Origin of the sequence: Brachybacterium vulturis (assembly GCF_043641765.1) — a bacterium.
GTDB lineage: Bacteria > Actinomycetota > Actinomycetes > Actinomycetales > Dermabacteraceae > Brachybacterium > Brachybacterium vulturis_A.
The window spans coordinates 1-44,572 of the sequence record NZ_JBHZRO010000023.1; the positions used below are offsets into that span (position 1 = coordinate 1).

Sequence of the window (44,572 nt, forward strand, 5' to 3'; positions counted from 1 at the left end):
CCACGGTCCTCGCTTCGCGGGCAAAAACATATGAGGCACCGAAGACCGTTCGCGGGCACTTTTCGTGAGTCTCGTCGCGTGCTTGACTCCTGCACGTTTTCCCTTCATCCTTTTTCCCGTACGGGGCTGTTCCTGCCGCCTGCGTCCGGTGTGATGTCACCGCCGGGCCGGTCGAGCCAGACAGGCAGGAGAGCGCCGGGAGAACACCCGCGCCAGGCATATAGCGGCCGACGCGGATGGACCGGTCGTGTTCGCGACCCTTGCGTCCATCCGCGCATTTGTGTATGCTCATTCCTTGCGCCGTGTGCCTCCTGTCGGATCTGCCGCTCTGTACTTCACATTGCATGCTCCTCTGCCCTGATGGGTCGTTCACCGCGCCTGGGATTCCGTCATCGGCCTGTGGAAGGACCCCCCTTGGCTGCCTCGAGCACCGATCGCACCACTGACATCGCACTTCGCACCGCCTCGCCTCGCGTCACCTTCGCGAAGCTCGGCGACCCCATCGAGGTTCCGGATCTGCTGAGTCTGCAGACCACCTCATTCGACTGGCTGCTCGGCAACGAGCGCTGGCAGGAGCGTGCCGCTGAGGCCTCCGCCGCCGGTCGCGAGGACGTCCCGCAGACCTCCGGTCTCGCGGACATCCTCGAGGAGATCTCCCCGATCGAGGACTTCGCCGGCAACATGTCGCTGTCGTTCCGCGACCACACCTTCGACGACCCGAAGTACACGGTCGACGAGTGCAAGGAGAAGGACCTCACCTACGCGGCTCCGCTGTACGTCATCGCGGAGTTCATGAACAACGAGACCGGTGAGATCAAGACCCAGACGGTCTTCATGGGCGAGTTCCCGCTCATGACCGACAAGGGCACGTTCATCATCAACGGCACCGAGCGGGTCGTCGTCTCGCAGCTGGTCCGCTCCCCGGGCGTGTACTTCGAGGAGTCCATCGACAAGACCTCCGACAAGCACATCTTCTCCGCGAAGGTCATCCCTTCCCGCGGCGCATGGCTCGAGTTCGAGGTCGACAAGCGCGATCAGGTCGGCGTGCGCATCGACCGCAAGCGCAAGCAGTCCGTCACCACCCTGCTGCAGGCGCTCGGCATGTCGCACAGCGACATCCTCGAGGAGTTCGGCGAGTTCGAGTCGATGCGCTCCACGCTCGAGAAGGACCGCATCGCGTCCCAGGACGAGGCGCTCATCGACATCTACCGCAAGCAGCGCCCGGGCGAGCCGCCCACGCGCGATGCCGGCGAGGCGATGCTGAACAACCTCTACTTCAACGCCAAGCGCTACGACCTCGCCAAGGTCGGCCGCTACAAGATCGGCAAGAAGCTCGGTCTCGAGGGCAGCCTGTCCGAGTCCACCCTGCGCCTGCAGGACGTCGTCGCCGCGATCAAGTACATCGTGGCGCTGCACGACGGCGTCTCGGAGTACACCAGCACCGACGGCCGGGACATCCGCGTCGAGACGGACGACATCGACCACTTCGGCAACCGCCGCATCCGCGCGGTCGGCGAGCTGATCCAGAACCAGGTCCGCACCGGCCTGTCCCGCATGGAGCGCGTCGTCCGCGAGCGCATGACCACGCAGGACGTCGAGGCGATCACGCCGCTGACCCTGATCAACATCCGTCCGGTCACCGCGGCGATCAAGGAGTTCTTCGGAACCTCCCAGCTCTCGCAGTTCATGGACCAGAACAACCCGCTGTCGGGCCTGACCCACAAGCGTCGTCTCTCGGCGCTGGGCCCGGGCGGCCTCTCCCGCGACCGCGCCGGCATGGAGGTCCGCGACGTCCACCCCTCGCACTACGGCCGCATGTGCCCGATCGAGACCCCCGAGGGTCCGAACATCGGTCTGATCGGCTCGCTGGCGACGTTCGCCCGCATCAACCCCTTCGGCTTCATCGAGACCCCGTACCGCAAGGTCGAGGGCGGTCACGTCACGGACGAGGTCGTGTACCTCACCGCCGATGACGAGGACCGTCACATCATCGCCCAGGCGAACGCCAAGATCGATGAGCAGGGACGCTTCCTCGACGAGGAGGTCCTGGTGCGCCTCCCCGGCGGCGAGCCCGACCTGGTGGGCGTCTCGGAGGTGGACTTCATGGACGTCTCCGCGCGTCAGATGGTCTCCGTCGCCACCGCGATGATCCCCTTCCTCGAGCACGACGACGCCAACCGTGCACTCATGGGCTCGAACATGCAGCGTCAGGCCGTGCCGCTGCTCCGTTCCGAGATGCCGCTGGTCGGCACCGGGATGGAGCGTCGCGCCGCGGTCGACGCGGGTGATGTGATCACCGCGCAGAAGGGCGGCGTCATCGAGGAGCTCTCGGCCGACCTCATCGTGGTGATGGCCGACGACGGCTCCCGTCAGACCTACCCGATCGGGAAGTTCCAGCGCTCCAACGCCGGCAACTCCTACAACCAGCGCGTGCTCTTCGACGAGGGTGACCGCGTCGAGGCCGGCTCGATCCTGGCCGATGGCCCCTCGACCGACCAGGGCGAGCTGTCCATCGGCAAGAACCTGCTGGTCGCCTTCATGTCGTGGGAGGGCCACAACTACGAGGACGGCATCATCCTGTCCTCGCGGATGGTCCAGGACGACGTCCTGACCTCGATCCACATCGAGGAGCACGAGGTCGACGCCCGTGACACCAAGCTCGGCAAGGAGGAGATCACCCGGGACATCCCGAACGTCGGCGACGACGTGCTGGCCGATCTCGACGAGCGCGGCATCATCCGCATCGGTGCCGAGGTCGAGCCGGGCGACATCCTGGTCGGCAAGGTCACGCCCAAGGGCGAGACCGAGCTGACCCCGGAGGAGCGCCTGCTGCGCGCGATCTTCGGCGAGAAGGCCCGCGAGGTGCGCGACACCTCGCTGCGCGTCCCGCACGGCGAGACCGGCACCGTCATCGGCGTGCAGGTCTTCAACGACGACGAGGACGGGGACATCCTGCCCACCGGCGTCAACGAGATGGTCCGCGTCTACGTGGCGCAGAAGCGCAAGATCACCGACGGCGACAAGCTCGCCGGGCGACACGGCAACAAGGGCGTCATCGCGAAGATCCTGCCGGTCGAGGACATGCCGTTCCTGGAGGACGGCACCCCGATCGACATCATCCTCAACCCGATGGGCGTGCCCGGCCGGATGAACATCGGCCAGGTCATGGAGACCCACCTGGGCTGGGTCGCCAAGGCCGGCTGGGACCTGGACGACTCCGAGCCGACGGCTGCGGACCTGCCCGCCGCGGCGCTGCACGGCGAGCCCGACACCCCGGTCGCCGTCCCCGTCTTCGACGGTCTGACCGCGGACGAGGTCACCGGCCTGATCGCCAATCACCGCCCCAACCGGGACGGCGAGCGGATGGTCAAGGAGAACGGCAAGGCGCGTCTGTTCGACGGCCGCTCCGGCGAGCCCTTCCCGGAGCCGGTCTCCGTGGGCTACATGTACATGCTGAAGCTCCACCACCTGGTGGACGACAAGCTGCACGCACGCTCCACGGGCCCGTACTCGATGATCACGCAGCAGCCGCTGGGCGGTAAGGCCCAGTTCGGCGGTCAGCGCTTCGGCGAGATGGAGGTGTGGGCCCTGGAGGCCTACGGCGCCGCCTACGCGCTGCAGGAGCTGCTGACCATCAAGTCCGACGACATCGCCGGCCGCGTGAAGGTCTACGAGGCCATCGTCAAGGGCGAGAACATCCCCGAGCCCGGCATCCCGGAGTCCTTCCGCGTGCTGCTCAAGGAGATGCAGTCGCTGTGCCTGAACGTCGAGGTGCTGTCCAGCGACGGCACCGCCCAGGACGTCAAGGAGAGCGACGAGGAGGTCTTCCGCGCCGCGGAGGAGCTCGGCATCGACCTGTCCCGCCGGCCCCACGAGGGCGTCGGCTCCATCGAAGAGGTCTGAGGGACGCGGGCTCAGGCGCGCCGGGAGCGGTCTCGCGCCGCTGCCGCCCCCTGAGCCCCTCCCTCGACCCCCGTTCCCTCAGACACCACTCTTCCGATCGAGAGAAGGACACCTGTGATCGACGTCAACACCTTCGACGAGCTGCGCATCGGCCTGGCCACTGCCGATGACATCCGCGGCTGGTCCCACGGCGAGGTCAAGAAGCCGGAGACCATCAACTACCGCACCCTGAAGCCCGAGATGGACGGCCTGTTCTGCGAGCGCATCTTCGGCCCCACCCGGGACTGGGAGTGCTACTGCGGCAAGTACAAGCGCGTGCGCTTCAAGGGCATCATCTGCGAGCGCTGCGGCGTGGAGGTCACCAAGTCCTCCGTGCGTCGTGAGCGCATGGGGCACGTGGAGCTCGCCGCTCCCGTCACCCACATCTGGTACTTCAAGGGCGTGCCGAGCCGTCTCGGCTACCTGCTGGACCTCGCGCCGAAGGATCTCGAGAAGATCATCTACTTCGCCGCGTACATGATCACCGCCGTGGACGAGCAGGCCCGGCACGACGACATGCCCGATCTGCAGGCCCGCTTCGACCTCGAGCTCAAGGAGCTCGAGAACGAGCGGGACGCCGCGATCAACGATCGTGCGCTGTCGGCGGAGAAGGACCTCGCTCAGCTCGAGGAGGAGGGGGCCAAGGCCGACGCGAAGCGCAAGGTCCGCGACTCCGGCGAGCGCGAGCAGGCCCAGATCCGCAAGAAGTACGACGCGGAGATCGACCGCATCACCCGCATCTGGGAGCGTTTCAAGACCCTCAAGGTCGCGGACCTCGAGGGCGATGAGCAGCTCTACCGGGCGATGAAGCTGCGCTACGGCACCTACTTCGAGGGCGGCATGGGCGCCGAGGCGCTCCAGCGCCGGCTCCAGGACTTCGACCTCGAGGCCGAGTCCGTGCTGCTGCGCGAGATCATCGCCACCGGCAAGGGGCAGAAGAAGGCCCGCGCGCTCAAGCGCCTCAAGGTCGTCTCCGCGTTCCTGACCACCACCAACTCCCCCGTCGGCATGGTGCTGGAGGCCGTCCCGGTGATCCCGCCGGACCTGCGCCCGATGGTGCAGCTGGACGGTGGCCGCTTCGCGACCTCCGACCTCAACGACCTGTACCGCCGCGTGATCAACCGCAACAACCGCCTCAAGCGGCTGCTGGATCTCGGCGCGCCCGAGATCATCGTGAACAACGAGAAGCGCATGCTGCAGGAGTCGGTCGACTCGCTGTTCGACAACGGTCGTCGCGGCCGTCCGGTCACCGGACCGGGCAACCGCCCGCTGAAGTCGCTCTCGGACATGCTCAAGGGAAAGCAGGGACGATTCCGTCAGAACCTGCTGGGCAAGCGTGTGGACTACTCCGCCCGCTCCGTCATCGTCAACGGCCCGCAGCTGAACCTGCACCAGTGCGGTCTGCCCAAGGGCATGGCGCTGGAGCTGTTCAAGCCCTTCGTCATGAAGCGTCTGGTCGAGCTCAGCCACGCCCAGAACGTCAAGGCCGCCAAGCGGATGGTCGAGCGTGCACGCCCCGAGGTGTGGGACGTCCTCGAAGAGGTCATCACCGAGCACCCGGTGCTGCTGAACCGTGCGCCCACCCTGCACCGTCTGGGCATCCAGGCGTTCGAGCCGCAGCTGGTGGAGGGCAAGGCCATCCATCTGCACCCGCTGGTCTGCGCCGCGTTCAACGCGGACTTCGACGGCGACCAGATGGCCGTGCACCTGCCGCTGTCCGCGGAGGCGCAGGCCGAGGCCCGCATCCTGATGCTCTCCAGCAACAACATCCTCAAGCCGTCCGACGGCCGCCCCGTGACCATGCCCGCACAGGACATGATCATCGGTCTGTACCACCTCACCACAGTGCGCGAGGACGGCGAGGGCGCAGGGCGTCAGTTCGCCTCCGAGGCCGAGGCCATCATGGCCTTCGACCGCGGTGAGCTGCACCTGAACGCCCCGGTGTCGATCCGGTTCACCGACATCACCCCGCCCAGCGACTGGGAGGCCCCCGAGGGCTGGACCGAGGGCGATCCCATCATCCTGGCCACCACCCTCGGCACCGTCTACTTCAACGAGACGCTGCCCGTGGACTTCCCGTTCGTGCAGGGCCAGGTCGGCAAGAAGCGACTGGGCGGCATCGTCAACGCTCTCGCCGAGCGCTACGACAAGGGCCAGGTCGCCGCGTCGCTGGATGCGCTGAAGACCTACGGCTTCTCGTGGTCGACCCGCTCGGGTGCGTCCTTCGCGCTGTCGGACGTGGTGACCCCGCCGAACAAGGCGGAGATCATCGCGAAGTACGAGGAGAAGAACGCCCAGATCCAGGAGAACCGTGACCTGGGTCTGATCTCCGAGCACGAGCGCAACATGGAGCTCATCGACATCTGGACCGAGGCGACCAACGAGGTCGACCAGGCGATGCGGGAGAACTTCGCTCCGACCAACACCATCTACCGGATGGTGGACTCGGGCGCCCGAGGCAACTGGATGCAGGTCCGTCAGATCGCCGGTATGCGTGGTCTGGTGAACAACCCCAAGGGCGAGATCATCCCCCGCCCGATCCTCTCCAACTACAAGGAGGGGCTCTCGGTCCTGGAGTACTTCATCGCCTCGCACGGCTCCCGCAAGGGGCTGGCGGACACCGCGCTGAAGACCGCTCAGTCGGGCTACCTGACCCGTCGTCTGGTCGACGTCTCGCAGGACGTCATCGTCCGCGAGGACGACTGCGGCACCACCAAGGGCCTGGTCCTGCCGATCGGGGTCGAGGAGGGCGGCGCGCTGCGCCCCCACGAGCACGCGGAGTCCACGGTGTACGGGCGCGTGCTGGCCACCGCGGCGATCGGGGCCGACGGCTCCGAGGCGGCGCCGGCCGGCACCGAGCTCGGCGACGTGCTCATCGAGCAGCTGGTCGAGGCCGGGGTGCGCGAGGCGAAGATCCGCTCCGTGCTGACCTGCGACTCGGCCGTGGGCACCTGTGCCCAGTGCTACGGCAAGTCGCTCGCGACCGGCCAGCTGGTCGACATCGGCGAGGCCGTCGGCATCGTCGCGGCCCAGTCGATCGGTGAGCCCGGCACCCAGCTGACCATGCGTACCTTCCACTCCGGTGGTGTGGCCAGCGCCGACGGCGACATCACGCACGGCCTGCCCCGCATCCAGGAGCTCTTCGAGGCCCGTACCCCGGCCGGCTTCGCGCCGATCTCGGAGTTCGCCGGTCGCGCGGAGATCGAGGAGAACGACAAGCAGCGTCGGATCACGGTCACCCCGGACGACGGCTCCGAGCCGGTCTCCTACACGGTCTCCAAGCGTGTGACCGTGCTGATCGCGGACGGCGACCAGATCGACGTCGGCCAGCAGCTCACCCAGGGTTCGGTCGACCCGAAGCAGGTGCTGCGCATCCTCGGCCCGCGGAAGGTGCAGCAGCACCTGGTGGACGAGGTGCAGAAGGTCTACATCAGCCAGGGTGTGGACATCCACGCCAAGCACATCGAGGTCATCGTGCGCCAGATGCTCCGTCGGGTGACGGTCATCGAGTCCGGTGATACCGGCCTGCTGCCCGGCGACTTCGCCGAGCGGGTCACCTTCGAGCGGGAGAACCGGCGGGTCCTGGCCGAGGGCGGTCAGCCGGCCTCGGGTCGCCCCGAGCTGATGGGCATCACCAAGGCGTCGCTGGCGACCGAGTCGTGGCTCTCGGCGGCCTCCTTCCAGGAGACCACCCGCGTGCTCACCGAGGCCGCCCTGAACCGCAAGAGCGATCAGCTCATGGGGCTCAAGGAGAACGTCATCATCGGCAAGCTCATCCCGGCGGGCACCGGCCTGTCGCGGTTCCGCCACATCGCGGTCGAGCCCACCGAGGAGGCCAAGGCGCAGATGTACCAGGTGCCCGGCTACGACGAGCTGGACTTCTCCGGCTTCGGCCAGACCGGTGCCGTCAACCTCGACGACATCGACTACGCCGACCCGTTCCGGACCGACTTCCGGTGATCTCGCGCTGAGCGCGGGAGCTGCACCGCCGCGAGGCGGGCGGCGACGACACGCCGCAGGGCGGCCCCACATCGGTGGGGCCGCCCTGCGGCGTTCTGCGTGGGGGAGCGGCTCTGCCGACGCCCGTCCGGCGGACCGGGCGGAGCGGCTCCGGTGTGCGCCAGGTCGCGCCCGGACCACCGAGCAGGCCCTCAGAAGTGACCTGGCAGACGCCGAAGTTCACGAGACGGTAAAGCCCTCGTGGGCCCTTCCTCAAAGTCTCGCCCCGGCCCTTACGGAACCGTCCCAGCCGCGAAACGATGGCATCTGGCAGTTCCCACGCAAGCTTTCCTGCTGCGCCCCTGACAGGCGGCGCGCGCGTGCCGGAGCTGCAGGCCCCGCCCCGCGGGGTCCGACGCTCAGGGAACGACACGCTACGCCGCGGGCTCGCGGCAGGAAACAGGTGCACCAGTGAAGAAGACTCCGTGGATCATCGGCGCGGCGACCGTCTGCGTCGTCGCCATCGGCGGTGGCGGCACCGCCTTCGCGATGTCGAACGAGGCCCAGATCGACGTGTACGGCGAGCAGTCCTCGGTGCGCACCTTCGCCCAGCCCACCGTCGCGAACCTCCTCGCAGATCAGGGCATCGAGGTCAAGGACACCGACCTGGTGGTCCCGGGCCTCGAGACGGTCGTCAGCGACGGCATGGAGATCCAGGTCATCCAGCGCACCCCGATCATGGTGACCGTGGACGGCGTCGCCCAGGAGCTGCTCACCACCGGTGACACCGTCGCCGACGTCCTCGAGGACGCCGAGTACAAGGCCGAGGGCGCGGCGATCAGCCCCGCCCCCGAGACCAGCCTCGGCGAGACCGAGGGCGAGGTCGAGATCGTCACCCGCAAGACCGTCACCTTCGTGGGCCAGTACGGCCAGGACACCTTCGAGGTCACCGCCCTGACCGTCGGCGACGCGATGGAGAAGGTGCTCGGACATATCGAGGACTCCGACACCGCCGACGTCCCCCGCGACACCCTGCTCGAGGACGGCGCCACCTACACGGTCCAGCGCGTCCGCGAGACCGAGCGCACCGAGACCGAGAAGATCCCGTTCGAGACGAAGACCGTCGAGGACGACTCCCTGTACGAGGGCACCTCCAAGACCACCACCGAGGGCAAGGCCGGCACGGTCGAGAAGGTCTTCGCCGAGACCACCGTCGACGGCGAGGTCACCGAGTCCGAGCTGGTCTCCGAGGACGTCATCACCGAGCCGGTCACCGAGGTCGTCGCCGAGGGGACCAAGGAGAAGCCCGCGCCGAAGCCCGAGCCGAAGCCCGAGCCTGAGTCCAAGCCCGAGCCGCGCTCCACCTCCAGCAAGTCCTCGCGCAGCTCCGAGCGCGACTCCTCCAGCTCCAGCAGTTCGAGCTCCAGCGGCTCGAGCTCCAGCAGCTCCCGCTCGGCGAGCGCTCCGACCGCGCCCTCCGGCGGGGTCTGGGATCGCCTGGCCCAGTGCGAGTCCGGCGGCAACTGGTCGATCAACACCGGCAACGGCTACCACGGCGGCCTGCAGTTCTCCCGCTCCACCTGGCAGGCGTTCGGCGGTGGCCAGTACGCACCCACCGCCGACCAGGCGAGCCGTTCGCAGCAGATCGCGATCGCCAAGAAGACCCAGGCCGCACAGGGCTGGGGCGCGTGGCCCTCCTGCACCGCGAAGCTCGGCATCCGCTGATCCGCGAGCCGGCTCCGGCCGGTCTCCGGCCATCCGCGAGCGCGTCGCCCTTCGGCGGCGCGCTCGTCGCGTGCGGGTGCTCGTCCCGCGACCGTCGCCTGGTCTCCACTGGCGTCCTGCCAGCACACGCCCCGCTGTATCGAGGGCGTGTGCTGGGAGACGGCCAGCGGGTGCGCGCCCGGCCCGGTCCAGCGGGTGCGCGCCCGGCCCGGTCGAGCCCGGGCGTGCCGCGTGGCCGAGGTAGGCATGGCAGGCCGTGCAGCAGTGTCCGGCATGTGATCTGCATCGGAGTCCCGGGGAAGCTTTGACCCGATCGTGCGGCGCTCAGTAGACTGCAGATGCGTCCGGAGTGCCCTCTGGTCGTGACCCGGGACTGACCCATGGACCCTTCGGGGCCGCGGGGGATGTCCCCCGCGAGGAGCGGATCCTCGCGGCGTGACCGAACACGGGTCGGAGGCCATGCCCGGCCTCTCGCCCGCGGGCACCGATCACGGTCCTCCAGGACGCCCGGCAGGTGCCATCACCTGACGGGCGGGTCGATCCGCAGAGGCTCCCGGGCCATGGGAGCGGCGCGTCGGGTCGCCGACCGTGAGAACGGTCGAAGTTGTCGATCTGCCGGTGCGAACAGCGCCGGTGGCCGAACAGGAAGAGAAGCAGTGCCCACTATTCAGCAGTTGGTGCGCAAGGGGAGGGACGCCCGGTCGTCCTCCTCGAAGACGCCCGCGCTCCAGGGTTCGCCCCAGCGCCGCGGTGTCTGCACGCGCGTGTACACCCAGACCCCCAAGAAGCCGAACTCCGCGCTGCGCAAGATCGTGCGTGTGAAGCTCTCGACCGGCGTCGAGGTCACCGCCTACATCCCCGGAGAGGGCCACAACCTCCAGGAGCACTCGATCGTGCTCGTCCGTGGTGGTCGTGTGAAGGACCTGCCCGGCGTGCGCTACAAGATCGTGCGCGGCGCCCTGGACACCCAGTCCGTCAAGGGCCGCCAGCAGGCGCGCTCCCTCTACGGCGCGAAGAAGGAGAAGAAGTAATGCCTCGTAAGGGCCCCGCTCCCAAGCGCCACCTCGTCGTCGACCCGGTCTTCGGGTCGCCGATCGTCACGCAGCTCATCAACAAGATCCTCCTGGACGGCAAGAAGACTGTCGCCGAGGGCATCGTCTACGGCGCGCTCGAGGGCGCCCGGGAGAAGAACGGCCAGGACCCGGTCGTCACCCTGAAGAAGGCGCTGGACAACATCCGGCCGTCCCTCGAGGTCCGCTCCCGCCGTGTCGGCGGTGCGACCTACCAGGTGCCGATCGAGGTCAAGCCCGGCCGCTCCACCACGCTGGCGCTGCGCTGGCTGGTCAGCTACTCCCGCGCCCGCCGCGAGAACACCATGACCGAGCGTCTGATGAACGAGATCCTGGACGCCTCCAACGGCCTCGGTGCCGCTGTCAAGCGTCGCGAGGACACCCACAAGATGGCCGAGTCCAACCGGGCCTTCGCTCACTACCGCTGGTGAGTCCATGGTGGGGTCCGCCCGTCCGGGCGGATCCCACCGACTGTCCTTCGGCAGCTCCACCAGCATCCGTTCTCCAGAAAGGCACAGCCCGTGGCACTTGAAGTGCTCAGCGACCTGAACAAGGTCCGCAATATCGGCATCATGGCGCACATCGATGCCGGCAAGACCACCACGACCGAGCGCATCCTCTTCTACACCGGCGTGAACTACAAGATGGGCGAGACCCACGACGGCGCCGGCACGATGGACTGGATGGAGCAGGAGAAGGAGCGCGGCATCACCATCACGTCCGCCGCGACGACCTGCTACTGGCACGACAGCCAGATCAACATCATCGACACCCCCGGTCACGTCGACTTCACCGTCGAGGTGGAGCGCTCGCTGCGTGTGCTCGACGGCGCCGTCGCAGTGTTCGACGGCAAGGAGGGCGTGGAGCCCCAGTCGGAGACCGTCTGGCGTCAGGCCGACAAGTACGAGGTCCCGCGCATCTGCTTCGTCAACAAGATGGACAAGCTGGGCGCCGACTTCTTCTTCACGGTCGGCACCATCACCGATCGACTCGGCGCGAAGCCTCTGGTCATGCAGGTCCCGATCGGTGCGGAGAACGACTTCCGCGGCATCGTCGACCTGGTCGAGATGAAGGCCTATGACTGGCCGGACAGGCTCGAGGAGGACATGGCCGCGATCAACTCCAAGAAGGGTGATCCCTCGCTCGGCCAGTGGCAGCGCGAGATCCCGATCCCCGAGGATCTGACGGACACCGTCGAGGAGTACCGCGGCAAGCTCGTCGAGGACGTCGCCGAGAGCTCCGAGGAGCTCATGGAGGCCTACCTCGAGAAGGGCGACCTCACCGTCGAGCAGCTCAAGGCCGGCATCCGCGCGATGACCATCGCCTCCGAGGCGTACCCGGTCTTCTGCGGCACCGCGTTCAAGAACAAGGGCGTCCAGCCCGTCCTGAACGGTGTCATCGACTACCTGCCCTCCCCGCTCGACGTGCCCCCGATGGAGGGTCACAAGCCGGGCGACGAGGACACGGTCCTGACCCGCAAGCCGGACTGGGACGAGCCCTTCTCGGGCCTCGCCTTCAAGGTCGCCGCGCACCCGTTCTTCGGGTCGCTGACCTACGTGCGCGTCTACTCCGGCCAGGTGAAGCAGGGCGATCAGATCCTGAACGCCACCACCGGCAAGAAGGAGCGCGTGGGCAAGCTGTTCCAGATGCACTCCAACAAGGAGAATCCGGTGGAGGAGGCCTTCGCGGGCCACATCTACGCCTTCATCGGTCTGAAGGACACCACCACCGGTGACACCCTGACGGACTCGGCGAACCCGATCCAGCTGGAATCCATGAGCTTCCCCGATCCGGTCATCTCGGTGGCCATCGAGCCGAAGACCAAGGGCGACCAGGAGAAGCTGGGTGTGGCCATCCAGAAGCTCGCCAAGGAGGACCCGACCTTCCAGGTGGAGCTCGACGAGGAGTCCGGCCAGACCGTCATCAAGGGCATGGGCGAGCTGCACCTCGACATCCTCGTGGACCGCATGCGGCGTGAGTTCAACGTCGAGGCGAACATCGGCAAGCCGCAGGTGGCCTACCGCGAGACGATCAAGCGGACGGTGGAGAAGTTCGACTTCACCCACAAGAAGCAGACCGGCGGCTCCGGCCAGTTCGCGAAGGTCCAGCTGACCTTCGGCCCGCTGACCGATGCCGAGGAGGGCGTGTTCTACGAGTTCGAGAACAAGGTCACCGGCGGTCGCATCCCGCGCGAGTACATCCCGAGCGTGGACGCGGGCATCCAGAGCGCCCTGGAGTCCGGCATCATGGCCGGCTACCCGGTGGTGAACGTCAAGGTCGCGCTCCTGGACGGCGCCTACCACGACGTCGACTCCTCGGAGATGGCCTTCAAGATCGCCGGCTCCATGGCGGCCAAGGAGGCGCTGCGCAAGGCGCAGCCGGTGCTCCTCGAGCCCCTCATGGACGTCGAGGTCCGTACTCCGGAGGAGTACATGGGAGATGTCATCGGCGACCTGAACTCCCGGCGAGGTCAGGTCCAGTCGATGGAGGACGCGAGCGGGGTCAAGATCGTCCGTGCTCTCGTCCCGCTGTCCGAGATGTTCGGGTACGTCGGCGACCTGCGGTCCAAGACCCAGGGTCGGGCGATGTACACGATGCAGTTCGACAGCTACTCGGAGGTCCCCTCCAGCATCGCTGAGGAGATCGTCGCGAAGACCCGGGGCGAGTGAGGCGTCGGGGGCAGCAGGTAGGCTCCTTCTCCTGCTGTCCCCGCCGTTCCCATCGGCCTCCGCCTCACCGAGGCGGGATCCGATCCCGATCCAGAAGTACCACGATTAGAAGTCCTAGGAGGACACCATCATGGCGAAGGCCAAGTTCGAGCGGACCAAGCCGCACGTCAACATCGGCACCATCGGTCACGTCGACCACGGCAAGACCACGCTGAGCGCTGCGATCTCGAAGGTCCTGTACGACAAGTTCCCGGAGCTGAACCAGGCCCGCGACTTCGACACGATCGACAACGCGCCCGAGGAGAAGCAGCGCGGCATCACGATCAACGTCTCGCACATCGAGTACGAGACCGACAAGCGCCACTATGCGCACGTCGACGCTCCCGGTCACGCCGACTACGTGAAGAACATGATCACCGGCGCCGCTCAGATGGACGGCGCGATCCTCGTGGTCGCCGCCACCGACGGCCCGATGGCACAGACCCGTGAGCACGTGCTGCTCGCCAAGCAGGTCGGCGTTCCCTACCTGCTCGCCGCGCTCAACAAGTCCGACATGGTCGACGACGAGGAGATCCTCGAGCTCGTCGAGATGGAGGTCCGCGAGATGCTGGCCGGGCAGGGCTTCGACGAGGACGCGCCGATCATCCAGGTGTCCGCGCTGAAGGCTCTCGAGGGCGACCCCAAGTGGGTCAAGTCCGTCGAGGACCTCATGGACGCCGTGGACGAGTCCATCCCGGACCCGGTCCGCGATCTCGACCAGGCCTTCCTGATGCCGATCGAGGACGTCTTCACGATCCAGGGTCGTGGCACCGTCGTCACCGGCAAGGTCGACCGCGGCAAGCTGTCGATCAACTCCGAGGTCGAGATCCTCGGCATCCGCAAGCCGCAGAAGACGATCGTCACCGGCATCGAGATGTTCCACAAGCAGATGGACGAGGCGTGGGCCGGCGAGAACTGCGGTCTGCTGCTGCGTGGCACCAAGCGTGAGGACGTCGAGCGCGGCCAGGTCGTGGCCAAGCCCGGCACCATCACCCCGCACACCAACTTCGAGGCGCAGGTCTACATCCTGTCCAAGGACGAGGGCGGCCGTCACAACCCGTTCTACTCGAACTACCGTCCGCAGTTCTACTTCCGGACCACCGACGTCACCGGCGTCATCGAGCTGCCCGAGGGCACCGAGATGGTCATGCCCGGCGACAACACCGAGATGACGGTCGAGCTGATCCAGCCGATCGCCATGGAGGAGGGCCTCGGCTTCGCCATCCGTGAGGGTGGCCGCACCGTGGGCTCCGGCCGCGTCACCAAGATCACCAAGTGATCGCCGCGGGGGAGACCCCGCAGCCGTGAGGCGCTCGCTCCGCGAGAGCTGAACAGCACGAGGAGGGCCCCGCACCGGGACGACCGGTGCGGGGCCTTCTCGCATCCCGGCCGCCGTCGGTGCGGGGGAGGGGCGTCCTCGTGCGCGGCGCGGACGGGGCTGTGCTCCGCGCGGCCGGGTTCGGACCGCGCCGTCCGTCGCCCGGAAGGACGGCTCAGTGCTGGGGGTCGCCGCCGGGACGCCCCTCAGATCCCGTGCTGCGGGGATCGTCGCTCGGGGGCGTCGGCGAGGGGTCCTCGGACCGCCCCGCCGGCCTGCCGAAGCTGGGGCGAGGGCTGCGGGCGGTGGGTGCCTCGCTCTGAGACGGCCTGTTCTGCGCGGGCTGTCCGTAGCTCGGGCGCCCGGACGCGGGAGCCGTCGGCGACGATCCATCGCGAGGCGGGGCCGCTGCCCCGAACTGCTGGCCGCCGCTGTGCGGAGCATGGCCGAAGGGCGTGGACGGCGCCGGGACCTGCTCGGCGCCGCTGCCCGCCGGGCCCTGGACCGGGACCGGCGCGGCACCGGATTCGGCGAGGATCTGCTGCGCCTGCGCCGCATGCTTGTGCTCGACCAGGAGCTCGTACTGCATCGGGATGGTGGCCGTCATCGACGTGAAGTCCCGACGGCCTCCCGTCATCGTGTACCCGATCACCGAGGAGACGGTGAAGAACACGATGCCCAGCACCACGCTGGTGAGGATGACCGTGAGGTTGCCCGGGGAGAGCAGGAGCAGCAGCAGGCCGAGGAAGAGTCCCATCCACAGGCCGGAGAGGGCACCCTGGAAGATCACCTTGGGCCAGGTGCGTCGGCCGGTGACCCGCTCCATCAGCTTCAGGTCCGTGCCGACGATCAGCGTGCTCTGGACCGGGAACTGCTTGTCCGCGAGGGTGTCCACCACCGACTGCACCTCCTGGTACGTGCTGTACACGCCGAGGGAGCGGGGGTATTCGAGATCGTAGAGGCGTGCCGTCAGCGGGGAGGCGGAGCGCGAAGACTGCGGAGGCTGGCTCATGGGACCACCGTAGAGCAGGAGTTCGCGAACTGGCTGGATCGGCACCGAGCACGCGGTGGGAGGACAGGCCGGCGCAGCAGGTCGATGCGGATCGTCCAGCCCTCCGGAACGGGAATGAGCGGCCCTCCGCCACTTCTGCAACATTTTGGTCACATCGACCGCGAGACATGCAGATTCGAGCAGCTCGCGGGTACTCTCACTGCACGGTGCGGACAGGGTTCGCGCTCGCTCGACAGCAGAATCTCCGCTTCAATGACGAAAGAGGGCGCTATGGACGATTCCACGGACCCCACCATCCTCGACACCCCGGCCGAGAAGCTCGGTGCGTCACGACGACTGTTCCTGGGCCTGGCCGGTGCCGGTGCCGGTGCTGCGGCCCTGAGCGCCTGCGCCGCCGGTGGTGGCTCGAGCGACGAGGGCGACGGTGAGGCCGGGGTCGGGACCGGCGAGGGCGAGGTCTCCGAGGACAATCCCTTCGGTGTCTCCGGTGACCTGCCGGTCGACGTCGTCATCTTCAACGGCGGCTACGGCGACCAGTACGCGAAGGACGCCGGGGACAAGTACGAGGAGATGTACCCGGACGCCGACGTCCAGGTCTCCTCCACGGTCAACATCCAGCCGGATCTGCAGCCGCGCTTCATCGGCGGGAACCCGCCGGATCTCTTCGACAACTCCGGTGCGCAGTCGATGAACGCCGGGGCCCTGGTCGGTGAGGGCAGCGTCGCTGAGCTCGATCCGCTCATCGAGGCGGCCTCGATCGACGGCGGCACCATCAGGGACTCGTTGATCCCGGGTTCGCTGGATGCGGGCATGTACTCCGGCAAGCTCTATGCGCTGAACTACGTCTACACCGTGTATGCGGTGTGGCTCTCGCGCAAGCAGTTCGAGGAGAAGGGCTGGTCTCTGCCCATCACCTGGGACGACGTGATGACCATCGGCGAGGCCGCGAAGGCCGAGGGCATCGCCCTGTTCCCGTGGGGCGGACAGAACGCCTCGAACTACTACCGCGAGCTCGCTCTGTCGATGGCCATCAAGGAGGGCGGCATCGAGGTGCAGAAGAATCTCGACCGGCTCGAGCCCGACGCCTTCGAGCAGGAGTCGGTCGTCGCCGCGTACGCCGCGATCGAGGACGCCGTCAGGGCCGGGTACTTCCTGTCCGGCGGCGCCGGGATCAAGCACACCGAGGCCCAGGCCCAGTGGGTCACGGGCAAGGCCGTGATGTACCCCTCGGGCTCGTGGATCGAGAACGAGCAGAAGGGCATCACCCCGGAGGACTACGAGATGGTCGGCGTGCCCACGCCTCAGCTGAGCACGGGCGGCGCCATGCCGGCGGAGGCCATCCACGGCACGGCCGGCGAGCCCTTCTTCGTGCCCAGCGATGCCGCCAACGGGCCCGGCGGTCTCGAGTTCCTGCGCGTGATGCTCTCGAAGGAGCAGGCGCAGAACTTCTCGAAGATCACCTCGTCCCCGACGGTCCTGAAGGACACCATCCCCGAGGACGCGTTCGGCTCCACTGCGCTCGCCTCCACCAACGAGATGATCACCGCTGCCGGAGAGAACACCTTCAACATCAGCCACCGAGATTGGTACGGTCTCGGTCCGGACACGGTCACCCTGTGGACCGAGTTCCTCAGCGGCGACCTCACTGCTGACGAAGCCCGGGAGCGCGAGCAGTCGTTGATCGACGCTGTCCGCGAGGACGACAGCATCGAGAAGTTCGACGTTCCTGAGTGATGACGAGCGCTACCACTGCAGCCCCCTCGGGTGCGCCGGTGCGCACCCGAGGGGCACGTCGCAGGGTCACGCCGTCTCGAGTGCTGTTCTTCCTCAGCTTCCTCGGGCTGCCCCTGCTGCTGTACGTCGTGATCGTCGTCTGGCCGATCGCGCAGGCGATCTACTACTCGCTGACGGACTGGCGGGGATTGGGGGCCGCCCCGGAGTTCATCGGGCTGGCCAACTACGCCCGGCTGTTCCAGGACCCCACGTTCCTCAAGGCGCTGACCAACAACCTCATACTGATGGTCGCACTGCCCACCGTCGTGATCGTGCTCGCGTTCGCGCTGGCGATCCTCGTGACGGTCGGCGGCAGCACGCGAGGTGAGATCCGCGGCGTGCGCGGCGCGAACTTCTTCCGCATGGTCAGCTTCTTCCCGTACGTCATCCCGGCCGTCGTGGTGGGCATCCTGTTCGCCTTCATCTACTCGCCCAACGGGGGACTGCTGAACGGCACCCTGGGCCTGATCGGTCTGGATCCGGGGATCGCCTGGCTGGGGGACCCGGACTTCGCGCTGATCGCGGTGGGTCTGGCCGTGGTCTGGAACCTGCTCGGCTTCTACATGGTGCTGTTCGTCGCGGCGATCCATTCGGTCCCCGCCGAGGTCGTCGAGGCGGCGCGCCTCGACGGGGCCGGGCGCCTGCGATTGTCCGTGCAGGTGATCCTGCCGATGGTCCGGGAGAACGTCTCCACGGCCGCGGTCTACATGGGGATCGTCGCCCTGGACATGTTCGTGTACATCCAGGTGATGACCCCCAACGGCGGGACCGCCAAGAGCACGGAGGTCATCTCCCGGTATCTCTACCAGACGGCCTTCTTCGACTCCCGCTTCGGGCTGGCCTCGGCGATGGGTGTGGTGCTCGCTCTGGTGACCATGCTGATGGCCGTGATCGTCCTGTTCAGCTTCCGACGGAAGGACGTGTGATGGCGACGAGGAACCCCGACTCCGCGACCGCAGTGCCGGCCCGGGACGGCGCCCGCGCTGCCGCAGGGCGGAGGGGCGGAGCGCACGCCAAGGCCTCCGGCGGTGACCGGACGTTCGGCGTCATCGCCAACGTGGTCCTGAGCATCTGGGCGCTGCTGGTGATCCTGCCGCTGCTGTGGACCTTCTACAGCTCGTTCAAGAACTCCCGGGAGATCCTCATCTCCCCCTTCAGCCTCCCGGAGAAGCTGAACTTCGACAACTTCGTGAATGCCTGGACCGAGGCCGGCATCGGCCGGTTCTTCGGGAACACGCTGATCGTGGTCGGCGGAGCCCTGTTCCTGGTGATGCTGCTCGGCTCGATGTGCGCGTACATCCTGGCGCGATACACGTTCCCCGGACGTCGGATGATCTACTACGCGCTGATCGCGGGCCTCACGTTCCCGCTGTTCCTCGCCGTGGTGCCGCTGTTCTTCGTGCTCGAGTCGATGAGCCTGAGGAACACGTATCTCGGCCTCATCCTCGCCTATTCGGGCTTCGCGCTGCCGTTCACGGTGTTCTTCCTCTATGCGTTCTTCCGGCAGCTGCCGGAAGAGATCGCCGAGGCCGCCGCCATCGACGGTGCGGGAGACTTCCGCACCTTCTTCCAGGTCATGGTCCCGATGGCGCTCCCGGGTCTCGCGAGCGTCACGATCTTCAACTTCCTGGGTCTGTGGAACCAGTTCCTGCTGCCGGTCGTGCTCAACACGGATCAGAGCAAGTTCGTGCTCGCCCAAGGGCTCGCGAACATGCAGGCGCAGCAGGGGTACCAGTCGGATTGGGGAGCGATGTTCGCTGCTGTGACGATCACGATCCTGCCGGTGCTCATCATCTACGCGTTCTTCCAGCGGCAGCTGCAGGGCGGGGTCGGGCGCAGCACGAACAAGTGAGGACCTGCTGACCGCCGTGGAGCGCTCTCGACGGGCCCGGGACCCTGGATGTGACAGGGTGCACCCGGGCCCGTCTTGTCGTGGCGGACCGCTTCTGACAGACTGTTCGAGTTGTCTGCGCGGGCCGACATGCCCGGTTCCGTTCTCCGAGGATCCCCTCGGCGAATGATCACCGGATGAGGCCCGTCCCGAGGATGCGAATCGCGCCCCATGGCGCGAAGTGCGCATCGTCGCAGGGATACGACGCAGACGCAGCCGATTCTCGGCGGCATCCTGCTGGGCTCATGCGCCCCGCGGAGGCCGACACGCCCGTCCTCGGGTACCGGGAGGCGGTTGCATCCATGCCAGACGAGGAAGAGAGACAGGACGCCATGGCGGGACAGAAGATCCGCATCCGGCTCAAGTCGTACGACCACGAGGTGATCGACAGCTCGGCGCGCAAGATCGTCGAGACGGTCACCAGCGCTGGCGCGACTGTCGTGGGCCCGGTGCCGCTGCCGACGGAGAAGAACGTGTTCTGCGTGATCCGTTCGCCGCACAAGTACAAGGACTCCCGTGAGCATTTCGAGATGCGCACGCACAAGCGTCTGATCGACATCGTCGATCCCACGCCGAAGGCCGTGGATTCGCTCATGCGTCTCGACCTGCCGGCGGACGTCAACATCGAGATCAAGCTCTGAGGGTGGTGGAGATGAGCAACGAACTGACCGGCCAGAAGGCCGCTCCGGTGTCCGGCGTGCTCGGCACCAAGCTCGGCATGACCCAGGTCTGGGACGAGGCTGGAAAGCTCGTCCCCGTGACCGTCGTGCAGACCGGTGCGAACGTCGTCACCCAGATCCGCTCCGTCGAGACGGACGGCTACGATGCGGTGCAGATCGCCTACGGGCAGATCGACCCCCGCAAGGTCTCGCTGCCGCTGAAGGGCCACTTCGAGAAGGCCGGCGTGACCCCGCGCCGCCACCTCGTCGAGCTGCGCACCCTCGACGCCGCGGACTACTCGCTCGGCCAGGAGATCGACGCCTCGATCTTCGAGGCCGGCCAGAAGGTCGACGTCGTCGGCACCTCCAAGGGCAAGGGCACCGCGGGCGTCATGAAGCGCCACGGGTTCGCCGGTGTCGGCGCCTCGCACGGCCAGCACCGCAACCACCGCAAGCCCGGCTCCATCGGTGGCGCCTCCACCCCCGGTCGCGTGTTCAAGGGTCAGCGCATGGCTGGCCGTATGGGCGGCGACCGCACCAGTGTCCAGAACCTGACCGTTCACGCGGTCGACGTCGAGAAGGGCCTCGTGCTCGTCAAGGGTGCCCTCCCGGGCCCCAAGGGCGGCCTCGTGCTCGTCCGCTCGGCTGTCAAGAGCCCCGCGAAGGAGGCCTGAGCCCGATGGCAGCGAACCTGACTGTCGACGTGCTCGATCCGGCCGGCAAGAAGTCCGGCTCCGTCGAGCTGCCTGCGTCGATCTTCGACGTGCAGACCAACGTGCCCCTGATCCACCAGGTGGTCGTCGCCCAGCAGGCGGCCGGCCGCCAGGGCACCCACAAGACCAAGACCCGCGCCGAGGTGCGTGGCGGCGGCAAGAAGCCCTGGAAGCAGAAGGGCACCGGTCGTGCCCGTCAGGGCTCCCTGCGCGCCCCGCAGTTCGCCGGTGGCGGTATCGTCCACGGACCCGTCCCGCGTGACTACAGCCAGCGCACCCCGAAGAAGATGAAGGCCGCCGCCCTGCGCGGAGCCCTCTCCGATCGGGCCCGCAACGGCCGCGTCCACGTCGTGTCCTCGCTCCTGGCGGGGGATGTCGCATCGACCAAGTCCGTGCGTCAGACTCTGTCGAACGTCTCCGAGCGTCGCCACCTGCTGGTGGTCGTGCGTCGCGACGACGATCTGGGCGCGCTCAGCTCGCGCAACCTGCCGACCACCCATGTCCTGTACGCCGATCAGGTGAACACCTACGACGTCATGCTCTCCGACGACGTGGTCTTCACCGCCGGCGCGCTCGAGGACTTCGTGGCTCAGGCGACCCTGGCCCTGCCCACCTCGAACTTCGCTGCTGCGAAGGCCGCGCCGGCTGCTGCCGCCGCTGCTCCCGCCGCCGCGCAGGACGCCCCCTTCGGCGAGGGATCGGCGGCCCCCCTGGCCGACGGTTCCGCCCCCGAGGGCTACTCGATCAAGGGCAACCAGGGCTCGATGAAGTTCCACACCCCGGACTCCCCGTGGTACGGCCGTACCAAGGCCGAGGTCTGGTTCGCGACCGAGGAGGCCGCCCAGGCCGCCGGGTTCGTGAACGCCGTCAAGGAGTCCACCGCGGCCGCAGACGCCGCTGAGGAGGAGTCGAAGTGACCTCGCTGAACAAGGATCCCCGCGACGTCCTGCTGGCCCCGGTCGTCTCCGAGAAGAGCTACGGGCTGATGGACGAGGGCAAGTACACCTTCCTGGTGGCTGCCGACGCCAACAAGACCGAGATCAAGATCGCCGTCGAGAAGGTCTTCGACGTCAAGGTGAACTCGGTCAACACGATCAACCGTCAGGGCAAGTCGCGCCGCACGCGCTTCGGGACCGGCAAGCGCAAGGACACCAAGCGCGCCATCGTCACCCTGACTGACGGAGCCATCGACATCTTCGGAGGGTCGGTCGCCTGAGGCGATCGATATCCGAGGAGCCGAAGAGAGTCTGAGGGAAACCCACATGGCAATTCGTAAGAGCAAGCCGACCACACCCGGTCGTCGTTTCTCGAGTGGCGCCGACTTCGTCGAGGTCACCCGGTCCACGCCGGAGAAGTCGCTGGTCCGTCCGCTGTCCAAGTCCGGCGGCCGCAACAACAACGGTCGTATCACCTCCCGTCACCGGGGCGGTGGCCACAAGCGGGCCTACCGCGTGATCGACTTCCGCCGTCACGACAAGGACGGCATCAACGCGAAGGTCGCTCACATCGAGTACGACCCCAACCGCACCGCGCGCATCGCGCTGCTGCACTACCTGGACGGCGAGAAGCGCTACATCCTCGCGCCGGCCAAGCTGCGTCAGGGCGAATGGATCGAGAACGGTCCGGGCGCGGACATCAAGCCCGGCAACAACCTGCCGCTGCGGAACATCCCGCTGGGCACCGTGGTGCACGCCATCGAGCTGCGTCCCGGTGGCGGCGCCAAGATCGCCCGCAGCGCCGGCGCCTCCGTGCAGCTGGTCGCCAAGGAAGGACCGTACGCGCAGCTGCGCATGCCGTCCGGCGAGATCCGCAACGTCGACGCCCGCTGCCGCGCCACCATCGGCGAGGTCGGCAATGCCGAGCAGTCCAACATCAACTGGGGCAAGGCCGGTCGCATGCGCTGGAAGGGCAAGCGCCCTCACGTGCGCGGCGTCGTCATGAACCCCCACGATCACCCCCATGGTGGCGGCGAGGGCCGTACCTCCGGTGGTCGCCATCCGGTGTCGCCCTGGGGTCAGCCCGAGGGCCGTACCCGTCGGCCGGGCAAGGAGAGCGACAAGCTCATCGTGCGCCGTCGTCGGTCCGGCAAGAAGCGCTGATAGGGAGAATCAGAGACTATGCCTCGCAGTATCGCCAAGGGCCCCTTCGTGGACGACCACCTTCAGAAGAAGGTGGATGTCCAGAACGAGAAGGGCACCAAGAACCTCATCAAGACCTGGTCGCGTCGTTCGGTCATCACCCCGGACTTCCTCGGCCACACCTTCGCAGTGCACGACGGTCGCAAGCATGTCTCGGTGTTCGTCACCGAGTCGATGGTCGGCCACAAGCTCGGCGAGTTCGCTCCCACGCGGACTTTCAAGGGCCACGAGAAGGACGACAGAAAGGGCCGCCGTCGCTGACCTCGAGTCAGAGTCGCTGACCTCCGGTCAGCACGGCAGCACGTCCCGACATCCAGAAGAAAGCAGGACAGCAATGGAAGCCAAGGCGCAGGTGCGGTACCTCCGCATGTCGCCCATGAAGGCTCGCCGCGTTGTGGACCTGATTCGTGGCAAGAGCACGGGCGAGGCCCTGGACATTCTGCGGTTCGCGCCGCAGGGAGCCAGTGAGCCCGTCCTCAAGCTCGTCGAGTCCGCGATCGCCAACGCGCGGGTGAAGGCAGATCAGGCAGGGGAGCGCTTCGATGAGCGCGAACTCGCCGTCTCCGCCGCATTCGTCGATGAGGGCCCGACCATGAAGCGGTTCCAGCCGCGCGCACAGGGTCGAGCCTTCCAGATCAAGAAGCGCACCAGCCACGTCACCGTGGTCGTCGCTCCCGTGAACAAGTAAGGAGTCCCGAATGGGCCAGAAGGTCAATCCGAACGGGTTCCGTCTCGGGATCACGACGGAGCACAGCAGCCGGTGGTTCGCCGATTCCTCCAAGGAGGGTCAGCGCTACCGCGATTACGTGAAGGAAGATGTCGCGATCCGCGCCCTCATGTCCAAGGGCATGGAGCGGGCCGGCATCTCGAAGGTCGAGATCGAGCGCACCCGTGACCGTGTGCGCGTCGACCTCCACACCGCTCGCCCGGGCATCGTCATCGGGCGTCGCGGCGCGGAGGCCGAGCGCCTGCGCGGTGAGCTCGAGAAGCTCACCGGCAAGCAGATCCAGCTGAACATCCTCGAGGTGAAGAACCCCGAGGCCGACGCTCAGCTGGTCGCGCAGGGCATCGCCGAGCAGCTCGCCGCCCGTGTCTCCTTCCGTCGTGCGATGCGCAAGGGCATGCAGTCCGCGCAGCGCGCCGGCGCGAAGGGCATCCGAGTGGCCGTCTCCGGCCGCCTCGGCGGCGCCGAGATGAGCCGCAACGAGTTCTACCGCGAGGGGCGCGTGCCGCTGCACACCCTCCGCGCGAACATCGACTACGGCTTCTACGAGGCCCGCACCGCCTTCGGCCGCATCGGCGTGAAGGTGTGGATCTACAAGGGCGACGTCACCGCCAAGGAGCTCGCGGCCCAGCAGGCCGCCTCGCAGGGTCCCCGCTCCGGCGGTCGCGGCCCGCGTGCCGAGCGTCCGCGCGGCCGTCGTAACGAGCGCAACGCCACCGCGCGTCGTGGGGACAACGCCGAGCAGTCCGCTGCTCCGGCCGCGGCTCCCGCCGAGCAGGCTGCCGCTCCCGCACAGCAGCCCGGAACGGAGGCCTGAGCGACATGCTGATCCCTCGCAGGACCAAGCACCGCAAGCAGTACCGCCCGCACCGCACCGGCATGGCCAAGGGCGGCACCGACCTCGCGTTCGGCGACTACGGCATCCAGGCGCTCGCGCCCGCCTACGTCACCAACCGCCAGATCGAGGCCGCACGTATCGCCATGACGCGCTACATGAAGCGTGGCGGCAAGGTGTTCATCAACATCTACCCCGATCGTCCGCTCACCAAGAAGCCTGCCGAGGTCCGCATGGGCTCCGGCAAGGGTTCGGTCGAGTGGTGGATCGCCAACATCAAGCCGGGACGGGTCATGTTCGAGATCGCCGGCGTCGAGGAGGAGGTGGCTCGCGAGGCACTGCGCCTGGCGCAGCACAAGCTCCCCATGAAGAGCCGCATCCTGAGCCGAGAGAGTGGTGACATCTGATGGCAGCGACCAAGCTCACCGCCGACGAACTCGACAAGCTGGACGACACGAAGCTGGCCGAAGAGCTGGCGAAGGCGAAGGACGAGCTGTTCAAGCTCCGTTTCCAGTCCGCCACCGGCCAGCTCGAGAGCCCCGGCCGTCTGCGGTCCGTCAAGAAGGACATCGCACGGATCTACACGATCCTGCGCGAGCGCGAGCTGGGCATCCGTCAGGCGCCCGGCAGCGCCGAGTGACCGCGAAGCGAGGAACAGAGATGACTGACAACACCCAGGCCGAGACCCCGGCCGCCGAGGATCTCGAGGTGCTCGAGAAGGAGGGCGCGCACGCGTCCTCGTCCGAGCGCCCGTACCGCAAGACCGTCCGCGGTTTCGTGGTCTCCGACAAGATGGACAAGACCATCGTCGTCGAGGTCGAGGAGCGTGTGAAGCACGCTCGCTACGGCAAGGTCACGACCAAGACGAGCAAGTTCAAGGCTCATGACGAGGAGAACACCGCCGGCATCGGCGACCGTGTCGTCGTCATGGAGACCCGCCCGACCTCCGCGACCAAGCGGTGGCGTCTGGTGGAGATCCTCGAGCGCGCCAAGTGATCCGCGGGCGGTCCGCGTGACCGCCGACGGTTCCTGAGCAGGGCCGGTACCCCAGGGGGTGCCGGCCCTGCGCGTCGTCCGGCCGGGGACGGGTGCTCGTCAGCGGGCCGTGAGGCGGATCAGCAGCGCGCCGGCCAGGGCGTCCTCCGCATGCGGGGCGGGCACCTCGCGCACCGCGGCGTCGGCGCTGCGCAGCGTGACCGTGAAGGTGCCGTCCTCAGCTCGACGCAGCCCCAGGAAGTGCTCACCGAGCTCCTCGCGCAGCTGGTCCTCCCGCGGGATCCACACCACCTCGTGCTGCTCGACGGAGTCCAGCGCCCATTCCGTGGTGCCGTTGAACCGCAGCAGCGGCAGCCCCGTGCGTCCCCGCACGCGCTCGACCACCATCGAGGAGAGCATGAACGCCTCGCCGCGCATCTCGGGGACGTCGATCACGAAGCGGTCGCCGTCGGCCGGCTCCCAGGCCAGGCCGGCGTCCCGCAGCTTCCGGGCCACATCGATATCGATCATGGGCCGAACCTACCCTTCCGTCCCGCAGCGTGGCCGCGGGGGAGGCGGGGCCGTCCCGCTCTCGTTCCGGATCGAGCGCGCGAGAGCAAGCACACACGTCGGGACCGCCCGAACCGGGGTGACAGGCGAGGTCCGGGCGCGTAGTCTTGAGCGGTTGCCGGAGAACTGGCGCCCTCACCCCTGCGGTGGAAGCGCTCAGGAGTCCGCGACAGGATCCGGGCCACCAGATCCGTCCTCGCCGGAGACCTCGCACCTGAGGCGAACGCCATGCGTTCACCACGCCAGTGCCTGAGTCCGGCAGAGGGTTTTCTGATGCCCGGGTCCGGTCGACGGCAGCGTCCGGAGTCACGGCTGTGACCAGGTGCGGCGCTGTGCAGCATGCAGTGTCCAGATTCCGTTCCGCAAGGCTCGGCCTGCTTGCTCCCGCGGGTGGGAAGAGAACCGGTGAGACGATAGGAGAACGAGTGATTCAGCAGGAGTCGCGACTGAAGGTCGCCGACAACACGGGTGCCAAGGAGATTCTCTGCATCCGTGTTCTCGGTGGCTCCGGTCGCCGTTACGCCAGCATCGGCGACACCATCGTGGCGACCGTCAAGGACGCCATCCCCGGTGGCAACGTCAAGAAGGGCGACGTCGTCAAGGCGGTCGTCGTCCGTACATCCAAGGAGGTCCGTCGCGTCGACGGCTCCTACATCCGCTTCGACGAGAACGCAGCGGTCATCCTCAAGACCGACGGCGAGCCGCGCGGCACCCGCATCTTCGGCCCGGTCGGCCGCGAGCTGCGGGACAAGCGCTTCATGAAGATCGTCTCGCTGGCACCGGAGGTGGTGTGACATGGCAAAGATGAAGATCAAGAAGGGCGACCTCGTCCAGGTGATCACCGGTCGCATCAGCGACGGTGACAAGGCCGCCGCGCGCGGCCTCGCAGCCGGCGACAAGGGCAAGCAGGGCCGCGTCCTGCAGGTGTTCCCCGATACCCAGCGGGTGCTGGTCGAGGGCATCAACCGCCGCACCCACCACGTCAAGCCCAACCAGGCCGGCGGAGCGGGCGGCATCGAGCAGCGCGAGGCCACGATCCACGTCTCGAACGTGGCCCTGGTCGACCCGGAGGACAACAAGCCGACCAAGGTCGGCTACCGCGTCGAGACCGTCGAGCTCGAGAACGGCCGCACCAAGCAGGTGCGCGTCCGCTTCGCGAAGCGCTCCGGGAAGGACATCTGAGATGAGCGAGACCGCCACCCAGGCGCCCACCCCGCGCCTGAAGAGCAAGTACAACGACACCATCAAGGCGCAGCTGACCGAGCAGTTCGGGTACCAGAACGTCATGCTGGTGCCCGGTGTGACCAAGATCGTCGTGAACATGGGCGTCGGCGACGCCGCTCGCGACTCCAAGGTCATCGACGGCGCCATCCGGGACCTCGCGGCCATCACCGGTCAGAAGCCCCAGGTCACCAAGGCACGCAAGTCCATCGCGCAGTTCAAGCTGCGCGAGGGCATGCCGATCGGTGCACACGTCACCCTGCGCAACGCCCGCATGTGGGAGTTCCTGGATCGTCTGCTGTCCACCGCTCTGCCCCGTATCCGTGACTTCCGGGGCCTGTCCCCGAAGCACTTCGACGGCAACGGCAACTACACCTTCGGTCTCACGGAGCAGGTCATGTTCCACGAGATCGACCAGGACAAGATCGACCGCGTCCGCGGTATGGACATCACGGTCGTGACCACCGCGAAGACCGACGACGAGGGACGCGCGCTGCTCAAGCTGCTCGGCTTCCCCTTCAAGGAGAACTGATATGGCAAAGACAGCCCTGATCAAGAAGTCGGAGCGCAAGCCCAAGTTCGCGGTCCGCGCCTACACCCGGTGCCAGCGCTGCGGTCGCCCTCATTCGGTGTACCGCAAGTTCGGTCTCTGCCGCGTCTGCCTTCGCGAGATGGCTCACCGCGGAGAGCTCCCCGGCGTCACCAAGAGCAGCTGGTAAGGACTACCGCCAGAGGTCCCCGGGCGCATTCATCGCGTCCGCGGGAAACCAGGTGAGGAAGAAGCAACAGACATGACCATGACCGACCCGATCGCGGACATGCTCACGCGGATCCGTAACGCCTCAGGGGCGTACCACGAGACCGCGTCCATGCCGTACTCGAAGTTGAAGGTTCGCATCGCGGACATCCTGAAGGCGGAGGGCTACATCCTCGGCTGGACCGAGGAAGAGGCCGAGGTGGGCAGCAAGCTCGTCCTCGAGCTCAAGTACTCGGACAGCCGTGAGCGCGCCATCTCCGGGATCCGTCGTATCTCGAAGCCGGGCCTGCGTGTGTACGCGAAGTCCACCAATCTGCCCAAGGTCCTCGGCGGCCTGGGCGTGGCGATCCTGTCCACGTCCTCCGGCCTCCTGACCGACCGGCAGGCTGCCAAGAAGGGTGTGGGTGGGGAAGTCCTCGCCTACATCTGGTGAGCGGGAGAGGAGAACAGCTATGTCCCGCATCGGACTCCGACCGGTCGCAGTACCGGCAGCAGTGCAGAACGTCGCCATCGAAGGCCGCACCATCACGGTGACCGGCCCCAAGGGGGAGCTCACCCACGAGGTGCCGGCACCCCTCACCGTCGAGCGCGGTGAGGACGGCACCATCGTCGTGCGCCGCCCCGACGAGGAGCGCGAGACCAAGGCCCTCCACGGCCTGACCCGCACGCTCGTCAACAACATCGTCCTCGGTGTGACCGAGGGATTCACCAAGAAGCTGGAGATCGTGGGGACGGGCTACCGTGTCACCGCGAAGGGCACGGACCTCGAGTTCGCCCTCGGCTTCTCCCACCCCGTCGTGGTGAAGGCGCCCCAGGGCATCACCTTCACCGTCGAGACCCCGGCCAAGTTCTCGGTCAGCGGCATCTCGAAGCAGCAGGTGGGCGAGGTCGCGGCGAACATCCGCAAGATCCGCAGGCCCGAGCCCTACAAGGGCAAGGGTGTGCGGTACGCCGACGAGACCGTGGTCCGCAAGGCCGGAAAGGCTGGTAAGTGATCATGGGTTACGCACTCAAGCACACCAAGGGCAACCGCGGCAGCAAGCTACGCTCACGCGGCCGTCGTCACCTGCGGGTCCGTCGCCGCATCATCGGCACCGCCCAGCGCCCCCGCCTGGTGGTCACCCGCTCGGCGCGCCACGTCTTCGTGCAGGTCGTCGACGACGCCCTGGGCAAGACCATCGCGTCGGCCTCGACCATGGAGGCGGACCTGCGCGGCTCGGAGAGCACCAAGTCGGACAAGGCCCGCACCGTCGGGTCCCTGGTCGCCGAGCGTGCCCGGGCCGCCGGGATCGACTCCGTCGTGTTCGACCGCGGCGGCAACAAGTACCACGGCCGTGTGGCCGCCGTCGCTGACGGTGCCCGCGAGGCTGGCCTGGCGCTGTGATCGCCGCCCGGACACAGGACGAGAAGAGGATCTGAATATGGCTGCACAGCAGCGGAACAACGGTCCCGCGGCCTCCGGCCGTGGGAACGACAACACCAACACCAGCAACGAGCGCGGAGGCCGCCAGGGCGGCAACGACCGCGGTGGTCGCCAGGGTGGCCGCGGCCGCGGACAGGACGCCGACAAGTCGGCGTTCCTCGAGCGCGTCGTGAGCATCAACCGCGTGTCGAAGGTCGTCAAGGGCGGCCGTCGCTTCTCCTTCACCGCCCTCGTGGTGGTGGGTGACGGCGACGGCACCGTCGGTGTCGGCTACGGCAAGGCCAAGGAGGTCCCTGCGGCGATCTCCAAGGGCGTCGAGGAGGCGAAGAAGAACTTCTTCCGCGTCCCGCGCGTCCAGGGCACCGTCGTGCACCCGGTCCAGGGCGAGGATGCGGCGGGCGTCGTCCTGCTGCGCCCGGCCGCCCCGGGCACCGGTGTGATCGCCGGCGGTCCGGTCCGCGCCGTCCTCGAGTGCGCCGGAGTGCACGACGTGCTCTCCAAGTCGCTCGGTTCGACCAACCAGATCAACATCGTGCGGGCGACCGTCGATGCGCTCAAGCAGCTCGAGGAGCCGGAGGCCGTGGCAGCACGTCGTGGCCTCGCGGTCGAGGACGTCGCCCCGGCGGCGCTCCTGCGGGCACAGGCCGAGGGTCGCGCCGCGGCCCGTGCGGAGAAGGTGGGTGCCTGATGCAGATCAAGGTGACCCAGACCCGTTCCGAGATCGGCGGCAACCCGACCCAGCGTGCCACCCTGCGCGGCCTCGGCCTCAAGCGCATCGGTGACACCGTGGTGAAGGAGGACCGCCCTGAGATCCGCGGCATGATCCGCACCGTCACCCACCTGGTGACGTTCGAAGAGGTGGACTGACAGATGATGAACAACGACGACAACTCCGATGCTCCTCTGAAGCTTCACGACCTGCGCCCCGCGCCGGGTTCGAAGACCGCACGCACCCGCGTCGGTCGTGGTGAGGCCTCCAAGGGCAAGACCGCCGGTCGCGGTACCAAGGGCACGAAGGCCCGGTACCAGGTCCCGGCACTGTTCGAGGGCGGGCAGGTCCCGCTGCACATGCGGCTGCCGAAGCTTCGCGGCTTCACCAACCCGTTCCGCGTCGAGTACCAGGTCGTGAACCTGGCGACCCTGCAGGAGCTGTTCCCCGAGGGCGGCACCGTCACGGTCGAAGAGCTCGTCGCCAAGGGTGCGGTGCGCAAGAACCAGCCGGTCAAGGTGCTGGGCTCGGGCGACGTGAGCGTCAAGCTCGACGTCACCGTGCAGAAGTTCTCCGCCTCGGCGGAGCAGAAGATCGCGGCGGCCGGCGGGTCCGTCACCACCGCGTGAGTCTCTTTTGACGGGGCACCGCGGCGCAGAATACTCTGCACCGCGGTGCCCCGTCGTCATATCCCGTGGTCATACGGGGCCGGTCCGGCGGCCGTGCAGACACGCGGCACCGGGACGGGCATGACACCCTAGGTCCCGTCCCCGGACCCCCAGGAGGGAAACAGGTGAACTCGTTCGTGCGCGCGCTGCGCACCCCCGAGCTGAGAGCGAAGATCCTCTTCACGCTCGGTCTGATCGCCGTCTATCGTCTCGGCGTCTTCATCCCCACCCCGGGATTCGACGCCACCAACGTGATGATGTGCGCAGACCAGGCGGCCTCGGCCGGTGGGTCCAACGTCCTGGGCATGGTCAACATGTTCTCCGGTGGTGCCCTGCTGCAGCTTTCCGTCTTCGCCCTCGGCGTGATGCCCTACATCACCGCCTCCATCATCGTGCAGCTGCTGCGGGTGGTGATCCCGCGGTTCGAGGCCCTCCACAAGGAGGGTGCCTCCGGCTCCGCGAAGCTCACCCAGTACACCCGGTATCTCACCATCGGGCTCGGCGTGCTCCAGTCGACCACCATCATCACGCTGGTGCGCTCGGGCAACTTCTTCGTGGGATGCAGCCTCGAACTGGTTCCGGACCAGTCGATCCCGACGCTGCTGACCATGGTGCTGACCATGACCGTCGGCACCGTGCTGATCATGTTCATGGGCGAGATGATCACCGAGCGCGGCGTGGGCAACGGCATGTCGCTGATGATCTTCACCTCGATCGCCGCGGGCTTCCCGGCCTCCTTCGGTCAGGTCTTCCAGATGCAGGGGTGGCTCACCTTCTCGCTGGTGCTCCTCGTGGGCCTGGTGATCATGGTGGGGATGGTGTTCGTCGAGCAGGCGCAGCGCCGGATCCCGGTCCAGTACGCCAAGCGCATGGTGGGCCGGCGCATGTACGGCGGCACCTCCACCTACATACCGGTCAAGGTCAACCAGGCCGGCGTCATCCCGGTCATCTTCGCCGCCTCGATCCTGGCGCTGCCCCAGATGGCGAGCTCCTTCGGGGATCCGGAGGCCGGCTGGGTGCAGTGGGTCAATGCGCACCTGGTCATGGGCTTCTCGTTCTCCTGGATCTACGCGATCGTCTACGTGGCCCTGATCGTCTTCTTCGCCTTCTTCTACACCTCGATCACCTTCAACGCCGAGGAGATCGCGGACAACATGAAGAAGTACGGGGGCTTCGTCCCCAACGTCCGCGCCGGCCGGCCCACGGAGCGCTACCTGCGCTACGTGATCAACCGGATCCAGTCCGCGGGCGCCGTGTACCTCGCGGTGATCTGCCTGATCCCGCTGGTTGCACTCGTCTATCTCGGAACCTCGCAGGACTTCCCGCTCGGCGGCGTGTCCCTGCTGATCATCATCGGCGTCGGCCTCGACACCGTGAAGCAGATCGATGCGAAGCTCCAGCAGCACCACTACGAAGGGATCCTCCGGTGAACAACCTGACCACCGACGCCGCCTCCGTCTCAGCGCGCCGGCTGCTCATCGTCGGCCCGCCCGGCGCCGGCAAGGGCACCCAGGCGGTGCGCATCGCCGAGCAGCTGTCCATCCCGGCCATCTCCACCGGCGACATCTTCCGCGCGAACGTCTCCGGCCAGACCGAGCTCGGCGTGCTCGCGAAGTCCTTCATGGACTCCGGGGAGTACGTCCCGGACTCCGTCACCAACGACATGGTGCGCTCGCGCCTGGCCGAGGACGACGCGCAGGGCGGCTTCCTGCTGGACGGCTACCCCCGCACCCTCGACCAGGTCGAGGCACTGGACGGGATGCTGTCCGAGCTCGAGACCTCCCTCGACGCCGTGCTGCTGCTCGTGGTCGAGACTGAGGAGGTCGTCGGCCGCCTCGTCGAGCGCGGCAGGGAGCAGGGCCGCAGCGACGACACCGAGGAGACCATCCGCAAGCGCCTCGACGTCTACGCGGAGCAGACCGCACCGCTGATCGACGTCTACGAGAAGCGCGGCCTGGTGCGCCGGGTCGACGGCATGGCCTCGATCGACGAGGTCACCGCCGCGCTGCGTGAGGCCCTCGCCGGCTGATGAGCATCCTGCCGGAGCGGGTGGAGCTGAAGACTTCCGAGCAGATCCTGGTGATGCGGCGCAGCGGCGAGCTGCTCCACCGCGTCCACGAGATGCTCGCCGAGCAGATCCGTCCCGGGGTGACCACCAACCAGCTGGACACCCTCGCGCACGACATGATCCGGGATGCCGGGGCCACCCCGAACTTCCTGGGCTACCAGGGCTACCCGGCCACGCTGTGCCTGAGCGTGAACGACGTCGTGGTCCACGGGATCCCCGACGACCGTCCGCTCCAGGACGGCGACATCGTCTCGATCGACGGCGGGCTGATCATCGATGGCTGGCACTCGGATGCCGCCCGCACCCATGTGGTGGGGGAGCCCCGCTCGGTCGCGGACGCGGAGCTGGTGCGCATCACCCGCGAGGCGCTGTGGGCCGGCATCGCGGCGCTGGCCACGGCCGCACGGGTGGGCGAGATCGGCGCCGCGATCGAGGACTTCGTCGCCGACGCGGCAGGGGAGTCCCTCTCCCACCTCGAGGGCTTCGGCGGCCACGGCATCGGCAGCGCGATGCACCAGGCCCCCGACGTCATGAACTACCGCACCCGCTCCCGCGGGCCGAAGGTGCGCCCCGGACTGTGCCTGGCCATCGAGCCGATGCTGATCCAGGGCCCCGGCAACTGGGTGCTCGAGGACGACGACTGGACCGTGCGGGCCACCGCCGGCGGCCGGGCCGCCCACAGCGAGCACTCCGTCGCCGTGACCGAGCAGGGCCTGCTGGTGCTCACCGCGGCCGATGGGGGTGCCGCCGAGCTCGCGCTGCGCGGGGTGGCCGCCGCCCCCGACCCGCTCGCCGGCGCCCCGGGATGACGGATTCCGGGCGCGCCCGGCCCGCAGTGTGACGTGAGCGGCGTCATCACCGTCAGCCCTCGCCTGGAGGGGGAGGCGCGTGTAGGCTGACCCATCGGGTGTGCTCCGCGCGCGTCGTCCCCCTCGCAGGTCGTGCAGTCCCGTCGTGCCGACTTCTCGACCGGCTCCGCCGTGTCGATCAGCGAGACCGACGATTCGCCGAGGCGTCACCCGTGTCGACCACCGCACCGTCACCCGACGGTCGGTGAGCACGGCCTGAGGAATCAGGAACGCGGAACTCGGACCCGGCGTGCCGGTGGCGAGAGATTGGGGAGGCATGGCGAAGAAGGACGGCGTGATCGAAGTCGAGGGGCGAGTCACGGAGGCGCTCGCGAACGCGCGTTTCCGGGTCGAGCTCGACAACGGGCACAAGGTGCTCGCGCACATCTCCGGGAAGATGCGCCAGCACTACATCCGCATCCTTCCCGAGGACCGCGTGGTCGTCGAGCTGAGCCCCTACGACCTCGACCGTGGCCGCATCGTGTACCGCTACAAGTGATCGTCCCGGGAGAAGGAAAGCAATGAAGGTCAAGCCGAGCGTCAAGCCGATCTGTGACAACTGCAAGGTGATCCGTCGCCACGCGCGAGTCATGGTCATCTGCTCGAACCCCCGTCACAAGCAGCGCCAGGGCTGAGCGGAGCACTCCGCCCGTCCCGGCCCCTGCCGTGACCGCCGCCTCGAGCGGCCCGCCCCCGTGGGGGGCACCGCCCGCATCGCGGGCACACAAGAGAAGAGACGATCCCACCGGCGCGAGCCGGCCACCCGCAGCACGGAGGCTGCGGCGCCCCGGGGCAGACCCGAGGGCGAGGGATCGGATCAGGCCTCCGAAACAGTAGGAGAATCTGCACATGGCACGTCTGGTGGGAGTGGACCTTCCGCGCGAGAAGCGCCTCGAAGTCGCCCTGACGTACATCTTCGGCGTGGGACGCACCCGCGCCCAGGAGACCCTGGCCGCAACCGGCGTCTCCGGCGACCTCCGGGTCCGCGAGGTCAGCGACGAGGACTTCGTCAAGCTGCGCGATCACCTCGAAGAGCAGTACATGATCGAGGGCGATCTGCGCCGCGAGGTCGCCGCGGACATCCGCCGCAAGGTCGAGATCGGCAGCTACCAGGGCCTGCGCCACCGCCGTGGCCTGCCCGTCCACGGTCAGCGCACGAAGACCAACGCGCGCACCCGCAAGGGTCCGAAGCGCACGGTCGCCGGCAAGAAGAAGACCCGCTGATCCACGGCATCCGCCGTCGGACCGCGGGCGTCTTCCGACCCGTAGTCACTTCGCGCCGCTGAGGGATCCGGCGCACCCCACATCCACCAGAGGAGTTCTGCCGTATGGCAACCAAGACCCGTCAGGCCGCCGCGCGCAAGCCGCGCCGCAAGGACAAGAAGAACATTGTCAACGGCCAGGCCCACATCAAGAGCACGTTCAACAACACCATCGTGTCCATCACGGACCCGACCGGTGCTGTCATCTCCTGGGCCTCCGCCGGCCAGGTCGGCTTCAAGGGCTCGCGCAAGTCGACCCCCTACGCCGCGCAGATGGCCGCCGAGGCCGCTGCCCGCCAGGCGCAGGAGCACGGGATGAAGAAGGTCGATGTCTTCGTCAAGGGCCCGGGCTCCGGCCGGGAGACCGCGATCCGTTCGCTCACCGCGACCGGCCTCGAGGTCGGATCGATCCAGGACGTCACCCCGCAGCCGCACAACGGCACCCGCCCGGCCAAGCGCCGCCGCGTCTGACCGCGTCGACCGGGGCGGAGCCCGCTGCTCCACCCCGGTCGTCCGGTGCCGGGCACGGCGCCCCGTGCCCGGCACCCTGGACACCACTCACCTTCTAGGCCCACCGCCCCCTTCTGAGCGTCATATGGCGGACGCTCGCGGAAAGGATCCACAGTGCTCATTGCACAGCGCCCCACGCTGACCGAAGAGGTCGTGTCGGAGAATCGCTCCCGGTTCGTCATCGAGCCGCTCGAGCCCGGCTTCGGCTACACCCTCGGCAACTCCCTGCGTCGCACGCTGCTGTCCTCCATCCCCGGCGCCGCGGTCACCTCGATCCGGATCGACGGCGTGCTGCACGAGTTCAGCACCGTCCCCGGCGTCAAGGAGGACATCACCGAGGTCATCCTCAACATCAAGAACCTCGTCGTCTCCTCGGAGAACGACGAGCCGGTCGTGATGTACCTGCGTCGTGAGGAAGCCGGTCGCGTCACCGCCGCCGACATCACCCCGCCGGCCGGTGTGGAGATCCACAACCCCGATCTGCACATCGCGACGCTCAACGAGAAGGGCCGCCTGGAGATCGAGCTGATCGTCGAGCGCGGTCGCGGCTACGTCTCCGCCGCGCAGAACAAGAGCGTCGACGGCGAGATCGGCCGGGTCCCGGTCGACTCGATCTACTCGCCCGTGCTCAAGGTGACCTACAAGGTCGAGGCGACCCGTGTCGAGCAGCGCACCGACTTCGACAAGCTCATCGTCGACGTCGAGACCAAGCCGGCCATCTCCGCGCGTGATGCGGTGGCGTCGGCCGGCAAGACCCTGGTCGAGCTGTTCGGGCTGGCCCATGAGCTGAACCAGGAGGCGGAGGGCATCGAGATCGGTCCCTCGCCCACGGACCAGGCGCTGGCCGCCGATCTGGCGCTGCCGATCAACGACCTCAACCTCACGGTGCGGTCGTACAACTGCCTGATGCGCGAGGGTGTCCACACCGTCGGCGAGCTGACCGCCCGTTCCGAGGCCGACCTGCTCGACATCCGCAACTTCGGCCAGAAGTCCATCGATGAGGTCAAGGCCAAGCTCGTCGACCTCGGACTGTCGCTGAAGGACTCCCCGGCCGGCTTCGACCCGTCGGCCCTGGACTCCTACTCCGACGACTTCGGCGACCAGTACTGACCTTCATTTTCTTCAAGGAGAACGACCATGCCTGCACCCACCAAGGGCGCGCGCCTCGGGGGATCCCCCGCTCATGAGCGGATGATCCTCTCGGGTCTCGCCACCGAGCTGTTCCGCCACAAGGCGATCACCACCACCGAGACCAAGGCCAAGCGCCTGCGCCCCCACGCGGAGCGCCTCATCACCCAGGCGAAGAAGGGCGACCTCGCCTCACGTCGCCGCGTCATGGAGACCGTCCGTGACAAGGGCGTCGTGTACACCCTGTTCGAGGAGATCGCCCCGACCTTCGCGGAGCGCCCCGGCGGCTACACCCGCATCACCAAGGTGGCCCCCCGCAAGGGCGACAACGCCCCCATGGCGGTCATCGAGCTGGTCACCGAGGAGTACTCCCCGAAGCAGGCCGTGGTGAAGGAGGCCGAGGGAGCCGCCAAGAACGCCTCCCGGGCCGACGACACCGCTGCCGCGGCGACGGCCGGGGACGAGCCCGCCGCACAGGATCCCGCCGAGGGCTCCGAAGAGACCGTCGAGGCAGACCTCGCGGACAAGGTCGAGGACGCCGACGGCCAGAAGTGAGCACGCTGCTCCGAGGAGCAGCACCACGCCGAGGGCGGGCCGCCGGGAAGAATCCCGGGGCCCGCCCTCGGCGTCGTCCCGGGCCCGGAGAACTGCTCTTTCCGGGACGAAGCGGTCGAGTGCGGAGCTTCTGGACGGCGAAAGCTCCTGCAGGTCAGGAGCGGATCGAGACGAAGATCTCCCCCGTTTGTCGGATCGTGACCGCAGCCCCCTGCGACGAGGACGCCCGGTGGCATACGGTGTGCTTCGGATGCGGTCCTCACTGAACGCTCACTGCGATGGAGCACCGGCACCCGGACGTCCCTCGTCCCCTCTTCTCGTACTCGGAGCTGTACCTCATGTCCCAGCGGCACCTTCTCCGCGCCACCGGCGCCCCCTCGTCCCTTTCCCGCCGCGCGCTGCTCGCCGCCACAGCTGTCGCGGTCCCCGCGGGGGCGGTGGCGGTCGGGGCCGCCCCGGCGCTGGCGGATCCCGCGGTCACCGACGGTGAGACCCGCATCATCGACGTGCCCCTCGCAGAGGTGCCGCTCGTCGAGACGGACGGGGCGCAGGTCCGCGCTCTGGCGGAGCAGCCGGCCACCATGGTGGGCGTGACCTGGCCCGACGATCTCGAAGCACCTGAGGTGCAGGCACGCGGTATGGATGCCGATGGCGTGTGGACCCCGTGGCTGCCCTTGGAGTCGACGGAGGACCCGGAGACCGGACAGACCGTCGCCGCCACCGAGGTGGGATGGATCGGGGTGGTCTCTGCGCTGCAGATCCGCGCGGAGCTCGACGGTGTCGACGTCAGCGAGCAGCTCGTCGCGCATGTCGTGACGACCTCTCCCACCGCGGCCGACGAGCAGGTGGTCGCGCTCTCCGAGGCACCGGCGACGGACACCGAGACTAACGGCACCGATTCGATGCAGTCCCAGCCGCAGCAGATGCGGATGATGAGCGCCTCGGTCGCGCCCAATCCCGCCACGCCCCCTCTCGTGGGCGCGCCGACCTTCACCTCCCGTGCGGCATGGGGCGCCGACGAGTCGCGGGTGCGCTCCACCCGGGGCGCCGATCAGCTCAAGTCCGTGGTCATCCACCACACCGCCGGCACGAACAACTACAGCAGCTCGCAGTCCGCGCAGATCGTGCGCGGCATCCAGCGGTACCACACGGTCACCTTGGGCTGGGCGGACATCGGCTACAACATGCTGGTCTCCAAGTACGGCCAGGTGTTCGAGGGCCGCGGCGGCGGCCTGCACCGCAACATCGTCGGCGCACACGCGTTCGGCTTCAACACCGGCTCCTTCGGCATCTCGGTGCTGGGTGACTACACCAGTGCCGCCCTTCCCAGGAAGGCGGAGGTCGCGGTCTCCCAGCTCGTCGGCTGGAAGCTGCTCAGCACCTTCCAGCCCAAGGTTGGCGGCAGCACCGTCTGGAGCGGGGCGTCGGGCACCAAACATGCCTCGTCGGGCGCGCTGCCGAGAATGTTCGGTCACCGCGACGTGAACTACACCTCCTGCCCGGGCGACCTCCTCTACGGCCGCTTCGATGCGATCCGCAACAACGCACAGGACTTCTACAACGGCGGCTGGAAGGAGCACCTGTGGGCCTTCCATGGTGCTGGCGGCGCCTCGAAGCTCGGCACCGTGGTCCGCAGCGCGCATCGCACCGGGCGCTTCACGGCGACCCAGCTCACCAAGGGTCTCGTCCTCCAGGAGGACGGTCGCGCTTCCGGCTATGCCACGCCCTTCGGGGAGCGGTGGCGGGCCTCCTGGGGTCGGCCCGAGGAGGCGGCGTTCAGCCTCGGCGGCCAGACGATGCAGAAGTTCCAGCATGGTGGCGTTCTGCGGACGGACAGCTCCACCGTGTTCCACGACGGCGCCTTCCTGGATGTGCCGCCGGACCTCATGTATCGCGAGGAGATCGAGCAGCTGGCGGCGGCGGAGCCGCCGATCACCCGCGGGTGGCCGGACAGCACCTACCGGCCGCTCGCCGAGATCCAGCGCGACGCGATGGTGGCTTTCGTCTACCGGGCCCTCGGCGAGCCGGCCTTCGACCCGCCGCAGACCTCGCCCTTCCGCGACATGCCCCCCAGCCGGATGTTCTACAAGGAGATCACCTGGGCCCACCATCCGGACAGGGGCATCACGCAGGGGTGGCCGGACGGCACCTTCCGACCCACGGCGCCGGTGGAGCGAGGTGCCGTGGCGGCCTTCCTGTACCGTGCCTCCCGGGCGACGTCGACGAAGACCTCCGACCGGTTCTCGGACGTCCCGCGCGACCATCAGTTCGCCAAGGAGATCACCTGGCTCGCCGATTCCGGGATCACCACCGGCTGGCCGGACGGCACTTTCCGTCCGGTGGCACCGATCACCCGCGATGCGATGGCGGCATTCATGATCCGTTGGATGAAGCACCGCAGGCTGTGAGCTCCTCATCAGCCGGCCCGCTGAGAAGGAGATGCCGGTGAAGGTCGCCCTGCTGTGCGATGTGGATCAGGCCGTCTACCACGTCGGTGACGAGGCCATCGCGACGATGAGCGCTCGGAGGCTCCGCGCCCGGGGTCATGAGGTGGTCCCGGTGTCCCGGCGCGAGAAGTACGGGCCGGACGGCCTCGCGCCGCGGGTGAGCATCCCGGCACTGACGTTCCCCTGGCCGCTCGTGGACCGCGCCCGCTATCTCGCGGAGATCCGCCAGGTGCTGGCCGGGGACCGCAATGCACTGCCGGCCGAGGACAAGCTGTTCTTCATCATCGAGCAGCTGCGTGCGGTCGACGCCGTGGTGATCGGTGGAGGTGGCAGTCTCACCTCCCGGTACGGCTGGCTGCTGGACGAACGGCTGGCCACTGCTCTGGTGGCTCGTGCGCTGGGGAAGCCCGTGGTGCTCTCCGGGCAGAGCCTCGGTCCCGAGCTCACCCCAGCGGACCGCGAGAGCATGCGCGAGCTGCTGGAGCTGTGCACCCTGGTGGGCCTGCGCGATGTGCACAGCGTGCGCACCGCCCGTCAGCTGTGCCCCTCGCATCCGGCCCTGGTGCAGACCCTTGATGACGCAGCGGGGCTGGGTCTGCCCGAGGGGGAGGAGCCGCCGGCCCTCGACCAGGAGCTGCTCAGCGTCACCCTGGGCGGTGACGGGGACCCGCTGCCGCACGAGGACTACGTCGCGGTCGCCTGCGCCGTGATCGAGGAGATCGCGGAGCGCACCGGCGCGCGGGTCGAACTGGTGCCGCACATGGCAGACCCCGACGACGGCGGCAACGACCTGCTGCTGCACCAGGAGGTCGCCGCCCGCCTGCGGTGCCCGGCGACGGTGCTGCCGATCGAGCAGGACACTGTCGCTGCGGCCCGCACCACGGCGGCCGCATGGGTGCTCAGCACCCGCTTCCACCCGGTGGTGTTCGGCACGTCGGCCGGTGCCTCGGTGCTGGCGCTCCCGCTGAACCGCTATGGCCGCTCCCGCATGGACGGCGCGCTGCGCAACGTCGGTCTGGCCGGAGGCGCCGTACCCGCCGCCGCACTCTGGGATCCGGTCTCCGGGGGGCCCTCCGCGCTCGTCGGCCCGGTCGTCGACGCGCTGGTCACCGGGCATGAGGCGCACAGTGCGCAACTGGCTTCCGCACGTCCGCACCTGCTCGCCGCTGCGGAGACCTGGTGGGAGCGTGTCTCCGCGACCCTGGTGGCCGAGGGGAGGGACGCGGCTCCCGGGACGGGCACTGACCCCCGCGGCGCCGGGCTGGACCTCGTGCAGCGTTGGGATCCCGCGCTGCGGGCACGACTCGAGCCCTGGACGCGCGCTGTCGAGTCCTCAGCGGGTCCCTCGGCAGCGATCATCATGCGCACCCGGGATCGGCCCGCGATGCTGGACCGTGCCGTCCAGGATGTCCTCGCCCAGACCCGCCAGGACTGGGAACTTGTGATCGTCGACGATGCGGGGGACCGGGACGCGGTCGACGAGGTCGCATCCCGCCACGCGGCCGAAGCCGACGGCCGCCTGCGCGTGATCCATCGGGAGACCTCCGTGGGCATGGAGGCCGCGAGCAATCACGGCCTGCGGGAGTCCACCGCCCCCTCCGTCGTCATCCATGACGACGACGACACCTGGCACGCCAGCTTCCTGCAGGAGACCCTCGCCCACCTGGCCGCGCATCCGGAGCACGAGGCGGTGGTGGTGCGCACGCTGATCGTGCACGAGCACGAGACGCCCACCGGCCTCGTCGCGGACGAGGTGTTCCCGTCCTGGCCGGAGCTCGAGGGGGTGCGGCTGGTCGACTACCTGGCAGTCAATCGCCACGTGCCGATCTCGATGCTTCATCGCCGAGGAGTCCACGACGACGTGGGACCCTACGACGAGTCACTCCCCGTGGTCGGCGACTACGCCTTCCACCTCCAGTTGCTGCAGCGGTACGCGGTCGGTTTCCTGGACCGTCCGCTCGCGCAATGGCGCCAGCGCCCCTCCGCAGTGGGAGCGAGCCGCAACTCGATGTATGCCCTCTCCGCGGGTCACCGGCACTACGACGCGGAGCTGCGGGAGCGCTACTTCCGGCCCTGGGTCCAGGAGCACGGCATCGGGCTGCCGATGTTCCTGTCCAAGAACACCGAGACCCATGTCGTGCGCAGCGAAGAGCGTCTGCTCGAGGAGCTGCGGGCGCTGCGCGAGGAGGTCGCGCAGCTGCACGCGCGGTTGGACGGGACCGTGCCCGCCGGCACCGGGCGGGACCCCGCGGGACGCTCCGAGAGCTTCGTGCGCCGTGCCGGGCGCCGAGCCCTGGGTGCCGGGCGCCGGGCGCTTCCGCAGCGCGAGAGCTGAATGCTCCCGCGCGGCGAGCCGGTCGCAGCTGTCGCTATCGGGGCGCCGTAGCGACAGCTGAGACCGGATGCCGCAGAGCAGCGGCCGGTCCCGCGGGGAAATGGCGCCCGGCCGGCGGGGCGTCAGCCGAAGTACCGCGGCAGCGTGCCCTCCCGGAGCTCCCGCAGCTCGCCCACGGAGAACGCGGCCACATCGGTGACCTCGAGGGCGTCGCCGCCGGTGGTGCCCAGGCGCAGCACCGGCACGCCGTGCTCGGCCGCGAGGGCGGACAGCTCCTCCTCCTGCGCCGCCGGCACGGCCACCAGGGCCCGGGCCTGCGTCTCGGAGAACAGGGCGGTGAACAGGTCCACGCCATCGCGCGCGAGAAGGCCCGCCAGGTCGACCCGGGCGCCGGACCCGAAGCGGACCACGGACTCGACCAGGGCCTGGCCGAGCCCGCCCTCGGAGAGGTCATGGGCGGCGCTCGCGAGGCCCTGCTCGGCCGAGGCGATGAGCACCCGGGCCAGCGCGCGCTCGGCCTCGAGATCGACCTGCGGCGGCAGCCCGCCCAGATGCTGGTGGACCACATCGGCCCAGGCCGATCCCGAGAGCTCCTCCCGGGTGGCGCCCAGCAGCAGCACGGACTCTCCCTCGGCCTGCCAGCCGGAGGGGACCCGGCGGGCGACGTCCTCGAACACGCCGAGCACGCCGACCACCGGCGTGGGGTGGATCGCGGAATCGATGAGCCCGGGCTCGCCGGTGGAGTTGTAGAGCGAGACGTTGCCGCCGGTGACCGGGACCTCGAGGGTCTCGCAGGCCTCGGCGAGACCGCCGATGGCCTCGACCAGCTGCCACATGGGGCCCGGATCCTCGGGGGAGCCGAAGTTCAGGCAGTCGGTGATCGCCAGCGGCACCGCGCCGGAGGTGGCGACGTTGCGATAGGCCTCCGACAGCGCCAGCTGCGCCCCCGCGCGGGGGTCGAGCTTCGTGTACCGGCCGTTCGCGTCCGTGGCCAGGGCGATGCCGCGACCGGTGCTCTCGTCGATCCGCAGCACACCGGCGTCATCGGGCATCGCCAGCGCCGTGTTGCCGCCCACGTAGCGGTCGTACTGGTCGGTGACCCAGCCCTTGGAGGCCAGGTTCGGGGAGGCGATCAGGGTGCGCAGCGTCGCGGCGAGCTCCTCGGCGGTGCCGGGGCGGGGGAGGGCCTCGGCGGTGTCGGCCTGCAGCGCGTCCTGCCAGTCGGGCCGGGCGTAGGGGCGGTCGTAGACGGGGCTGTCGACCGCGACGGTCGCGGGGTCCACATCGACGATGCGGTGACCATGGTGGTCGATGGTGAGCCGGCCGTCGCCGGTGACCTCACCGATCACCGCGGCCTCCACGTCCCACTTCGCGGCGATCGCCTGGAACTGAGCGAGCTTCTCGGGGCTCACCACCGCCATCATGCGCTCCTGCGACTCGCTCATCAGGATCTCCCCGGCGTTCAGGCTGGGGTCGCGCAGCAGCACCTCCTCGAGGTGGATATGCATGCCGGAGCCGCCGTTGGCGGCCAGCTCGCTGGTGGCGCAGGAGATGCCCGCGGCGCCGAGGTCCTGGATGCCCTCGACGGTGCCGGCGGCGAACAGCTCGAGGCAGCACTCGATGAGCACCTTCTCCATGAAGGGGTCACCCACCTGCACGCTCGGGCGCTTGACCGGGCCGTCCTCCTCGAAGGTCTCCGAGGCGAGGATGGAGGCACCGCCGATGCCGTCCCCACCGGTGCGGGCCCCGAACAGGACCACCTGGTTGCCGGCCCCCGTGGCAGAGGCGAGATGGATGTCCTCATGGCGCAGCACGCCGAGAGCGAGTGCATTGACCAGGGGATTGCTCTGGTAGGCGGCATCGAACACGGTCTCGCCGCCGAGGTTCGGCAGGCCCAGGGAGTTGCCGTAGCCACCCACGCCGGAGACCACGCCGTGGACCACCCGGGCGGTGTCGGGATGGTCGATCGCACCGAAGCGCAGCTGGTCCATCACGGCGACGGGGCGGGCGCCCATCGAGATGATGTCGCGCACGATGCCGCCGACGCCGGTGGCCGCGCCCTGATAGGGCTCGACGTAGGAGGGGTGGTTGTGGGACTCGACCTTGAAGGTCACCGCCCAGCCGTCGCCGATGTCGACCACGCCGGCGTTCTCGCCCATGCCGACCAGGAGCTTCTCCCGCATCGCGTCGGTGGTGTGCTTGCCGAAGGTGCTCAGGTGCTTCTTGGAGGACTTGTAGGAGCAGTGCTCGGACCACATCACCGAGTACATGGCCAGCTCCGCATTGGTGGGACGGCGCCCCAGCAGCTCCCGGATGTTCTGGTACTCGTCCGCCTTCAGCCCGAGCTCGGCGAAGGGCTGAGCCTGGTCGGGGGTGGCGGCGGCGTGACCGACCGTGTCGACATCCACATCCGGCGAGGCGCCGTCGTGCGGGGTGGAGGGGGCGTTCTCAGCGGTCATCGCGGGTTCGGATCCGTTCGTCACGAGGGCTGGGGGAGCGGTGGGGCCGAGGGGCCCGGCACGGTTCCCCCAGTCTACGAGCGCGGTGCGGTCACGGGCGCCCCGGTGCGTCTGCTGAGCCTGGATCCGCCGGCCGATTGGGCGGGTCGTGACAGCCGAATGCCCCTGTGACCAGCGATAATGGGACTTG

Annotated in this window: 45 protein-coding genes; 42 read left to right on the plus strand and 3 right to left on the minus strand. The window is 68.3% G+C overall.

Going from position 1 to position 44,572, the window contains the following annotated elements; translation table 11 throughout:
- The first annotated feature begins 414 nt into the window (after positions 1–414).
- The 7 genes from rpoB to tuf all read left to right on the plus strand — a co-directional run bounded on the left by rpoB (position 415) and on the right by tuf (position 14,663).
- Complete coding sequence (gene rpoB, locus ACHUEU_RS14675) at positions 415–3,903, plus strand: DNA-directed RNA polymerase subunit beta (protein WP_394216869.1); 3,489 nt, start codon at positions 415–417, stop codon at positions 3,901–3,903.
- Between the two features lie 114 nt (positions 3,904–4,017).
- Positions 4,018–7,902, plus strand: coding sequence for a DNA-directed RNA polymerase subunit beta' (locus ACHUEU_RS14680; RefSeq protein WP_394216870.1), 3,885 nt, complete (start codon positions 4,018–4,020; stop codon positions 7,900–7,902).
- A 450-nt stretch (positions 7,903–8,352) separates the two neighbouring features.
- Positions 8,353–9,606, plus strand: a complete 1,254-nt coding sequence (locus ACHUEU_RS14685) for a transglycosylase family protein (protein WP_394216871.1) — start codon at positions 8,353–8,355, stop codon at positions 9,604–9,606.
- A 656-nt stretch (positions 9,607–10,262) separates the two neighbouring features.
- Positions 10,263–10,637 (plus strand): 30S ribosomal protein S12, encoded by a 375-nt coding sequence (rpsL, locus tag ACHUEU_RS14690; protein WP_394216872.1) that lies wholly within the window; start codon positions 10,263–10,265, stop codon positions 10,635–10,637.
- The gene (gene rpsG, locus ACHUEU_RS14695) at positions 10,637–11,107 is read left to right on the plus strand and encodes a 30S ribosomal protein S7 (protein ID WP_096802405.1); all 471 of its coding nucleotides are present in this window, start codon (positions 10,637–10,639) and stop codon (positions 11,105–11,107) included. The genes rpsL and rpsG overlap by 1 nt, the downstream gene beginning before the upstream one ends.
- Before the next feature lie 90 nt (positions 11,108–11,197).
- Entirely contained in the window at positions 11,198–13,345 is a 2,148-nt protein-coding gene (gene fusA, locus ACHUEU_RS14700) for an elongation factor G (RefSeq protein WP_394216873.1), read from the plus strand.
- 130 nt (positions 13,346–13,475) lie between these two features.
- Positions 13,476–14,663 (plus strand): elongation factor Tu, encoded by a 1,188-nt coding sequence (tuf, locus tag ACHUEU_RS14705; RefSeq protein WP_394216874.1) that lies wholly within the window; start codon positions 13,476–13,478, stop codon positions 14,661–14,663.
- Between the two features lie 214 nt (positions 14,664–14,877).
- On the opposite strand, the gene ACHUEU_RS14710 is transcribed toward tuf, so the two are convergent.
- Entirely contained in the window at positions 14,878–15,714 is an 837-nt protein-coding gene (locus tag ACHUEU_RS14710; protein ID WP_394216875.1) for a YflT domain-containing protein, read from the minus strand.
- 270 nt (positions 15,715–15,984) lie between these two features.
- Between ACHUEU_RS14710 and ngcE the strand changes: the two genes are divergently transcribed.
- From ngcE to rpsQ, 14 genes are all read left to right on the plus strand, one after another.
- Entirely contained in the window at positions 15,985–17,448 is a 1,464-nt protein-coding gene (gene ngcE / locus ACHUEU_RS14715; RefSeq protein ID WP_394216876.1) for an N-acetylglucosamine/diacetylchitobiose ABC transporter substrate-binding protein, read from the plus strand.
- An 80-nt stretch (positions 17,449–17,528) separates the two neighbouring features.
- A complete protein-coding gene (locus ACHUEU_RS14720) occupies positions 17,529–18,413 on the plus strand; it encodes a carbohydrate ABC transporter permease (protein ID WP_394216877.1) in 885 nt (294 codons plus the stop codon).
- Positions 18,413–19,339 (plus strand): carbohydrate ABC transporter permease, encoded by a 927-nt coding sequence (locus ACHUEU_RS14725; RefSeq protein ID WP_394216878.1) that lies wholly within the window; start codon positions 18,413–18,415, stop codon positions 19,337–19,339. The genes ACHUEU_RS14720 and ACHUEU_RS14725 overlap by 1 nt, the downstream gene beginning before the upstream one ends.
- A gap of 371 nt (positions 19,340–19,710) precedes the next feature.
- Positions 19,711–20,019: a 30S ribosomal protein S10 gene (gene rpsJ, locus ACHUEU_RS14730; RefSeq protein WP_089064423.1), complete on the plus strand. Its 309-nt coding sequence runs from the start codon at positions 19,711–19,713 to the stop codon at positions 20,017–20,019.
- Between the two features lie 11 nt (positions 20,020–20,030).
- The gene (gene rplC / locus ACHUEU_RS14735; protein ID WP_394216879.1) at positions 20,031–20,711 is read left to right on the plus strand and encodes a 50S ribosomal protein L3; all 681 of its coding nucleotides are present in this window, start codon (positions 20,031–20,033) and stop codon (positions 20,709–20,711) included.
- A gap of 5 nt (positions 20,712–20,716) precedes the next feature.
- The gene (rplD, locus tag ACHUEU_RS14740) at positions 20,717–21,667 is read left to right on the plus strand and encodes a 50S ribosomal protein L4, sunset domain variant (RefSeq protein ID WP_394216880.1); all 951 of its coding nucleotides are present in this window, start codon (positions 20,717–20,719) and stop codon (positions 21,665–21,667) included.
- Entirely contained in the window at positions 21,664–21,966 is a 303-nt protein-coding gene (gene rplW / locus ACHUEU_RS14745) for a 50S ribosomal protein L23 (RefSeq protein ID WP_089064420.1), read from the plus strand. Before rplD ends, rplW begins: the two co-directional genes overlap by 4 nt.
- A 46-nt stretch (positions 21,967–22,012) precedes the next feature.
- On the plus strand, positions 22,013–22,849 hold the full coding sequence (rplB, locus tag ACHUEU_RS14750) for a 50S ribosomal protein L2 (protein WP_394216881.1): 837 nt from the start codon (positions 22,013–22,015) through the stop codon (positions 22,847–22,849).
- A gap of 18 nt (positions 22,850–22,867) precedes the next feature.
- Positions 22,868–23,149, plus strand: a complete 282-nt coding sequence (rpsS, locus tag ACHUEU_RS14755) for a 30S ribosomal protein S19 (RefSeq protein ID WP_015776373.1) — start codon at positions 22,868–22,870, stop codon at positions 23,147–23,149.
- A gap of 73 nt (positions 23,150–23,222) precedes the next feature.
- On the plus strand, positions 23,223–23,576 hold the full coding sequence (gene rplV, locus ACHUEU_RS14760) for a 50S ribosomal protein L22 (RefSeq protein ID WP_096802413.1): 354 nt from the start codon (positions 23,223–23,225) through the stop codon (positions 23,574–23,576).
- Positions 23,577–23,586: 10 nt separating this feature from the next.
- Entirely contained in the window at positions 23,587–24,429 is an 843-nt protein-coding gene (gene rpsC / locus ACHUEU_RS14765) for a 30S ribosomal protein S3 (RefSeq protein WP_394216882.1), read from the plus strand.
- Between the two features lie 5 nt (positions 24,430–24,434).
- On the plus strand, positions 24,435–24,854 hold the full coding sequence (rplP, locus tag ACHUEU_RS14770; RefSeq protein ID WP_096802415.1) for a 50S ribosomal protein L16: 420 nt from the start codon (positions 24,435–24,437) through the stop codon (positions 24,852–24,854).
- Positions 24,854–25,087 carry a 50S ribosomal protein L29 gene (rpmC, locus tag ACHUEU_RS14775; RefSeq protein ID WP_394216883.1) on the plus strand — a complete coding sequence of 78 codons (234 nt, stop codon included), beginning with the start codon at positions 24,854–24,856 and terminating at the stop codon, positions 25,085–25,087. The genes rplP and rpmC overlap by 1 nt, the downstream gene beginning before the upstream one ends.
- Positions 25,088–25,107: 20 nt before the next feature.
- Positions 25,108–25,443, plus strand: a complete 336-nt coding sequence (gene rpsQ / locus ACHUEU_RS14780; RefSeq protein ID WP_394216884.1) for a 30S ribosomal protein S17 — start codon at positions 25,108–25,110, stop codon at positions 25,441–25,443.
- A gap of 99 nt (positions 25,444–25,542) precedes the next feature.
- Here the strand turns inward: rpsQ and ACHUEU_RS14785 are convergent, their stop codons facing one another.
- Positions 25,543–25,953: a hypothetical protein gene (locus ACHUEU_RS14785; protein WP_394216885.1), complete on the minus strand. Its 411-nt coding sequence runs from the start codon at positions 25,951–25,953 to the stop codon at positions 25,543–25,545.
- A gap of 464 nt (positions 25,954–26,417) precedes the next feature.
- Here ACHUEU_RS14785 and rplN point away from each other — a divergent pair, with 464 nt between their 5' ends.
- From rplN to ACHUEU_RS14890, 21 genes are all read left to right on the plus strand, one after another.
- Complete coding sequence (gene rplN / locus ACHUEU_RS14790) at positions 26,418–26,786, plus strand: 50S ribosomal protein L14 (RefSeq protein WP_096802419.1); 369 nt, start codon at positions 26,418–26,420, stop codon at positions 26,784–26,786.
- Between the two features lies 1 nt (position 26,787).
- Positions 26,788–27,174: a 50S ribosomal protein L24 gene (gene rplX / locus ACHUEU_RS14795; RefSeq protein WP_394216886.1), complete on the plus strand. Its 387-nt coding sequence runs from the start codon at positions 26,788–26,790 to the stop codon at positions 27,172–27,174.
- A gap of 1 nt (position 27,175) precedes the next feature.
- Positions 27,176–27,745, plus strand: a complete 570-nt coding sequence (gene rplE / locus ACHUEU_RS14800) for a 50S ribosomal protein L5 (protein WP_394216887.1) — start codon at positions 27,176–27,178, stop codon at positions 27,743–27,745.
- Position 27,746: 1 nt separating this feature from the next.
- Positions 27,747–27,932: a type Z 30S ribosomal protein S14 gene (locus ACHUEU_RS14805; protein ID WP_010550318.1), complete on the plus strand. Its 186-nt coding sequence runs from the start codon at positions 27,747–27,749 to the stop codon at positions 27,930–27,932.
- 72 nt (positions 27,933–28,004) lie between these two features.
- Positions 28,005–28,403, plus strand: a complete 399-nt coding sequence (rpsH, locus tag ACHUEU_RS14810; protein WP_089064409.1) for a 30S ribosomal protein S8 — start codon at positions 28,005–28,007, stop codon at positions 28,401–28,403.
- Positions 28,404–28,422: 19 nt separating this feature from the next.
- Positions 28,423–28,965, plus strand: a complete 543-nt coding sequence (gene rplF / locus ACHUEU_RS14815; RefSeq protein WP_394216888.1) for a 50S ribosomal protein L6 — start codon at positions 28,423–28,425, stop codon at positions 28,963–28,965.
- Positions 28,966–28,967: 2 nt separating this feature from the next.
- The gene (gene rplR / locus ACHUEU_RS14820; RefSeq protein WP_394216889.1) at positions 28,968–29,354 is read left to right on the plus strand and encodes a 50S ribosomal protein L18; all 387 of its coding nucleotides are present in this window, start codon (positions 28,968–28,970) and stop codon (positions 29,352–29,354) included.
- A 37-nt stretch (positions 29,355–29,391) separates the two neighbouring features.
- Positions 29,392–30,081, plus strand: a complete 690-nt coding sequence (gene rpsE, locus ACHUEU_RS14825) for a 30S ribosomal protein S5 (protein WP_394216890.1) — start codon at positions 29,392–29,394, stop codon at positions 30,079–30,081.
- Positions 30,078–30,260 (plus strand): 50S ribosomal protein L30, encoded by a 183-nt coding sequence (gene rpmD / locus ACHUEU_RS14830; RefSeq protein WP_157773557.1) that lies wholly within the window; start codon positions 30,078–30,080, stop codon positions 30,258–30,260. Before rpsE ends, rpmD begins: the two co-directional genes overlap by 4 nt.
- Positions 30,261–30,263: 3 nt before the next feature.
- Complete coding sequence (gene rplO, locus ACHUEU_RS14835) at positions 30,264–30,731, plus strand: 50S ribosomal protein L15 (RefSeq protein ID WP_394216891.1); 468 nt, start codon at positions 30,264–30,266, stop codon at positions 30,729–30,731.
- Between the two features lie 164 nt (positions 30,732–30,895).
- Positions 30,896–32,200: a preprotein translocase subunit SecY gene (gene secY, locus ACHUEU_RS14840; RefSeq protein ID WP_394216892.1), complete on the plus strand. Its 1,305-nt coding sequence runs from the start codon at positions 30,896–30,898 to the stop codon at positions 32,198–32,200.
- A complete protein-coding gene (locus ACHUEU_RS14845) occupies positions 32,197–32,799 on the plus strand; it encodes an adenylate kinase (protein WP_394216893.1) in 603 nt (200 codons plus the stop codon). The genes secY and ACHUEU_RS14845 overlap by 4 nt, the downstream gene beginning before the upstream one ends.
- Positions 32,799–33,647 (plus strand): type I methionyl aminopeptidase, encoded by an 849-nt coding sequence (gene map / locus ACHUEU_RS14850; protein ID WP_394216894.1) that lies wholly within the window; start codon positions 32,799–32,801, stop codon positions 33,645–33,647. The genes ACHUEU_RS14845 and map overlap by 1 nt, the downstream gene beginning before the upstream one ends.
- A gap of 316 nt (positions 33,648–33,963) precedes the next feature.
- On the plus strand, positions 33,964–34,185 hold the full coding sequence (infA, locus tag ACHUEU_RS14855) for a translation initiation factor IF-1 (RefSeq protein WP_089064401.1): 222 nt from the start codon (positions 33,964–33,966) through the stop codon (positions 34,183–34,185).
- A gap of 22 nt (positions 34,186–34,207) precedes the next feature.
- Positions 34,208–34,321, plus strand: coding sequence for a 50S ribosomal protein L36 (gene rpmJ / locus ACHUEU_RS14860; RefSeq protein ID WP_015776353.1), 114 nt, complete (start codon positions 34,208–34,210; stop codon positions 34,319–34,321).
- 214 nt (positions 34,322–34,535) lie between these two features.
- Complete coding sequence (gene rpsM, locus ACHUEU_RS14865; protein WP_394216895.1) at positions 34,536–34,910, plus strand: 30S ribosomal protein S13; 375 nt, start codon at positions 34,536–34,538, stop codon at positions 34,908–34,910.
- Between the two features lie 104 nt (positions 34,911–35,014).
- Positions 35,015–35,419, plus strand: a complete 405-nt coding sequence (gene rpsK / locus ACHUEU_RS14870; protein ID WP_062947608.1) for a 30S ribosomal protein S11 — start codon at positions 35,015–35,017, stop codon at positions 35,417–35,419.
- Between the two features lie 153 nt (positions 35,420–35,572).
- Complete coding sequence (locus ACHUEU_RS14875) at positions 35,573–36,568, plus strand: DNA-directed RNA polymerase subunit alpha (protein WP_394216896.1); 996 nt, start codon at positions 35,573–35,575, stop codon at positions 36,566–36,568.
- Positions 36,569–36,595: 27 nt separating this feature from the next.
- On the plus strand, positions 36,596–37,141 hold the full coding sequence (gene rplQ, locus ACHUEU_RS14880) for a 50S ribosomal protein L17 (protein WP_394216897.1): 546 nt from the start codon (positions 36,596–36,598) through the stop codon (positions 37,139–37,141).
- A gap of 278 nt (positions 37,142–37,419) precedes the next feature.
- A complete protein-coding gene (locus tag ACHUEU_RS14885) occupies positions 37,420–39,549 on the plus strand; it encodes an S-layer homology domain-containing protein (protein WP_394216898.1) in 2,130 nt (709 codons plus the stop codon).
- 37 nt (positions 39,550–39,586) lie between these two features.
- Entirely contained in the window at positions 39,587–41,923 is a 2,337-nt protein-coding gene (locus ACHUEU_RS14890) for a polysaccharide pyruvyl transferase family protein (protein ID WP_394216899.1), read from the plus strand.
- Positions 41,924–42,045: 122 nt separating this feature from the next.
- Here the strand turns inward: ACHUEU_RS14890 and purL are convergent, their stop codons facing one another.
- Positions 42,046–44,382: a phosphoribosylformylglycinamidine synthase subunit PurL gene (gene purL, locus ACHUEU_RS14895; protein WP_394216900.1), complete on the minus strand. Its 2,337-nt coding sequence runs from the start codon at positions 44,380–44,382 to the stop codon at positions 42,046–42,048.
- Positions 44,383–44,572: the final 190 nt, after the last annotated feature.

Excerpts from the sequence above, each read along its gene's own strand:
- rpsG (WP_096802405.1), top strand. The coding sequence starts at position 10,637 with ATGCCTCGTAAGGGCCCCGCTCCCAAGCGCCACCTCGTCGTCGACCCG.
- tuf (WP_394216874.1), top strand. The coding sequence starts at position 13,476 with ATGGCGAAGGCCAAGTTCGAGCGGACCAAGCCGCACGTCAACATCGGC.
- ACHUEU_RS14710 (WP_394216875.1), bottom strand. The coding sequence starts at position 15,714 with ATGAGCCAGCCTCCGCAGTCTTCGCGCTCCGCCTCCCCGCTGACGGCA.
- ngcE (WP_394216876.1), top strand. The coding sequence starts at position 15,985 with ATGGACGATTCCACGGACCCCACCATCCTCGACACCCCGGCCGAGAAG.
- ACHUEU_RS14725 (WP_394216878.1), top strand. The coding sequence starts at position 18,413 with ATGGCGACGAGGAACCCCGACTCCGCGACCGCAGTGCCGGCCCGGGAC.
- rpsJ (WP_089064423.1), top strand. The coding sequence starts at position 19,711 with ATGGCGGGACAGAAGATCCGCATCCGGCTCAAGTCGTACGACCACGAG.
- rplC (WP_394216879.1), top strand. The coding sequence starts at position 20,031 with ATGAGCAACGAACTGACCGGCCAGAAGGCCGCTCCGGTGTCCGGCGTG.
- rplD (WP_394216880.1), top strand. The coding sequence starts at position 20,717 with ATGGCAGCGAACCTGACTGTCGACGTGCTCGATCCGGCCGGCAAGAAG.
- rplB (WP_394216881.1), top strand. The coding sequence starts at position 22,013 with ATGGCAATTCGTAAGAGCAAGCCGACCACACCCGGTCGTCGTTTCTCG.
- rpsS (WP_015776373.1), top strand. The coding sequence starts at position 22,868 with ATGCCTCGCAGTATCGCCAAGGGCCCCTTCGTGGACGACCACCTTCAG.
- rplV (WP_096802413.1), top strand. The coding sequence starts at position 23,223 with ATGGAAGCCAAGGCGCAGGTGCGGTACCTCCGCATGTCGCCCATGAAG.
- rpsC (WP_394216882.1), top strand. The coding sequence starts at position 23,587 with ATGGGCCAGAAGGTCAATCCGAACGGGTTCCGTCTCGGGATCACGACG.
- rplP (WP_096802415.1), top strand. The coding sequence starts at position 24,435 with ATGCTGATCCCTCGCAGGACCAAGCACCGCAAGCAGTACCGCCCGCAC.
- rpmC (WP_394216883.1), top strand. The coding sequence starts at position 24,854 with ATGGCAGCGACCAAGCTCACCGCCGACGAACTCGACAAGCTGGACGAC.
- rpsQ (WP_394216884.1), top strand. The coding sequence starts at position 25,108 with ATGACTGACAACACCCAGGCCGAGACCCCGGCCGCCGAGGATCTCGAG.
- ACHUEU_RS14785 (WP_394216885.1), bottom strand. The coding sequence starts at position 25,953 with ATGATCGATATCGATGTGGCCCGGAAGCTGCGGGACGCCGGCCTGGCC.
- rplX (WP_394216886.1), top strand. The coding sequence starts at position 26,788 with ATGGCAAAGATGAAGATCAAGAAGGGCGACCTCGTCCAGGTGATCACC.
- rplE (WP_394216887.1), top strand. The coding sequence starts at position 27,176 with ATGAGCGAGACCGCCACCCAGGCGCCCACCCCGCGCCTGAAGAGCAAG.
- ACHUEU_RS14805 (WP_010550318.1), top strand. The coding sequence starts at position 27,747 with ATGGCAAAGACAGCCCTGATCAAGAAGTCGGAGCGCAAGCCCAAGTTC.
- rpsH (WP_089064409.1), top strand. The coding sequence starts at position 28,005 with ATGACCATGACCGACCCGATCGCGGACATGCTCACGCGGATCCGTAAC.
- rplF (WP_394216888.1), top strand. The coding sequence starts at position 28,423 with ATGTCCCGCATCGGACTCCGACCGGTCGCAGTACCGGCAGCAGTGCAG.
- rplR (WP_394216889.1), top strand. The coding sequence starts at position 28,968 with ATGGGTTACGCACTCAAGCACACCAAGGGCAACCGCGGCAGCAAGCTA.
- rpsE (WP_394216890.1), top strand. The coding sequence starts at position 29,392 with ATGGCTGCACAGCAGCGGAACAACGGTCCCGCGGCCTCCGGCCGTGGG.
- rplO (WP_394216891.1), top strand. The coding sequence starts at position 30,264 with ATGATGAACAACGACGACAACTCCGATGCTCCTCTGAAGCTTCACGAC.
- map (WP_394216894.1), top strand. The coding sequence starts at position 32,799 with ATGAGCATCCTGCCGGAGCGGGTGGAGCTGAAGACTTCCGAGCAGATC.
- infA (WP_089064401.1), top strand. The coding sequence starts at position 33,964 with ATGGCGAAGAAGGACGGCGTGATCGAAGTCGAGGGGCGAGTCACGGAG.
- rpmJ (WP_015776353.1), top strand. The coding sequence starts at position 34,208 with ATGAAGGTCAAGCCGAGCGTCAAGCCGATCTGTGACAACTGCAAGGTG.
- rpsM (WP_394216895.1), top strand. The coding sequence starts at position 34,536 with ATGGCACGTCTGGTGGGAGTGGACCTTCCGCGCGAGAAGCGCCTCGAA.
- rpsK (WP_062947608.1), top strand. The coding sequence starts at position 35,015 with ATGGCAACCAAGACCCGTCAGGCCGCCGCGCGCAAGCCGCGCCGCAAG.
- rplQ (WP_394216897.1), top strand. The coding sequence starts at position 36,596 with ATGCCTGCACCCACCAAGGGCGCGCGCCTCGGGGGATCCCCCGCTCAT.
- ACHUEU_RS14885 (WP_394216898.1), top strand. The coding sequence starts at position 37,420 with ATGGAGCACCGGCACCCGGACGTCCCTCGTCCCCTCTTCTCGTACTCG.
- purL (WP_394216900.1), bottom strand. The coding sequence starts at position 44,382 with ATGACCGCTGAGAACGCCCCCTCCACCCCGCACGACGGCGCCTCGCCG.